This is a genomic window from Nocardia sp. NPDC051756, from assembly GCF_040681495.1.
Lineage (GTDB): Bacteria > Actinomycetota > Actinomycetes > Mycobacteriales > Mycobacteriaceae > Nocardia.
On sequence record NZ_JBFAYV010000013.1, the window covers coordinates 110,466 to 168,136 of the forward strand.

The following is a 57,671-nucleotide window of genomic DNA, read 5'->3' on the forward strand; positions in this document are numbered from 1 at the left end:
GGACATGCCTGCGGGCACAACATCATTGCCGCCTCGGCGGTCGGCGCGGCGCTCGGTCTGGCCGAGGTCGCCGACGCGCTCGGCCTGACCGTGCTGGTGCTGGGCACGCCCGCCGAGGAGAGCGGCGGCGGCAAGGTGCTGATGCTGGAGCGCGGCGTGTTCGACGACGTGGCGATGGCGATGATGGTGCACCCCGGTCCGTTCGACATCGTGGGCGCGCGCTCGCTGGCGATGGCCGACCTGTCCATCGTGTTCCACGGCCGGGAGGCACACGCCAGCGCCGCGCCGGAACTGGGCCGAAACGCCGGCGACGCCATCACCGTCACCCAGGTAGCTCTCGGATTGCTGCGTCAGCATCTCCAGCCTGGCCAGCAACTTCACGGTATAGTCGGCGATGGTGGCGTGGCCCCCAACATCGTGCCTGGACGTGCGGAACTGCTGTATTACCTACGCGCAGTCGACTCCGCATCTCTCGACAATCTGATGCGACGAGCGTCGGCGTGTTTCGAGGCGGGTGCCCTTGCGACCGGCTGCACCCAGGAAATCCGGACTGTCGCGCCGACATATACCGAGCTGACACCCGATCCGGAGTTACTGTTTGCCTACCGCGAGCAGATAACCGGTTTGGGACGAGTGCCGATCGCACCCGAGCTCGAGGCACAGCGGCCGCTCGGAAGCACGGACATGGGCAACGTCACCAACGTCATTCCGGGCATCCACCCGGTCATCGGCATTGATGCCGGTGGCGCGGTGACGCACCAGCCCGGCTTCGCCGCGGCGAGCGTCAACGCCTCGGCGGATCGTGCGGTTGTCGATGGTGCGCTCGCACTCGCGCGTACCGCGATCACCGCTGCCGGCGATGTAGAACACAGGGACAGGTTGTTGCAACGGCTCGTTCAACGACAGGAGGAAATTCAGGTGAGGGAGCGCAGCGAGCGAACCGGGGGCACAGTGCGCCCGGTGCGCACGGCGGAGCCGAGCGACAGCGAGGCGCAGGCGTGAGCACTACCGGCCGTTCGGCTGAGCGGGCGACGGGAATCGACGCCGGGGCATGCGCCCTGGCCGAAGACCCGGCGGACATCGTATTGCCGAACACCGTAGGAACAGGTTTGGGATCAGTAGAGGGCTGGCTGGCCGAGCACGCGTTAGACCTCGTGCAGTTTCGCCGACACATCCACGCCAACCCGGAACTGTCCCGCACCGAGTTCGCCACCACCGAATTCATCTCGTCCTGGCTGATCAAGGCCGGTTTAACGCCGCAGCCGCTGCCCGGTGGCACCGGTCTGATCTGCGACATCGGTCCGGAGGGCCCGCGGATCGGCCTGCGCGCCGACATGGACGCGCTGCCGTTGCAGGAATTCACCGGCCTGAGCTTCGCCTCTACTGTGCCCGGCGTCTCGCACGCCTGCGGACACGACGCGCACACCACGATCCTGCTCGGCACCGCGCTCGCGCTGGCCGAGGTGCCGGAACTGCCGGTCGGCGTGCGGCTGGTGTTCCAGCCCGCCGAGGAAGTCATGCCGGGCGGCGCGATCGACGTGGTCGCCACCGGTGCGATGGAGGGTGTGGAGCGGATCTTCGCGCTGCACTGCGATCCGCGCCTGGAGGTGGGCCGGGTCGGCATCCGGGTCGGCGCGATCACCTCGGCCGCCGACACCGTCGAGCTGGTGCTGGATTCGCCGGGCGGGCACACCTCGCGCCCGCATCTGACCAGCGATCTGGTCTACGCCATCGGCACCGTGATCACCGGCCTGCCCGGTCTGCTCAGCCGCCGCATCGATCCGCGCACCAGCACGGTCATGGTGTGGGGCGCGGTCAGTGCGGGCAAGGCGCCCAACGCGATTCCGCAGACCGGCATGCTCACCGGCACCGTCCGCACCGGCGATCACGCGACCTGGTCGCTGCTCGAGCCGATGGTCCGCGAGATCGTCGACGGCCTGCTCGCGCCCACCGGCGTGCGGTACCAGCTGAACTACCGTCGTGGCGTGCCGCCGGTGGTCAACGACGAACAGTCCACCCGGATGTTCGAGGACGCGATCCGCAAGATCGGCCCGGACGCGCTGGCCGACACCATGCAATCCGGTGGCGGCGAAGACTTCTCGTGGTACCTGGAGGAGGTGCCCGGTGCGATGGCGCGCCTGGGCGTCTGGTCCGGGCACGGCGAGCAGCTCGATCTGCACCAGCCCACCTTCGACCTGGACGAGCGGGCGCTCGCGGTGGGCGTGCGGGTGCTGACGAACATCGTGCTCAACGCTTAGCGCGCTTGCGCGAGGCCGCGCTGATCTCGAAACCTGCGACGTGGTCGGCCCTTTCGGGTCGGCCACGTCGTTCGTCGGTCAGCCGAAGTTGCCGGGGCCTACGTTGCGGCTGTTCCGGGTACGCAGCGAATGCACGTAATCCTCGGGCGCACCGGCCTTTTCGGCGGCGTCCGCGATTACCCCGATGTAGCGGGCCGAGGGCAGGCCGCCCTCGTACGCGTCGAGCACGTACAACCAGGACAGCGTGGGATCGGCGCCGCTCTCACTGCGGGTGACGCGCAGCCGGATCTTCTTGTGGATCCCGAAGTCCGAACCCTCCCAGCGATCCAGTCGCTGTTCGTCTTCCGGCGACACGTCGTAGAGGACGACGAAAACTCGGGAGCCGGGCTCCTCGACCACCGTCGCCAGCGGCCCCTCCCAGCCGATGTCGTCACCTGCGAAGGTGAGCCGCCAGCCCTCCAACCAGCCCGTTCCGGACATGGGCGAGTGCGGACAGCGCTCGAGCATCTGGGTTGAGTCCATGTTGGACCCATAGGCGGCGTAGATCGGCACCAGAGAAGGGTAGCCAATAACATCGAGGGATCGACTCTATCCCGGCCAGATGCGGTATTCCTGTGGCGCGTTCCGGGCGCGGCGACCGTGTGACCAGCGTCGCCCGATAACGTTGACAGGTACCGGAGATCCCGGTGCGCAACCAGAAGCGGAGGTATCAATGACCCGCATAGCGATCATCGGTGGCGGACCGGCCGGTTACGAGGCGGCGCTGGTGGCAGCCCAGCACGGTGCGTCGGTGACGCTGATCGATAGCGACGGCATCGGCGGGGCTTGTGTCCTCTGGGACTGCGTCCCTTCGAAGACGTTCATCGCGTCCACCGGCGTGCGCACCGACCTGCGCCGCGCCCGCGATCTCGGCATCACCCTCGACCCGAACCAGGCGACCGTGCAGCTGGCCGAGGTGAACGGCCGTGTGAAGGCGCTGGCGCTGGCCCAGTCCTCCGACATCCGGTCTAAATTGCAGACCGTCGGCGTGACCGTGCTGGCCGGTCGCGCGGAGCTGACCGACGCGTCCACGGGGCTGGCCGCGCATCAGATCCTGGCCAAGCTGGCCGACGGCACCGAGGCGACCATCGAGGCCGAGGTTGTGTTGATCGCCACTGGTGCGAGCCCGCGCGTGTTGCCGGGCGCCGAGCCGGACGGTGAGCGGATCCTCAACTGGCGTCAGCTCTACGACTTGGAAGAACTCCCGGAGACCCTGGTGGTCGTCGGTTCCGGCGTCACCGGCGCCGAGTTCGTCTCCGCGTACACCGAAATGGGCGTGCGGGTGCGGCTGGTCTCCAGCCGCGACCGGGTGCTGCCCGGCGAGGACGCCGACGCGGCGCTCGTGCTGGAGGACGCGCTCGCCGAACGCGGCGTCGAGCTGGTGAAGCACGCGCGCGCCGACGCGGTGGAGCGCACCGCCGAGGGCGTGGTGGTCAAGCTGTCCGACGGCCGGACCGTGGCCGGCTCGCACGCGCTGATGACCGTCGGCTCCACCCCGAACACCGATGGCCTCGGCCTGGAGCGGGTCGGCATCGAACTCGACCGCGGCGGTTACCTGCGGGTCGACCGGGTGTCGCGCACCTCGGTGCCCGGCATCTACGCGGCCGGCGACTGCACCGGCCTGCTGCCGCTGGCCTCGGTGGCCGCGATGCAGGGCCGGATCGCGATGTACCACGCGCTCGGCGAGGGCGTCAGCCCGATCCGGCTGAAGACGGTGGCGTCCGCGGTGTTCACCCGCCCGGAGATCGCCACGGTCGGCGTCAGCCAGACCGCGATCGACAACGGTGAGACGCCGGCCCGCACGGTGATGCTGCCGCTGAACACCAACCCGCGGGCCAAGATGTCGGGCCTGCGCCGGGGTTTCGTGAAGATCTTCTGCCGCCCGGCCACCGGCGTGGTCATCGGCGGCGTGGTGGTGGCGCCGATCGCGTCCGAGCTGATCTTGCCGATCGCCCTTGCCGTGCAGAACAATCTGACCGTCAACGATCTCGCGCAGACGTTCTCGGTGTACCCGTCGCTGACCGGTTCGGTGACCGAGGCGGCCCGGCAGCTGATGCGGCACGACGACCTGGATTGATGCCCCGGCCGAGGTGATCCGGGATCGGGATCGACGCGTCAGCGAATGTGCCGCGTCGGCCCGGGGTGAATGGTCTTGCGGTTCAGCGCCGTTCGTGCAGTCTGAAGTTTTGATTCACATTGCTCATCAGGCCTACATATGGTTCACTTCCCGCAGAGATGCGATCGGCGGGCGGTCGCGTGGTTCGGTGTTCGGGGGGATGGTTCTTTTCCCAGTCGACACGTCGAACGACCTTCGCGTCGTTCGACGACCGGGCGTCTCGTCAGAGACAACTGAGTGTGGCTGAACTCCAGGTCACACCCGGGAAAGGGAATACGAAAAGTGAAACATCGTAAGCCGAGTCGGGCGCAGCGAGCGATGGCGAGCACCTCGTTGCCACTGGCCGCCGCGGCCGCTGTGGCCTCTCTCTTGGCAGCGCCGGCGGGGGCCGCTCCTGGTGATCCGAGCATTCCACCCACTACGGCGCCGCCGAGTCCTTCGCCGGCCCAGCCGGGGGTCGTGAACCCGGAGACGCCACCGAGTCCGGGCACCGCGACGCCGGGTCCGACCAATCCGCAGCAGCCGCCGAGCCAGCCAGGTGTCACCACGCCGGGTCAGCCGGGCGTGAATACGCCGGATCCGGTCATGCCGAATCCGAACAAGGATCCGAAGCTGGCCCAGCCGACGCAGCCGGGTGTCACCACCCCGCGGGTCGCGCCGCTGCCGGTGCCGGGCCAGTCGAATCAGCCGCAACCCGCGGTTGTGCCGGATGCGCCGGGTGACCAGAAGCCGGGCCAGCCGGGTGCGGCCACGCCGCCGCAGCAGCCGGGTACGCCGGGCACCCAGACCACGCCGGGCACCCCGGGTACGCAGACCACGCCGAGCACCCCTGGCGATCAGAACAACCAGGCCCAGCAGCCGGAGACCCTGGTCCAGCCGCAGCAGCAGCCGCGCTGGCAGTCCCCGCAGTTGCAGGCCGCCCCGCCGGCCCCGGTCGTCGAGATGACCGGCCCGCACCAGGAAATCGGTGCGAACGTCGACGGTGGCGCGGTGCTGCCGGGCTACGTGGCCAACACGCATCACTTCAACAACGAGTCCGGCTATGTCGGCACCATCGGGTACCGCACCCCGGCCGGTGCCGGTGAGGCCGGTGTGTCGGTCGAATACGTCGACGCCAACACGGTCAAGGTGACCACCTACACCGGCGGCGTCGGCCTGGCCGACAACAAGACGATCTCCGTTTTCGACACCACCCAGGCCAACCTGGCCAAGGCGGCGGTCGAGGACTGGATCAAGGAACAGCCGGGCGGTGCCGCAGCGCTCGAAGCGGCCGCGCAGGTTAAACTTCCGCTGCAGCCGGGCGATCTCGCTCCGCAAACGGTCGACGTGGGTGGTGTCACCACCCAGTGGGGTGGTTCACTCCAGTACTGAGACTGACTGGGGCTGATTCGACGGGTGGGGCGGTCGTTCACGACCGCCCCATACGCGTGTCTTGGGGAAAGGATTGGGTGTGACCTCCGAGGGTGATCCGAGGGAGAAGGAATCCGACGACCAGTCCACGTCGGATTTCGGCCCCCCGGTGGGTGAATTCGGCCCGCCTGTCTCAGAATTCGGACCTCCCGTCTCGGAATTCGGTCCGCCGGTCTCGGAATTCGGTCCGCCCATGGGGGATACGGGTCCGCGCTGGCAGGTGACGGAACAGACGGGTGACCATCCCGAACTGGTCTGGCGACCCGCCGCCGATGCGGGCCCGACCCCGCCGCCGGCCCCGCAGTACCGGGCGCCGGACTCGACGTCGTTCCCCGAACCGCGGCCCACCCCGCCGGTTCCGCCGCGGGTGCCGCCGGTCGACCGGGAGCAGGCCGCCGACGCGGACAAGGACTCGTGGTGGACCCGCCCGACCGATACCGGCAGCGTGCCGAAGCCGCCGCCGCTGACCTCGCCGAGCCTGTCCTGGTCCGACGATCCGATCGCGAAGATGCTGACGCCGGCCACCCCGGTCGCGCCGCCGCCTCCGCCGCGCAAGTCCGGCTCGCACACCGGGCGCAACGTGCTCGCGGGCATCCTGGCGGTCGTCATCCTGGTCGGGCTGACGGTGACCGTCATCATGGTGTCCAAGGGCAGCGGCAACGACAACCCGGTGCCGCCCGCCGCGAGCAGCAGCGCGGAGAAGAGCTGCCCGGCCGACAAGACCGGCAAGGTGACCATCGGCAACGGCAACGGCGACACCAGCAGCGGGGCCAGCGCGATCCTCGGCTTCCAGTACGCCTTCTACGTCGAGCGCAGCGGCGAGCGAGCCCGCCGGTTCGTCGCCCCCGACGCGGAGAACGTGTCACCGGCCGACATCATCCAGACCGGCATCGACACGGAGGTTCCGGTCGGCACCAAGCACTGCCTGCGGATCGCCGAGGTGTCCACCGACACGTTCAACGTGGACCTGACCCAGCGCAAGCCGGACGGCACGGAAACCGTCTATCACCAGATCATCACCACCGTTGTCCGGGACGGAAAGGTGCTCGTCTACTCGATCAAGCCGCGGGAACAGTGACCGATCTCAGTATGTGGAATTAATGTTTCATATATTGGTCGGCGATATGCGAAAGTAGACTCTCGCATATCGTGGCGTCCGTTCGGAGGTTTCCATGTCGCCGACCATCCCACCGCTCGCGGCCAAGCTCGGCGGTCTGCAGAGCTCGGCGATCCGTGACCTGCTGAAGCTCACCACGCGCGCCGAGATCATCGGCTTAGCCGGCGGGTTGCCCGACGCCGAGCTGATGCCCCGCGAGCGGATCGCCGTCGCCGCGGACGCGGCGCTGAGCAGCGCGGGCTGCCTGCAATACACCGAGTCGCCCGGCTGGCGGCCGCTGCGCGCGGTGCTCACCGAACGCGAATCGGCTCGGCTGGGCCGGCCGGTGGACCTCGACGAGGTCTTCGTGACCCACGGCTCGCAGCAGGCGCTGTCGCTGCTGGCCGAGGTGCTGCTCGACCCCGGTGCGCTGGTCGTGGTCGAGGATCCGGCGTATGTCGGTGCGCTCCAGGTCTTTCGGGCCGCAGGTGCGCGAATCGTCGCGGTGCCCTTGGATGCCGAGGGCATGCGCACCGATGTGCTCGCCGACCTGCTCGCCCAGGGCGAGCGCCCTGCCGTGGTGCACACGGTGAGCAACTTCCACAATCCCGGCGGCGTCACCATGACCCCGCAACGCCGCGCCCAGCTCGCCGAACTCGCTGACGCACACGGCTTCTGGGTGATCGAAGACGACCCGTACGGCGAGCTGTGGTTCGACACCCCCGCGCCCGCGCCGGTGGCGACCTACTCCCGCAACGTGATTCGGCTGTCGAGCGCCTCGAAGATCCTCGCCCCCGCGCTGCGTGTCGGCTGGATGGTCGCCCCCGACCCGGTGTGCCGCGCGGTGGAATTGCTGAAACAGGGTGCGGACCTTTGCGGTTCGGCGCTGACCCACCAGATCGCCGCCGACCTGCTCGCCGACGAGGCCTGGCTGACCGCGCACGTCGACCACGTCCGCACCGTCTACGGCACTCGCGCAAAGGCTTTGGTGCACGCGGTGCGCAGCCGATTCGGCGACCGCATCCAGTGCACCGACGCGACCGGCGGCATGTTCGTCTGGGCCGACTTCACCGACGGCACCGACACCCAGGCCCTGCTCCCGCGGGCCCTCGACGCCGGCGTCGCCTACGTCCCCGGTTCCGCGTTCGCCGTCGACGGCGGCTACCGCAACTCGATGCGCATGTGCTTCACCACATCCGACGCAGCGATCCTGACCGAGGCAGTCGATCGTTTGGCCCGAGCCGCCGGATAGTCGTCAGTCGGCCCAGTTGTAGGTGCGCTCGACCGCCTTGTTCCACGCCTTCAGGTGTTCGTCGCGGTCTTCGGCGGACATCGTCGGCTCCCAGGTCTTGTCGGCGGCCCAGTTCTCCCGGATGTCGTCGGTGCCGGACCAGTAGTCGACCGCGAGACCGGCGGCGTAGGCCGCGCCGAGCGCGGTGGTCTCGTTGACCACGGGACGCACGACGGGCACGTCGAGGATGTCGGACTGGAACTGCATGAGCAGGTCGTTGCCGACCATGCCGCCGTCCACCTTCAGGGTGGTCAGTTCGAGATCGAGGTGCTCGGATTCGGCGTCGGCGCGCATCGCGTCGACCACCTCACGCGTCTGAAAAGCGGTGGACTCCAATATGGCTCGCGCCAGATGGGCCTTGTTCACGAACCGGGTGAGCCCGGCGATGACGCCACGCGCGTCCGGGCGCCAGCGCGGCGCGAACAGCCCGGAGAACGCGGGCACGAAGTAGGCGCCGCCGTTGTCCTCGACGCTGCGGGCCAGCGGTTCGATGTCGTCGGCCGAGGAGATGATGCCCAGGTTGTCCCGGAACCATTGCACCAGTGAGCCGGTGACCGCGATCGAACCTTCCAGCGCGTACACCGCGGGCTCGTCGCCGAGCTGATAGCAGACGGTGGTGAGCAGCCCGTGCTTGCTGACCACGGGCGTGGTGCCGGTGTTGAGCAGCATGAAATTGCCGGTGCCGTAAGTGTTCTTGGCCTCGCCGGGGGACAGGCAGGCCTGACCGAAGGTGGCCGCCTGCTGGTCGCCGAGGATGCCCGCGACCGGGATGCCCTTCAGCGGTCCGGAGGTGATCTCCGCGTAAACCTCGGAGGAGCTACGGATCTCGGGCAGCAGCGACTCCGGCACGCCGAACTCCGCGCAGATCTCCGAATCCCATTGCCGGGTATTCAGATCCATCAGCATGGTGCGCGAGGCGTTGGTGACGTCGGTGATGTGCTCGCCGGTCAGGTTCCACAGCACCCAGCTGTCCATGGTGCCGAAACACAGCTCGCCCGCCTCGGCCCGCTTGCGCGCGCCCTCGACGTTGTCGAGGATCCAGCGCAGCTTCGGCCCGGCGAAGTAGGTGGACAGCGGCAGCCCGGTGCGTTCCTGGTAGCGGGTCGGTCCGATGTCGCCGCCGAGTTCGGTGGTCAGCCGGTCGGTGCGGGTGTCCTGCCAGACGATGGCGTGGTGAATCGGCTTGCCGCTGGCGCGATCCCACACCACGGTGGTCTCGCGCTGATTGGTGACGCCGACCGCCGCGATGTCGTCGCTGCTGAGCTTGTTCTGCTTCAGCACCTCGCCGAGCACGAATTCGGTGTTTTTCCAGATGGTTTCGGCGTCGTGCTCGACCCAGCCCCGACGCGGAAAGATCTGTTCGTGTTCCCGCTGGGCCACGCCGACGACGCGCCCCTGCCGATCGAAGACGATGCACCGACTCGAAGTCGTGCCCTGGTCGATGGCGGCCACATAGCGACGCATTGGTGCAGGTTACTAAACACAGAGCCCGCTGTGTCCGATTGCGGCTTCGCGGGTCCTGGACGCGGATCACATCGCCGTCCGCGGGCCGCTCGATTAGGGTCGGTATCAGTTACCGGTGAGTAGTGCGGCACGACACGAGCGACGCCGTGGTCGAAGAGATCCGAGGCCACTGGCATAGCCTGTAGCCAGAGCAGCTCGATCGAATGCCCGATTAAGACCACTACGTCGTCGACACGCGGCTGGAGGAGTTCGAGCATGACCAAGAAACCGGAATCCCAGTTCCTCGGTCCGGAGCAGCGCAGGACGGCCTGGGAGCGGTTCGGCAAGGATCACTTCGATGTGGTCGTGATCGGCGGCGGCGTGGTCGGCGCGGGCATCGCGCTCGACGCCGCGACCCGCGGGCTGAAGGTCGCGCTGGTCGAGGCCCGTGACCTCGCCTCCGGCACGTCGAGCCGGTCGTCGAAGATGTTCCACGGCGGCCTGCGCTACCTGGAGCAGCTGGAGTTCGGCCTGGTCCGGGAGGCGCTGAAGGAGCGCGAGCTGGCGATGTCCGCGCTGGCGCCGCACCTGGTGAAACCGCTGCGCTTCCTCTACCCGCTCACGCACCGCGCGTGGGAGCGCCCGTATGTCGCGGCCGGGCTGATGCTCTACGACACCATGGGCGGGGCCAAATCCGTTCCCGGCCAACGGCATCTGTCGCGGATGGGCGCCCTGCGGCTGGCTCCCGGCCTGAAGCGCAGCTCGCTGATCGGCGGCATCAGCTATTACGACACGGTCGTCGACGACGCCCGCCACACCATGACCGTCGCCCGCACCGCCGCGCACTACGGCGCGGTGATCCGCACGTCCACCCAGGTGGTCGGCTTCCTGCGCGAGGCGGACCGGGTGGTCGGCGTGCAGGTGCGCGACAGCGAGGACGGCCGCACCGCCGACATCCGCGCGCACGTGGTGATCAACTCGACCGGCGTGTGGACCGACGAGGTGCAGGCGCTGGCCCACCAGCGCGGCCGCTTCCACGTGCGGGCCTCGAAGGGCGTGCACATCGTGGTGCCGCGCGACCGCATCGTCAGCGACGCCGCGATCATCCTGCGCACCCCGACCTCGGTGCTGTTCGTCATCCCGTGGGGCACGCACTGGATCATCGGCACCACCGACACCGACTGGAACCTCGACCTCGCGCACCCCGCGGCGACCAAGGCCGATATCGACTATCTGCTCGACCGGGTCAACGACGTGCTGGTCACCCCGCTCACCCACGACGACATCGACGGCGTCTACGCGGGCCTGCGCCCGCTGCTGGCGGGGGAGAGCGACGAGACCTCCAAGCTGTCCCGCGAGCACGCCGTCGCGCGGGTCGCGCCGGGCCTGGTCAGCATCGCGGGTGGCAAGTACACCACCTACCGGGTGATGGCCTACGACGCGGTAGACGAAGCGGCACAGGACATTCCGGCCCGCGTATCGCCGTCGATCACCCAGAAGGTGCCGCTGCTCGGCGCCGACGGCTACTTCGCGCTGGTCAATCAGACGGTGCAGCTGGCCGAGGAATACGGCGTACACCCCTACCGGATCAAGCACCTGCTGGATCGCTACGGCGCGCTGATCGACGAGGTGATGGCCATGGCGGACGGCAAACCCGAACTGCTGCAACCCATTACCGCGGCGCCGTCGTACTTGCAGGTGGAGGCCCTGTACGCGGCCGCGGCCGAGGGCGCGCTGCACCTGGACGACATCCTGGCCCGCCGCACCCGCATCTCCATCGAGTTCCCGGACCGCGGCGCCGACTGCGCCGCGGAGGTGGCCGAGCTGGTCGCGCCGATCCTCGGCTGGGACGCCGCCGAAATCGAGCGCGAGGTCACGACTTACCGCGCCCGGGTCGAGGCGGAGATCCGTTCGCAGACCCAGCCCGACGACGACTCCGCCGACGCGCTGCGCATCGCTGCCCCGGAACCGCGCCCGGAGATACTGGAGCCGGTGCCGGCCGACGGTGTGCCGAACAAGGAAGTGCGGCAGGCGAACCGGTAGCTCAGGACAGCCCGGGCGGTGGCAGCGCGATGGTCGCGAGGGTGCCGCCGCCCGGTGCGGGTTCCATAGTCGCGGTGCCGCCGTGCAATTCGGCGATCCACGCGACCAGGGCCAGCCCGATCCCGCTGCCGCGCCCGCCGGTGACGCCGCGCGCGAACGGATTACTCGACAGCTGCGGGTGCAATCCCGCACCGTGATCGCGCACGGTGACCCGGCCGTCCGCGACGTGCACCTCCACCGGTGCGTCGGGATTGATCGCGCCGTGCGTGATCGCGTTCTCGATCAGGTTGCGCACCGCGAGGCTCAACAGGTTCGGGTCGCCGACGACCACCGTGGGACTGCTGTGCACAACGACATTCGCCTTGAACTCCTCGGTGACCGATTCGGTGAGCTGATCCAGCAGCAACTGCACCCGCTCCATCGTCGTCACCCCCGCCTGCATCCTGGCCCGGGCGAGCAGCCCCGCCACGATCCGCTCCATCCGCGCCCCCAGCTCACCCGCGTCGGCCAGCGCGCGTTCCACCTCGTGCGGGTTGCGCCGGCGTGGCGCGGTGACCAGGCCCAAAGTGGTCAGTGGCGTACGCAATTCGTGCGCGGCATCGCCGAGGAACCGTTCCTGCTCCTCGACGAGCACCAGCGCCTGGCGCATGCTGCGCCCCGAAAGCGCATGTGCGGCAAGGGCGGACAGCACGACCAGGGTGAGCCCGCCGACGACCAGTGCCCACAGCAGCAACGCCCGATCGCGATCCACCAGACCGGGATTCGTTCCCGCGATGACGACCGCCCGGGTGGTCGTGTCGTCCCAGAAGATCGGCGTGGCCGCCAGCCGCGCCGGACGGCCGGCACTGTCGTAGCTGTCCTGGAAGACGATTCCCCCCGCGCGCACGGCGTCGTCGGCCAGGGCCTCCGCGCCGTTGTTCGGTGGCAGCCAGGAACGCAGGTGCCCGTAGATCTCGCGCCAGTGCCCGTTGTCGTCGTTGGTGACGATCAAGACCGCGGTCTCGCCGTTGGCCAGGTCGTCGCGTTCGACCGGGCCGAGGTCGATGGCCTGGGCGTCGAGGTCGAAGTCGATGCTGCGCCACAGCCCGGTCACCACCCGGTCGAGGCTGTTGTCGACGGCGTTGTGGCGCGAGCGCGCGTCGATGGTCGCGGCGAGCACGCCCAGGATGATCAGGCAGGTCGCGGTGATCACGGTGATGAGGGCGGTCAGCAGCCGGCGGGTGCGGCGCAGCCGGGCCACGGCGGGCTGGGCGTTCGCGAAGCTCGCGGAACGGCCGGGCGACGCGGTGGACCCGGGGATCAGCGGGCGGATGGTGCACTTCCGATCATGAAGCCGGTGCCCCGCACGGTCTCGATCACCTGCGGCGGCCCGAGTTTGCGCCGCAGCTGCGCGATCACCGCGTCCACCACGTTCGAGGCGGGCTCGGCCATCTCGTCCCAGCAGCACTCGATGAGCACGGTGCGCGAGACCACGCTGCCCGCGCGGGTGGCGAGCAGCTCGAGCACGGCGAATTCCTTGGGGGTCAGCGAGCGCAGGATGCCGGCGCGTTGCACGCGGCGGCGGGGCAGGTCGATATCGATGTCGCCGAGCACCAGGCGGGCCGGCGCCGGATGTTCGCGACGGCGGCTCAGCGCGCGCACCCTGGCGGCGAGCTCGGGCAGGGCGAACGGTTTGACCAGATAGTCGTCGGCGCCGTGCTCGAATCCGGCGATGCGGTCGGCCAATCCGTCCCGCGCGGTGAGCATGAGCACCGGCACCCGTTGTCCTGCGGCGCGATGCGCGGCGACCAGGTGCAGGCCGTCGCCGTCCGGCAGGCCGCGGTCGACTACGAGCACGTCGTAGGTGTTGACCGCGATCTTCAGGTCCGCGTCGGCGAGCCGGTGCGCCAGATCGACGGCGAAGCCCGCCGAGCGCAGCCCGGCGACGACCTCATTGCCCAGACCTTCATCGTCCTCGACCACCAGCACACGCACGAGATCAGAGAATAGGTCATTTCAGACAGGACCGATCCGTCATCCCGGGCGACCGTCAGGATGACGGATCGGCGCGGGCCGGATGGCGGTCCGGCGCCGCGGCTGCGATCAGTTGGTGGAGTAGTACAGATCCCACTCACCGGTCGGCGTCTGCTGGCACTCCCACCACTTCCAGTCCGGGTGCGCGGGCGCATTCGAGCCGTCCGCCCGGCAGGCCGCCTCGGTGCCGTAGGTGCCGACGTAGATCGTCTCCGCGTTGGCCACCGCCGACCCTCCGGCGACGAGGCCTGCCGAGAGCGCCACGGCGGCGAGCAGGGTGCTGATCTTCATGATGTTTCCTCTCTCCCCGGCGCGGGATCCGCGCCTGGTGAGTAGAAAACCGCACTGTCCGTGAGATTTTCGTGAGGCCGGGGCACGCCGCAGCTCAGTGCGGTGCTTCCAGCCGCATCGCCCAGCCGACCAGCGAGCGCAGGTAGCGCAGCACCATCTCGTCCGGGTACTGCTCCGGATCGGTGAGGTGCAGTCTGGCCAGTTCCTCCATGGCCGCGAGCAGGATTCGCTCGGTCGGGCCGTCCGGGTCGACGGTGACGCCCGCGTAGCGAGATAGATGCCGGGCGCCGATCGCCCGCGCGTAGGACCGGCCGAGCTCGAGCCGGTCCCGCAGATCGGGCGGGCCGCCGTCGGGCGGGCTGAGGATGATGCGCCAACTGGTCGGGGCGGCATGCAAATAGGCGAGGATGCCGCGGCCGACCTGATCCACCTCGACCGTGCCCGACCAGTCGACGCTGCCGATGCCGGCCAGCGCGATCGCCGATTCGCGGTCGAGCAGCGCGGTCATCAGCCCGGACAGATCGGTGAACTGCTGATACACCAGCGCGCGGGCAACCTGGGACTCGCGCGCCACCCGGTCGATGCTGACCGCGCCGAAGCCGTCGGCGGCCACGATGTCGCGCGCGACGTCGAGCAACTGGGCCCGCCGGTCCGCCGCCGACATCCGCCGCTTGGGCGTCGGCTGGCCGGTCGCCGGCCGGTCCGTCGAGGGCGGGGCAACATACGGGGACGTGGCGCGATCCGTGCTCACCGCACCGACGGTAGCGCAAGCAGCAGATCGACCGCTTTGGCCGCGCTCTGGACTGCGCTTTCCATGGTCGCGGACCAGTCGGTGGCGGTCCAGTCGCCGGCCAGCACCAGCGTCGGCACCGAGGTGCGCTGAGCGGGGCGCAGTGCGTGGGTGCCGACGACCTGGGAGAAGGTCGCCTTCGGCATCCGAACCACTTGTCCCTGAATCACTTTCGCGGTTTTGGCGGCGGGGTAGTAGCGGTGGAGCAGCTCGACCTGCTCGGCGACGATCTCCTCGCTGGTCTTGTGGATCTGCTCGTAGGCGCCGCTGGTGGTCAGGCAGTAGAGCCAGGCCTGGTCAGTCTTGCGGCCGGTCATCCGCTGCCGATCGAAGACCTCGTCGATCACGCCGGTGCCGCCGATCAGCGCCTCGAATTCGGCCGTGGTGCCGAGCGGGCGGTCCAGGTACAGGTTGGTGCTGACGATCGGGGTGTAGCCGAGTTTGTCTGCGGCGGAATAGATTTCGGGATGCTCGGGCAGGTCGTCGAGCAGGCCGTCGACGTTGGAGTTGGGCACGGCGCAGACCACCGCGTCCGCGGGGACGGTGGTGCCGTCGGCCAGCGCCACCCCGGTGACCCGCCCGTCGAGGATGTTGATCCGGCGGGCCACCGCGCGATGCTGCACCTTGACCCCGTGCCGCGCAAAGACTTTCAGCGCGCCGGTGACGTAGAGCGTGTCCAAGTCCGTGGTCGGATAGCCGATGGTGGCGGGCCGCCGGTGTTTGATGCCGAGGCGGATGCCGGTGGCCATCACGTCGGCAAGCACCTTCGCCGACTCCTGCTGCACCGGTTCCGCGGCGACGCCGAGGGCCAGCCAATCCCACAGTGCCTCACGGGCTTTCGCGGGCATGCCGACGCGGTTGAACCATTGCTCGGTGGTCAGGTCGGGCAGGTCGGCCGGCTGGTGCAGGCATTGCCAGTCGAGCCGGAGGGTGGCGATGGTGGCGCGGATGCGTTCGACCGGGTTGGCGTCGGGGTGCGCGCCGGACAGGGTGCGTAGTGCGCCGAGGCCCTTGGTGCTCATGGTGACGCTGCGGCCGTCGGGCCAGCGCAGCGTCGCATGGTGCGGGAAGGCGACGTACTGGCGGGTGCCGATGCTGGTGAGGTAGCGGAACAGGTGGTCGTAGCCGCTGGCGATCACGTGCTGGCCGTTGTCCGGCAGGTCGTCGACCACGTCGACCTGCATGGCGTGCGTGCGACCACCGAGGCGGCCGCGGCGTTCCAGCAGGGTGACCTGCTTGCCTGCCTCGGCCAGCCAGACCGCGGCCGCGAGGCCGGCCAATCCGCCGCCGATGACCACATACTGCCGGGGATCGCTCATGCCGCACTCCTCACTAACTTACGACTTGTAAGTTAGGTGGGAGGGGTCAGTTCGTCAAGGGCGCGGCGACTCCGTGGAGATCGCCGGGTGCGGCGCCTTCGGCGTGTGGGCGTTCGAATTCGGATGCAGCAGCAGGTAACTGAACAGCACGGTGGCCATGGTGGCCAGTGCCGCGAAGAAGAGGCGGTTGGCGATCGCGAGGAGCGGTCGTCTGCCCGATCTCGATACCGTCGTCATGGCCTGCTCCTGTGCTGTGTCGTGACTGCCACGGATGTAGTCGTGCCGAGCGCGCCGATCATTAGCAACTGAGTGGCAAATTACAGTGGTGGGCGGGTAATAGCCGGTGGGCACGCCGAGCGGTTGGTTCGGTTGCACAACTGATTCGGTGCGGCGAACCAAACGGCTTGGTCGCGCGGCGGACTTTCTCGCGGGATTCGGCCGCCGGGGTGATCCGGTGTTCAGTTGCCGGGCGGCGGCTGGCACCTGGGGCAGAAGTAGATACCGCGTTCGCTATAGGCGATCCGGTCCGAGGCGGGCGCGGGATCGCCGACCAACTGTCGCACGATGGTGGTGCCACAGCGCTGGCAGGGGCGGCGGGCGCGGCCGTAGATCAGTTCGCGCCGCGGTGGTTTCCGGACCGATTCGGTCAGCACCCGGTGGGCCTCGTTCACCAGCGCGAGCAGATCGGGGACGTGGCCCACCGGGGTGAGCGGATGGACGCGGCGCAGGAAGCAGATCTCGCTGCGGAACACATTCCCGACGCCGGCCAGGTTCCGCTGATCCAGGAGTGCGCCGCCGATCGGCTGGTCCGGATATCGCTCCAGCCGCCGGACCGCCTCGGCCACATCCCACTCCGGGCCGAGTAGGTCGGGCCCGAGGTGATCGATGACCGTGTGCTCGTCGGCGAGACGCAGCACCTCCACCTTGCCGAGCGAAAACCCCACGGCCTCCACGTCGTCCGTGCGCAGTACCAGCCGGGCGGTCACCCGCGGCTTGGTCCAGCGCTGGCCGCAGTGGAAGATCCGCCAGGTGCCCTCCATTTTCAGGTGGGTGTGGATGGTCACCGTCGGCGTCCGGATGAACAGATGCTTGCCGTAGCTGCCGACGCTCTCCACGACCTGGTCGCGCAGGTCGACGGTCGCGTAGCGTGGCACGCGGAAGTCGCTGGCGGTCAACGTCTTACCCGCCAGCGCGGCGCGGAGTCGCGCGGCGGCCAGGTAGACGGTGTCACCCTCAGGCATGGCGCATCCCGGGGCTCGTCGAACGGGCGCGGTTCATGGGCGGCTCCGGAGGCGCAGGCCGCGGGGTGTCGCGGAGAAGCCCGCTTCGGTCAGGAAGCCCGCGAAGGTGTTGCCGTGCACGGTTTCCCCGTCGACGCGGTCGATGACCAGGGAGTCGACGCGGCGGTGGTGCACCAGATCGGCCAGCGCGCGGGCGGCGGATCGGCGGGCGTCGGGGTCCTCGGTGAAGGTGAGCAGGGTCTTGCCGCCGCGTTCGAGGTAGAGCACCAGCTCGCCGTCGACCAGAACGACCAGCGCACCGGCCTTTCGACCGGGTCGATGTCCGCCTTCGCCGTCACCCTTCGGCCAGGTCAGGCCGGCGCCATACGGATTGGCCGGATCGCAGGCCGCCAACGCGAGCGCCTTCCCGGTCTGGGGCCTGGTGTCGCCGGGACGGCTGCGCTCGGCGTCGAAGGACCGCAGCCGATCCACCACATCGGTGGTGGAGAACTGGGCGCCGCCGAGCGAGTCGATGAAATAGCCACGGCGGCAACGGCCCCGGTCCTCGAACTCGGTGAGCACGCGATACATCAGCGCGAAACCGCCGGGGACGCCCTCGTTCTGCACCGACCCGCGGGTCAGCACGCCGTACCGTTCCAGCAGCATGTCCGCCGTCGCGTGCGCCCGGACGGTGTTGTCCGCCACCCGTTCCGGTAGCAGCGACCAGCGCCCCGCCACCGCGGGCGGACCGGATCGGCTGGGCATGCTCGGGCGGGGCAGATAGGCCCGCCCGCGCGGTGCCCGGCGCGGCGTCCGATGAGCGGTGGTGGTTCGCGCGGTACCCGAGAGCATGGCGCGCACCGGCGCGAATGTGTCGCCGGAAACCATTCCGGCCCAGACCAATTCCCACAGTGCCGCCGCCACCTGGGTGTCGTCGAGCAAGCCGGTCGCATCGGAGAGCTGCCGGAAGAAGTACGCGCCGCCGCCGTGTGGCACCGGTATCGCGGTCTCCGCGGCGGCCGGAAGAGTGAGGGAAGCGCCGAGTGCGGTGAGCAGGTTCAGTTGCACCTCGGACAGTTCGATGTCGTCGGGCGGCGCCAGCGTGAACGGGGCCTGGTCGGTCAGGTGGAGCGCGACCCAGCCGTCCTTGGTGGTGATCGACCCGTGGCCGGACCAGAGGACCTCGCCGGTGGCCATCAGTTCGTCCAGCATGGCGGGGGAGTAGTCGCGAACCCGCGCGGGCAGGATGAGCGACTCCCACGCGGAAGCCGGAATCGGCACGCCCGCAAGCTGTTCCACGACGGTGGCGACGCCGTCGACGCCGCGCAGTTCGCCGCTGCCGATGTGCTGCCAGGACGGCAGGAACCGGCCGAAGGTGGCCGTCGACACCGGCTCGACCTCGTGCCGCGCGGCGGCGAGCGAGCGGCGGCGCAACCGGCGCAGCACCTGCGCGTCGCACCACTCCGAGCCCACCGTGCCCGGCGTGAATTCGCCCTCCACGATGCGCTTTTCGGTGATCAGCCGGTGCAGTGCGGTGGCGACCACGGCGGTGCCGAGGCCGAAGCGGGCGGCCACCGCCTCGGTATCGAACGGTCCGTGCGTGCGGGCGAACCGGCCGACCAGGTCGCCGAGCGGGTCGGCGACGGGTTCGATGAAGGCGGCGGGCGTGCCGATCGGCAGCGGGACGCCGAGCGCGTCGCGCAGCCGGGACGCGTCCTCCACGGCCACCCACCAGCTCTGGCCGGCGAACGTAACCTCCAGGGCGCGGCGCGATTTCACCAGCTCGGCACACCAGCCGGTCGGATCGTCGACGCAGCGCTCGGCCGCCTCGGCCGCGGTCAGCGGTCCGAGCAACCGCAGTAGATCGGCCAGACCTTCGGCATCGCGCGCGTGGCGTTCGGGGGTGAGCCGCTGAAGTTCCAGCTCGGTCTGCTCGATGACCGAGCCATCCAGCAGCTCGCGCAGCTCCACCCGCCCGAGCAACTCGGCGAGCAGTCCCGAGTCGAGCGACAGCGCGGCCGCGCGGCGTTCGGCCAGCGGGCTGTCCCCGTCGTACATGAACTGCCCGATGTAGTCGAACAGCAGGGAATTCGCGAACGGCGACGGCGTCGCGGTCTCCACCTCGACGAGCCGCAGCTGGCGGCGCGCCACCCGGCCGAGCAGGTCGCGCAGCGACGGCAGGTCGTAGACGTCACGCAGGCATTCGCGCACCGTCTCCAGCAGGATCGGGAAGTCGGGGAACTTCCGCGCCACGTCGAGCAGCTGCGCCGACCGTTGCCGCTGCTGCCACAGCGGGGCGCGCTTGCCGGGATCGCGCCGCGGCAGCAGCAATGCGCGCGCGGCGCACTCGCGGAAGCGGGACGCGAAAAGCGAGGAGCCGCCGACCTGTTCGGTGACGATGTCGTCGATCTCATCGGGTTCGAAGACGAACAGCTCCGCACCGGGCGGGTCGTCGGTGGTGTCCGGCAGCCGCACCACGATGCCGTCGTCGGAGGCGTTCGGCGCGACATCCACACCGAACCGTTCGCGCAGCCGCGCGCCGATGGCCAGCGCCCACGGCGCGTGCACGGGCAGCCCGTACGGCGAGTGCAGCACCAACCGCCAGTCGCCGAGCTCATCCCGGAAGCGCTCCACCACCAGCGTTTTGTCGGTGGGCAGGTGCCCGGTCGCGGTCCGTTGTTCGTCCAGCAGGCTGCCGAGGTTCGCGGTGGCGAACGCGTCCAAACCGGCTGCCGAGGTGAGCTTTTCCAGGTTCTCCGGATGCTGGCCGGCCTTGCGCACGAATTCGCCGAGCGCGCCGCCGAGTTCGGCGGGACGGCCCAAGCCGTCGCCGTGCCAGAAGGGCAGCCGGCCCGGTTGCCCGAACGCGGGCGTCACCAGCACCCGGTCGAAGGTGATCTCCTCGATCCGCCAGCTGGTCGCGCCGAGCGCGAACACGTCGCCGACCCGCGACTCGTAGACCATCTCCTCATCGAGTTCGCCTACTCGGGAAGCCTTTTCGCCGACCATGTAGACCGCGAACAAGCCACGGTCGGGGATCGCGCCGCCCGAGGTCACCGCGAGCCGCTGTGCGCCGGGCCGCCCGGTGAGCGTGCCCGCGTCCCGATCCCACACCAATCGCGGTCGCAGCTCGGCGAATTCGTCCGACGGATACCGCCCGGCCAACAGGTCGAGCACCGACTCGTACGCCGAACGCGGCAGCGCCGCATAACTTCCGGTGCCGCGCACGATGTCGAACCAGGCGTCCACATCGATCGGCTCGAGCGCGCACGCGGCAACCGTCTGCTGCGCCAGGACATCCAGCGGATGCGCCGGAATCTGGATCGCCTCGATCTGCCCGGCGGTCATCCGCTGCGCGGCCACCGCACAGTGGATGACATCGGTGCGATGCTTCGGGAACAGCACCCCGCGCGAGATCTCGCCGACCTGATGCCCGGCCCGCCCGACCCGCTGCAATCCGCTCGCCACCGACGGCGGCGCCTCCACCTGCACCACCAGATCGACCGCGCCCATGTCGATCCCGAGCTCGAGGCTGCTGGTCGCGACCACGCAGCGCAGCCGCCCGCTCTTCAGGTCGTCCTCGATGTAGGCGCGCTGCTCCTTGCTCACGGATCCGTGGTGCGCCCTGGCCAGCAGCGGGCTCGCACCGTGGATCACTTCGGTCGACGCACCGAGCTGAGTCGGCGGCTTGTGCTCGGTCTCCACCGCTTCGCCGAGCCGCGCCGCGTAGTTCTCGTTGAGCCGCGCGGTGAGCCGTTCGGCCAGCCTGCGCGAGTTCGCGAACACGATCGAGGATCGGTGCTCCAGCACCAGATCCACGATGGCCTCGTCCACGTGCGGCCAGATCGAGCCGGGCTGGTCGGAATCGCCGGGTTCGGTCATGTCCGCCACCGGTACCCGGACGGACAGGTCGAAGGTCTTCGGCGCGGGCGGCGAGACGATGGTGATCGGCGCGTTGCCGACCAGGAACCGGCCGACCTCGTCCGGCGGCCGGACCGTCGCCGACAAGCCGATCCGTTGCGCCGGGCGCTCGGTGAGCAGATCCAATCTCGCCAAGGACAGCGCCAGATGCGAGCCGCGCTTCGATCCGGCGATCGCGTGCACCTCGTCCACGATCACCGTGCCCACGTTGCGCAGCGTCTCCTTGGCCGCGGAGGTGAGCATGAGGAACAGAGACTCGGGTGTGGTGATCAGAATGTCCGGCGGCGTGCGCTGCATCGTCCGGCGCTCGGCCGCGCTGGTATCCCCGGACCGCACCCCGACGGTGATCTCCGGCGGATCCAGCCCGAGCCGCTTGGCCGTCTGCGTCACACCCACCAGCGGGGCCCGCAGATTGCGCTCCACGTCCACCGCGAGCGCCTTGAGCGGCGAGACGTACAACACGGCGGTCCCGGGCCGCTCCGGCGATTTCTGCCGGGTGGCCAGCTGATCGATCGCCCACAGGAACGCCGACAACGTCTTGCCCGACCCGGTCGGCGCGATCACCAGCGTGTGCTCGCCCGCCGCGATCGCCGCCCACGCACCCAACTGAGCGGAGGTCGGCGCCGGGAAGGCGCCGTCGAACCACTCCTGGGTAGCGGGGGAGAACTGAGCCATGGCATCAGTGTGCACCGGGGCACCGACAAGCCGATCGGCGTTGCCGGGAACTAGCGAACGTCAATCTGGCCTGAATTCCCGGAGAGGTGGAACGTTCACATGCGCATAGTCGTACGCTTCGTGCGTGCAAAAGGTGCTCAGACTCGACCTGGTCAGCCATGGCATGACCGAGGCGATGCGGAAGGCACGTTTTCCAGTCGACGAATCGCTGACCGAAGCCGGCCGCCGGGCCATTTCCGGATGCACGCCGCTCGCCGCGCCCCGGGTGCTCACCGGACCCGAGCGCCGGACCGTCGAGACGGCGGCGCTGTTAGGCCTGCCTGGCGACGAGGACACCCGACTACGTGACCTCGACGCGGGCGCGTGGCGGGGCGGGGCGCTGATGTCGGTGCCGCAGGACGAGCTCTACGCCTGGCTCACCGACCCGATGTTCCGCGGCCACGGCGGCGAATCGGTGGTGGACGTGATCGAGCGGACCAGGTACTGGATGGCCGAGATCGCGTCGGAGGGGAAGTCGACCATCGCGGTCACCCATCCCGCCGTCATTCGCGCGGCCCTGCTGGTGACGCTGGACGCGCCGCCGAAATCGTTCTGGCGGATCGACATTCCGCCGGGCAGCGTCACCCGCCTGCACTACCGCGGCGAATGGACCCTGCACTTCACGGCGTGACCGCGCTCTTCGCGGCGAGCGGTCCCGCGCCGAGGGTGACCAGCAACCGAACCGCGTCGGTGATCAGCCGCGCCGGGATGGACGGGTCGATGGCGCGCTGCATGCCGAGGCCGATGCCCATGCTGAGGATGCCCGTCGCGGCGTCCTCGGGCGCCACCGGCAGCTCGATGCCCATCGTGTCGGCCAGCGTCTGCACCTGCGCGGCCACCGCGCCGCGCACCACGCTCAGGCTGGACACCAGCGCCGCCTGCAACGCCGGATCGTCGCGCGAGACGGTCGCGAATTCGAATTCGAGCATGGTCCAGCCGACGTCGCCGACCGTCCGCTCGGCCCACTCCTGAAACCGCTCGAGCTGTTCCTCGAAGCTGTCACCGGCCGCGAGCAGGTCGGTCACCTCGCCGAACTTGGTCGCGTGGATGAGCTCGATCACCTCGAGGCCGAGCTCCTTCTTGGTGCGGAAGTTCGAGTACACGGCGCCCTTGGAGTAGCCGGCCTCCTCGGCCACCCGCTCCAGGCTGGTGCTCGCGTAGCCGTCGGCCAGGAAGAGGTCGCGTGCCGTGGCGATCAGGTCAGCGCGGGTGCGGGCCTGGCTCTCGGACCGGGTCAGTCGTGCCATGCCGTGATTCTACGTACCGTCAGATTTGGGATACCACGGGTATTTGAATTCTGTTAGTGTTTGGAACCATGGGTAACAACAACGGGGCGCAGCGACGCGGCCTGGCCATCGGTTGTGGTGGCACGCTCGGCGCGGCCTGGATCGTCGCGGCGCTGGCCGCGGTCCGGGACGCGCTCGACTGGGATCCCCGCGAGGCCGACGTGCTGATCGGAACGTCGGCGGGCGCGGAGCACGTGACCATGCTCGGCAGCGGCGTCTCGGTGGACGAGCTGATCGCCATGCAGGACGGCACATCCACCGATCCGGTCCTGTCGGCGCATATGCGGTCCGGACCCGGACGCTTTCCGCCGGTCCCGCGGCCGCGGCTCGGATCGTTGCGGCTTCCGTTGCACCGCACCGGCTCCGGGCAGGCACTGCTCACCGCGGGCAGTGGGCTGCTGCCGATCGGCAGTGGTGACGCGGGCTGGTTGGCGCAGCTGGCCGAGCGGCTCAACCCCGGCCGCTCCTGGGTCTCCCACCCGGCTACCTGGCTGGTCAGCATGGATTACGCGACGGGAGAACGGATTGCGTTCGGTTCGCCCGACGCGCCGCCCGCACCCCTCGGCGCCGCCTTGCGCGCCTCCTGGGCAGTACCCGGCTGGTTCCCGCCGGTCCCCATCGCCGGACGGCGCTTCATCGACGGCGGCGCCGGTTCGACCGCCTCGGTAGACCTGCTGATTCCGGAACAGCTGGACGAGGTCGTGGTGCTCGCGCCGATGGCCTCGACCGGGAAGATCCCCGCCACCAGCGCCGGTCACTTCCTCGAACGGCAGCTGCGAAACCGCATGAGCGCCAAGCTCGATGCCGAGATCGCCCAGTTGCGCGCGACCGGAACCAAGGTCCTGCGCCTCGACGCCACCGCCGAGGACCTCGCGGTGATGGGCCCGAACTTCATGGACGGCCGCCGCCGCCCCGACACCTTCCAGCACAGTCTGCGCAGCACTCGCCGTGCGCTCGAACAAGGAGCCTTCGCATGAGAATTCTCGGTCACGGATACCCCGACGTCGACCTGAAGGGCGCGCGCGTCCTGATCACCGGCGCCGGTCGCGGCATCGGCCAGTCCACCGCGGAACTGTTCGCGGCCAAGGGATCCGAGGTGGTGATCGCCGACGTCGACACGGTCGCCGCCGAAACCGCCGCGGCGGCAATCGGTGCAAAGTCCTATGAGCTCGACGTGCGCTCACGCGGCCAGTGGGACAAGGTGATCGCCGATCTCGGCCACGTCGACATCCTGGTCAACAACGCCGGCGTGATGCCGGCGGGTTCGTTCCTCGACGAGCCGGATGTGGTGGGGCAGGCCACGATCGACATCAACGTCTGGGGCCTCATCCACGGCATGCGCTCGGTCGCGCCCGGCATGATCGAGCGCGGCCGCGGCCACATCGTCAACGTGGCCTCGCTGGCGGGCAAGATCCCGATCGCCGGCCTCGCCGTCTACAACGCGAGCAAGTTCGCCGCCGTAGGCCTGTCCGCCGCAACCCGTTTGGAGTTCGCGCCGCAGGGGGTCAGCGTCAGCTGCGTCATGCCGTCGGCCGTGCGCACCCGCCTGTCCTCCGGTCTCACCCTCGGCCACGGTATGCCCACCGTCGACCCCGAAGACGTTGCCGCGGCGATCCTTCGCACGGTCTCCACCCGCAAGGGTGAGGTGGCCGTGCCCGGCTACCTCGGCCCGATCGACCTGGCCGTGGCGGCCACTCCCGAGCGCGCCATGCGCCTGGTCCGCCGTCTTATCGACGGCGATCGCGCCCTGCACCCCGCCGACGAGAAGACCCGCGCCGAATACGAAGAGCAGGTCCGTTCCATCAGCTGATGCTCGACGAAAAGTGGCCCCGGAGAAGATCTCCGGGGCCACTGTCAGTCGTGGGTCAGCAGGTGGTCGGGGCCGGTTCGCCGCGGAAGCGAGCCTCCACGTAGTTCCAGGCCTGGACGAAACCCGCGGCGGCCGTGGTCAAGTGCTCCGCTATCTCGTAGGGGTGGAACTCGACTTTGGCTCCCGCCTTGCAATAGCGGTCGACCACTTCCTCCACCGGCGGGAAGAAGGTCATCTCGTCGAAGCGTCCCTGCCAGATGTAGGTGGGCACGGTCGGTACGCCGTCGAAGTAGCGCAGGCTGTTCTCCCGCAGCACCTGATGGGCGATCGGGCTGTCCATCAGGCTCTTTGTCGCGGCCATCTGCTCGGCGTTGCGGAACGCGCCGTGGAACAGCAGGAACCGGCGGCAGGCGTCATGGGTGAATTCGCGGAACCACAAACCGTTTTCGTTGAGCTGGTCCGAGACCGGCAGCCGGTCCGGGTATTCGCGTTCCAGGCCCATCGCGGCGGCGAACGCCAGCCCGAAACCGGGGTGCGGCGCGAAGCCGAGCGCCATCGCCATCTCCTCGAGATCGGCGGGGATGCCGCCGGCGATCGACGCGGTGATCTTCAGATCGGGCGCGTAGGTCGGCTGCAACGCGGCCGCCCAGGCGGTGGCCATCCCGCCGCCGGAGTAACCGGCCAGTGCGACAGGCGAATTGGTGAGACCGAGTTCGGTCACCTTCTGCACGGCTTTGACGCTGTCCAGCGTCATCATGCCGCTGAGCCGCGCCGCGCCGTAGGCCGAGGTGGGGCCGAGATAGTCGGGCAGCGAAACCGCCCAGCCGCGCCCGATCGGCAGCATCGCGCCGACCGCGTCCTGCAATTCGCCGTTGAACAGCGAGCGCGACGGATTGCACTGGGTGCCCAGGGAATTGATCAGCGCCTGGTAGGAGACGAGCGGCGGGTTCTGGACGCCGTTGGGCAGCAAGACGGTGGTCACGCCCATCACCGGCTTGTTCTGCGAATTGGTGGACCGGAAGGCGACCTGCCAGCCGGTGGTGCCGACATACATGCCGGTGTCGATCTTGCGGGCGCGCACGACGTCGCCCGGCTTCAGCTCGGCTAGATTGGCGGGCGGTGCGTAGAACACATCCGGATCCGGGGTGGGATAGAGCGGTTGGGCGTTCGCGGGCAGGCCAAGCAGGCCGACCGAGACGACGCTCAACAACAGGATCGCGATCCTGAATGGAACTCTCTGCACGGTTTTCCTTCGAATCTCGGCCGTTATCGACTTGCCGACCCCGACACGCCTCGGCAACTCGAACGGACCACCACTGCACTGGAAATCGCGGCGAACGTCATCGTTCGCCACGCGGACGGCGGGACCTGAACTCACAGTCGAACCGAAGGTCGGACCGGCACACCACCTTTCGGCTCGACGACTGTGGGCTGCCACAAAAAGTGGCACCGTCCGCAGCGAACGTAGCGTCGCGGCTTCGGCTCCGCGCAACCGGGTCCGGCATATTGGACAATTCACAACGCATTTCCTGTGCGTTTGACCAAGATCACTAGCGACAGCACCCCGCCTACGGCGTGTCATAGCCGAACGCTCTCGAAGTTGGGCTGGTCCCACTGCGGCGTAGCCGTCGAACGGGGCCTCCCGGAGCCGTCACTCGGCGTTTGCCTCGGCCCGGTCCCGTTTGCTGGACAAGATCGGCGAACCGACCGGTCCGCGGCGCGGTGGTGGCGGTCACAGTAAACCTCACATCATGCATAGTGTGTGCCCATTCACATGGAACCAAATTGCGCAGTATGCTCAATTTCTAGAGCGACTATTGTTCAATTCGCGCTTCAAGGGCAGGGTTAAGGGCATCAAGTGCTCAACTAAGGCGGCGCCCGATCGGTGCCGGCCGGACGGGTGGATGTATGACCGAGCTCGCCGATCACGATCTGATTCCGGCGCCGTATGACCTTGCCGACCGCTACCGCGTCGGCGCTGGCACCGTCGTCCTCACCGGGGTCCAAGCGATCGCGCGTCAACTGGTCGAACAGCACGTACGTGACCTGCGCGCCGGTCGGCGCGTCGGCACCTTCGTGTCGGGGTATCAGGGCAGTCCGCTCGGCGGCGTGGACAAGATGCTGGCCGGGATGCCGAACGTGCTGTCCGAGCACGATATTTCGTTCGTCCCTGGGTTGAACGAGGAACTCGCCGCGACCTCGGTGTGGGGGAGCCAGGCCGATCTGCCCAAGGGCAGCGCCACGCACGACGGGGTCGTCGGCGTCTGGTACGGCAAGGGGCCAGGCCTCGACCGCGCCACGGATGCGTTGCGGCACGCCAATATGTACGGCGCGAATGCCAACGGCGGCGTGCTGCTGCTGGTCGGCGACGACCCGGCGTCGAAGTCCTCGACGGTGCCCGCGGTGAGCGAGCGCTCGCTGGCCGCGATGAACATCCCGGTCCTGTTCCCGCGCAACGCGCGCGAGATCATCACCATGGGTCTGCACGGCGTCGCGCTCTCGCGCGCCTCGGGGTGCTTGGTCGCGCTGAAGATCGTGGCCGACGTCGCCGACGGCGCCTGGTCGGTGGACGGCGACGCGGGCGACATCGACATCATCGTCCCCGAGATCACCTGGGAGGGACGCCCGTTCCGCTACCTGCAGCGCCCGATGGCGGCGCCGACGGACAGCGTGATCGCCGAGGCCGACCTGTACGGCCCGCGCTGGGAGATGGTCAAGGCCTACAGCACGCTCAACGACCTCGACGTCATCGAGCTGGACCCGCCGCACGCCACTATCGGAATCGCCGCTACCGGAACCACTTTCGATGCGGTCCGGCAGGCGCTGATCGACCTCGGCGTGGACGACGACGCCCTGATCCGCGCGGGCGTGCGGCTGCTGCGCATCGGCATGCCGTTTCCGATTGCGCCCGAACGGGTTCGGCAGTTCGCCAAGGGCCTGACCCGCCTCGTCGTGGTCGAGGACAAGACCGCGTTCATCGAGACCCAGATCCGGGAGATCCTGTACGGCACCGCCGACGCCCCGGAGATCATCGGCAAGCGCGACGCCGCGGGGCGCCCGCTGTTCGGGCAGGACGGCGAGCTCACCACCGGCCGCATCACCAAGCCGCTGAGCCGCGCGCTGCACGGCCACCTGGACACGAAACGTCCACTGCCGCAGCCGCTGACGCTGTCCGTACTGCCCGCCAAGCGCGCCGCCTACTTCTGCAGCGGCTGCCCGCACAACCGCTCCACCGCGGTGCCGGAGGGTTCGCTGGCCGGCGGCGGTATCGGCTGCCACACCATGGTGACCATGTCCGGCCGGGAAGACAGCCAGGTCACCGGCCTCACGCAGATGGGCGGCGAGGGCGCGCAGTGGATCGGCCAGGCGCCGTTCACCGATGTGCCGCACCTGTTCCAGAACATCGGCGACGGAACGTTTTTCCACTCCGGCCAGCTCGCCGTGCAGGCGTGCGTCGCCGCCGGCGTGAACATCACCTACAAGCTGCTCTACAACGACGTCGTCGCGATGACCGGCGCGCAGGACGCGGAGGGCGCGCTCGCCGTGCCGATGCTGACCCACAAGCTCACCACCGAGGGCGTCGCGCAGATCATCATCTGCGCCGACGAGCCGAAGAAGTACCGCAAGCGCGACCTCGCCCCCGGCACCCGCCTGTGGCACCGCGATCGCCTCGACGAGGCCCAGCGTGCCCTGCGCGAGGTACCCGGCGTCACCGTCCTCATCTACGACCAGCACTGCGCCGCCGACGCGCGCAGGCAGCGCAAGCGCGGCACCCTGCCGACCCGCCGGACCCGCGTCGTGATCAACGAGGCGGTGTGCGAGGGCTGCGGTGACTGCGGCGTCAAGAGCAACTGCCTGTCCGTGCAGCCGGTGGACACCGAATTCGGCCGCAAGACCCGGATCGATCAGACCTCCTGCAACACCGACTACACCTGCATGGACGGCGACTGCCCGTCCTTTGTCACGGTGGAACTGCCGGATCCGGCAAAGGCCAAGAAGCGCAAGACGATGCAGCGGCCGGCCCCGCCGGTGCTGCCCGATCTCGCGCAGCCCGCGCTGACCACGACGCAGAACGTCTTCCTGGCCGGCATCGGCGGCACCGGCATCGTCACCGTGAATCAGGTGCTGGCCACCGCCGCGCTGCGGGCCGGCTACGAGGTGGCCAGCCTGGACCAGATCGGCCTGAGCCAGAAGGCCGGACCGGTGGTCTCGCACTTGCGTTTCGCCAGTGGGGAATTGGAGCCCGCGAACCGGCTGACCCCGGGTTCGGCGGACTGCATCGTGGCGTTCGACCTGCTGACCGCCACCGACAACAAGAACCTGGCCTACGGCTCGCAGACGAACACCCTGTCCGTCGCGTCCACCAGCCAGACCCCGACCGGGGACATGGTGTACGACAAGGCCGTCGAGTACCCGGAGACGCCCGCGCTGCTGGCGCGGCTCGAGCAGGCCTCGCGTGAGGTGCGCTCGTTCGACGCGCTCGCCGCCGCCGAGGTGCTGTTCGGCAATACCGCGGCCGCCAACTTCCTGATGGTCGGCGCCGCATACGAACTCGGTGGCCTGCGCATTCCCGCGGCGTCGATCGAGGAGGCCATCGAGATCAACGGGGTCGCCGTGAACGCCAATATCGCGGCGTTCCGCTGGGGCCGGGTCGCGGTCGCCCGACCGGACGAGTTCGCCGCCGCGGCGGGCCGCCCGGAGCGCAAGCGCGCCGAAATCCAGGTTCCGGCAGATCTTTTCGACGGCCTGACCGCGACGGGTGAGACCAAGCGGCTCGTCGAACTGCGAGCCGGGGAGCTGATCGGGTTCCAGGGTGTCCGCGTCGCGCGTGACTATGTCCGGACGGTGCAACACATTTGGGCTGCGCAGCTGCGCGTGACCGAGCGCACCGAGTTCAGCGAGCAGGTCGCGCGCGGCCTGTACAAGTTCACCGCCTACAAGGACGAGTACGAGGTGGCCCGCCGCCTGGTCGATCCGGCCTTCCTGGACGAGGTCGCGGGTCAGCTGCCCGAGGGTGCGAACCTCACCTACAAGCTGCACCCGCCGGTGCTGCGGGCCATGGGCCGCAAGAAGAAGATCGGCATCGGACCGCGCGGGCATCTCGCGCTCAAGCTGCTCGCCAAGGGAAAGCGGTTGCGCGGCACCAAGTTCGACTTCTTCGGTTACGCGCACGTCCGCCGGGTCGAGCGGGCCCTGCTCGCGCACTACACCGACATGGTGACGACCCTCGCGGACACGCTCGACGAGGCGGGTTACGACCGTGCGGTCCAGGCCGCCGCCCTCGCCGACAACGTCCGTGGCTACGAGGACATCAAGCTGGCCAACGTGGAGATCTATCGAAACAGCCTGCGCGACCTCGGCATCGAGCCGCCTGCGGTGGAGACGAACGGCGCGGCTGGGCAGTAGACCGCGCGCTTGGTCGAGCGTAAGGCCACGCTCCCGGGCACATGGGAAGCGGCCCGCAACCATCGGTTGCGGGCCGCTTTCGCATTGGCGGGGAAGGGTTTACGACCGTCGAGGCATCACGGTGTAGCTGAACGACACGACGAAATCGATCGCGAGGATCAATCCCCACGGCGCCAGCACGCCCCACAGCGGCGCGGTCCGATCGAGGTCGCCGACCAGCAGTGTGAACAGGCCGAGCACGATGGCCGCCACCGTGTAGGCGAGCAGATGCTTGAACCACTGCACCCGCTCCCGCGCGGCATGCTCACGCCCCGCCTTCGGCGGCCGCACCGGCGCCGGTCCGCCGGCGAACCGATGCGCGAACCGCTGATCGGCCCAGTCGATCATCTGCGGGCCGAAGGCGATCGACACTCCGATGTAGATCGCCGCCAGCCCGTGCGTGAGCGACGCCTCACCGCCGCGGCGCAGGTCGATCACCGACGCGGCCAGCAGTACGACATCCACCAGCGGAACGCTGGCGAGCAACACGTTGCTCAGCCGCCGTGCCGAGGTCAGGTAGCGGACCGCGAGCCCGAGCAGGAGCAACACCCAGAACCCGACCTCACAGCCGATGATCAGCGCAATCACTGGAACTTCTCCTTTTTCGCACAGTCGAGTTGAATAAAAGATAACACGACTGTGCGAAAATGGGCACATGCCGAAGATCGTGGACCACCAAGCCCGCCGCGTGGAGCTCGCCGAGGCGGTCTGGCGGGTGATCGCCCGCGACGGCGTCGACGAGATCTCCATCCGCTCGGTCGCCGCCGAGGCCGGCTGGTCCTCCGGCGCCTTGCGTCACTACTTCGCCACTCGCGCCGAACTGCTCGCCTTCACCTGCGAGGACGTGATCACCCGGGTCACCGCCCGGATCGCCGCCCTGCCGCGCACCGGTTCCGTCCGCGACATCGTGCGCACCATCCTGCACGAGACCATGCCGCTGGACGAACGCCGAATCACCGAGTGCTCCATCGCCTTTTCCTTCGTCGTCCTCGGCCTGGCCAACCCCCAGCTCGCCGAGGTCCAGCGCAGGCACTTCGGCCAGATGTACGACCTGTGCCGCGGCCTCATCGCGGATCTGTCGGTGAGAGACGCACTGGCCGAACAGGTTTCCGACCACGACCTGGTCGCGCAACGGTTGCACGCGCTGATCGACGGGCTCAGTCTGCAACGCTTGGCGGGCCACCTCACCTCCCCCGAAGTGATCGACCGGCTCGACGCGTTCCTGGACGAGATCATCGTCGGATGACCGGCCGAATGTAGTGACTCGCAAAACGTTTGCCTCGATATGGAACCGATCGGGCGGTTCGCACGTCCAAGGAGTTAATTAGGAACAGTAAGTGGGGGGCATCCATGAACACTGCGCAACTGAGCCGGGGCATCGAAACGATGACCAAGCCCAACGCATTCGCACATCCGAGTCTGCGCGACTACCTCGATCCGGCCAACGGACCCTGCGGGAGCCTGCTGGCGCCCGCCTTCGACCTGGAGTTCGCCGACTACGACGAGCTCACCGCGCGCGGGGACATCGACGGCGCGCCGATCGTGCTCCCGGTCAACACCGAGCACCAGGCCGAACGCCTGCGCGCCGTCCGGGCTACGCACGCCATGGGCCTGATCGTCGCCGTCACCAACGACGTCACCGGCCACTCGACCTACTTCGCCATCCGTTCCGGCGCCAACTTCGTGGTCAACATAGCGATCTCGATCGAGCGCCAAGCCGAACTCCTGCGCACCCAACTACTCGACCACCTGCATTCCGCCCGCGACACCCGCCGCCCACCACGCGACGTCATGACGCCCCGCCGCCCCCAGGAACCCCCGCGCCCCCGAAACCTCGCACCCACCAGAGAGATCCGCCGCCCCGCCACCCCCACATTGGACGACTTCGACACCCGCCTCCTGAGCATGCTGCGCACCTCGATGACCGTCGCCGAAATAGCCCGCCACAACTACCTTTCCGAACGCTCCATGTACCGCCGCATCCGAAACCTCTACGACACCATGGGCGTCCGCAGCCGTGCCGAACTCGTGCGAGCGGCGCCTCGTGACGACTCGTCTGCGCCGGTCGTCATGCTGCACGGCTGAACCCGGACGGCGCCGGTCGTCGTTTCACCGTGAACCGCAACGCGTTCGACGGCTACGTACTCGAGGAGACCATCTGACTCGAGGAGCGATATGGCCACCACCGCAGCACGTCCGGGCATCGATGTTCGCGCTAGAGACAATCCGTCCCTGGCGGACGTCACCGCTACCGAGCTGTCCAGGATGCGTCGAGGTTTCATCGGCTGGTTCGCCGTGCTGGTGCCCGTCGGGATCACCGTTCCGCTCTATCCGATGTCGCTGACCTCGCCCGAAGGGCAGTCCGGCCACACCTGGACGGTGTTCCGCGATGTCGCGCTCGAGGGTTGGGGCGTGCTGATCCCGATGACGGCGGCGCTGCTGGCCGCGCTGTCCGTACGGGCAGACCAGGACGCCTGGCGGGTGCTGTTCTCCTACTCGGTGCCGCGTACCCGATATCTGCTCGGCAAGTATCTCGCCCTGGCCGCGTTGTCCGCCGCGTCGACGGCGCTGCTGGCAGTGCTGCTGTGTTGCGGTGCGGCACTGAGCGGTCGGCTCGGCACCGGCCTCTCGACCATCGCGGCCGCCTGCTTCCTGCCGTGGCTGGCCGGATTGGGCTGTGCCGCGGTGGCTCTGGTCGTCTCGATGGTCTGGGGGCTCGGCCCGACCATCGCGGTCGGTGTCGTCGGGATGATGAGCGGAATGCTCATCGCCGACAAGAGTTGGTGGATGGCGGTGCCGTTCGCCTGGCCGATGCGCGTCATCCTGCCGTTGGCCGGAATCGGACCCAACGGCGTTCCGTTGCCCGCGGACAGCCCGATCCGAGACCGGGGCGTCATCGTGCCCGCCATAGCGCTGTCGATCGGGCTGGCGGTGCTCGTTCTCGCGCTCGGCTCGTTCCATATCAAGCGCAAGGAGATCTGATCGTGCTCGCACTGGAAGTGTCGCAGCTGCACAAACACTACGGACGACACCGCGCGCTCGATGGCATCGAACTATCGGTTCGCGAGGGTGAGGTGTACGGACTGCTCGGCCCGAACGGCGCGGGCAAGTCGACCGTGCTGAAAACCGTTCTGGGACTACAACAGCCGACCAGCGGCACCATTCGGCTGTTCGGCCGACCGCACGCACGGGCCCATCTCGTCGATGTCGGCGCGTTGATCGAGACCCCGGGGCTGTGGCCCAAGCTCGACGCAGTGACACACTTGCGGATTCACGCGAGGCTGCGCGGCGTCCCCGAAGCATGGATCGACGAGACGCTGGCCGCGGTGCGGCTGACCGACGTTCGCAACCGCAAGGTGCAGGCCTTCTCACTGGGCATGCGCTGGCGTCTTGGCATCGCCATCGCCCTGCTGCCCCGGCCGAGGCTCCTGCTGCTCGATGAACCGACCAACGGCCTCGATCCGGTGGGCATCCGCGAGATGCGGGGCATGATCAGATCTTTCGCCGACAACGGGACCACCGTCGTGCTCTCCAGCCACCAGCTGTCGGAGGTCGCGCAGATATGCGACCGCGTCGCCGTGCTGGTCGCGGGCCAGACACGGTACGAGGGGGATCTTCAGGGCGTCGCCGGTGAAGGGCACTTCGACGAGGGGTTCTTCCGCATTCTCGAGTACCAGTTGAACCGTTCGCCCCGCGCACGCTAAACACAACGGTGTGGACTCGGACGAGGCATTGCTGGCTGCGGTCGCCAAAGGCGACCAGGCATGCCTCCGTGTGCTGTACCAGCGGCACGCACCGGCGATGCTGCGGGTCGTGCGCCGGATGACCGCGCAGAGCGGAGTGGCCGAAGAGATCCTGCAGGAGACCTGGCTGGCCGTGTGGCGCTCGGCGGACAGCTTTCGTGGCGAATCATCCGCGCGCGGTTGGCTGTTCGGTGTCGCCAAACGGCAAGCGCACAATCATCTGCGAAAGTCGGTGATCGCGACGGTCGACCTCGATGAGATCGCGGAAATCTCCGACCACGCGGCCGCCGTGGAGGACATCGTGCTCGCCAATGCGGCCCGTACCGATCTCGCCGCAGGCATTCGGGACCTGCCCGAGCACCTGCGCGAGGTCCTGCTGCTCGTGCTGGTCGACGACCTGGCCTATCCCGACGTCGCCGTCATCCTCGATATCCCGGTCGGCACGGTGAAGAGCCGAATGTCGCACGCACGCAAACGACTCGCGCTGGCGTTGGCCGGAACCAGCGCCGATCTGTCCGCCCGACCCGGAGGCGAGAAATGATCACCCCGAATTCCCACGGCGCCCACCTCTCGGAAGACCAGCTGATCGGCGAACGAGACCCCGGCACCCGAGCGCATCTGAGCACCTGTGCCGAATGCCAGGTACGCGCCGAAGGTTGGCGGAACACAGCGGTTGCGGCGCGGCAGGTTTCCGCGGAGTTGGCGGGCGAATTTCGTACCCCCTCCTTCGATGCGCTGCTCGGCGATGTGGCCGGAATGCCCTGGGCCGCACCGGCGGAGGTGCCTCGCCGAGCATGGCGCGAGTCGCTCGTCTTGACCGCGGCGCTGGCGCGGATGCAGCTGCGCTTGCTGCCTCGGGCGCTGATCCCGCTGAGTGCGCTTGGCTTCGCCGGGTGTGTCCTGCTCGCCCTGCGCATGCCGCACAGTGGTTCCACCGCAGCGGTTTTCGGTCTCGCGGTCACCCTCGTGTTCCAGCTCGGCACGCTGGCGATCTGCCTACCGCACACGGATCCCCGGCTGGAGTTGTTCGCCGCCTTGCCGATTCCGCCCACGGTGGTCTTCGCCTGCAGGCTGGTCCTGGTCCTCGCCGCCGACACCGCGCTGGCCTTGCTGGCCTCACTGCCGACGAGCGAGTCCGGCGCGACGGCCGGTTTTTCCGCGATGGTCGCGGGCTGGCTCGGGCCCGCGTTGCTGGCCTCGGGGGTCGGCGTCGCGTGTGCGGTCTGGCGCTCCCCGCAAGTCGGGTCCATCGCGGGTGCGGTCGTGTGGCTGCTCGGTGTCGCGGCATCTTCGGACAGTGGGCCCGCACGCCGGATCGGCGCGTTTGTCGAACCGCTGTGGTCCACGTCGGCGGTCACGCTCGCGCTTGCCGCGGTTCTGCTCGTCGTCGCGGTGGCCGGGATGCGCAGGCCGCAGTACAGCGTCGTGGTGGGATGAACCGAATCACGGTGCCGCGCCTGCCCGCGAGCGCATTCGGCGCGACCGTCCGTTACGAGGCGTTGCTGGCGATCCGGCGTCGCGTGGTGTGGCTGTCGGTGCTCCCGCTCTGCGCGTTGATCATGTTCCTCGGCGGTTTCCCGCGTGGCCGGAATCGGACCGACGCGATCGCCTCGATCGCCGACACCGCGCTGCTGATCAATTTCCTCGGTTCCTTCGGCGTCGCCGTCGCGCTCGCGGACCGGCTTGCCGGACAACGCAGACCGGGCCTGCGCGAATTGTTCGGGGCTACGCCGAACAACGGCTGGTCGCGGACGGCCGGCCTGATTCTCGGCCCCTGGCTGATCGCGTCGGTGCCCGGTGCGTTGATCCTGCTGGTCACCGGCGGATGGCTGACCAGCACGTCCGGCGGGCCGGGGCCGCTCGGTGCGGCGGCGACCGGATGGCTGACGATCGTCGCACCGGGATCCTTGCTGCTGACGGTGCTCGCCAATGTCGCGAGCCTGTTGTTGCCCAGCGCTGTCGTACGCGTGCTCGTCATGCCGTTCTGGTATTGGGCGACGGTGTTGACCACGCTGATCCCGTTCCCGGTCCCGACGATATCGAGGACGGTGCTGTCCCCATTCGGCGAATATCAAGCGACGCAATGGCTCCACTACCCGGTTGCCGAGCAGGGCGGTGGCTGGCTGCATCCGGTGGTCGGAAATGCTTCCGCGATAGCGGCTCTCGGGTTCACCCTCTTGACGACGGTGCTCGCCTTTCTGCTCGGCCACCTCGTCCTGACCGAGAACCGTTGGTTTGGAACGGAGTTCGTATGACTATCACGCTGCGCAAGCTGACCAAGGTCTATCGCGGGCCGACCGTCGCGCTGAACGAGATCGATCTGACCGTGACCGAAGGCATGACCGGGTTGCTCGGCACGAACGGCGCGGGCAAGACCACGCTCCTGCGGATCCTGACCGGAACGATCCGGCCGACCTCGGGCACCGTGTCGGTCTGCGGGCACGACATGGCCACCAGCGCGGGACGGACCGCGGTGAAGCGGCTGCTCGGCTATCTGCCGCAGGAACTCGCGCTCTACCCGGACCTCACCGGACGTGAGTTCCTCGACTATGTGGCCCTGCTCAAGGGCATCGATGACAAACGTCTCCGGTGGTCGCAGATCGACAATCTGCTGGACCGTGCCGGGCTGGACTCCGTTGGTACGCAACGGATCGGGCGGTACTCGGGTGGCATGAAACGCAGACTCGGCATTGCCCAGACCCTGCTGGGCGACCCGAAGCTGATCATCGTCGACGAGCCGACGGCAGGCCTCGACCCGGAGGAACGGATCCGCTTCCGCACGCTGCTCGGTCAACTCGGCGGCGACCGGATCGTCGTGCTCTCGACGCACATCCTCGACGATGTCGCCCAGAGCTGCCCGATGGCCGCCGTGCTGACCGAGGGCACGCTGGCCTACCACGGCACGACAGGTGGATTGGTCGCCATGGCGGAGGGACAAACTCACGTGGTGCGCGCTACTGGCGAGCCACAGGGCGATTTCACCGTCGTCAACGTCACCAGCACCGTCGAGGGAATCGAGTACCGGGTTGTCGGCCCGACGCCTCCGCCCGAATCGCGCCAGGTGTCACCGACATTGGACGACGGCTACATCGCGCTGCTGCGCGCCTCCCGCGCCAACGTGCGGTGAGATCCGGCGGCACGCCCTCAGCCGTGAACCGAAACACGACCATGCGCAACAACATCGGTAGACGAATGAATGCCGATGCTGTTGGAGGAAGAGATGACCTCGAAGGTTCGCGGGTTGCTGCTGGTCGGAATCGTATGCGGCGCGTTGACGATCAGCGCGTGTGGCGGTGGGTCCGGCACGAAGGAGGCGGCGCAGTCGAGTTCGGTGGCGTTGCCTGAGCCGACGGCCAGTAGTCAGGCTGTGGCGAGTGAAAACCTTGGCTCTTTATGGCCGTTCACGGTTGATCACGGCACCCTCGAGTGCCGGCCGGGGGTGCAGGCGGTGTTCGTTGCGCCGGATGGGAAGGCGTATGCGCTCAACGACAAGGCCGAGGAGGCCGGGGTGGCGGGCGTTGAACCGTTGCGCGCCAAGGGGGCTGGGGGTGACAGGGTCAGTCTTGGGGCGGTGCGTAGTAGGGCGTTGCGGTTGTGTGAGTTCGGGGGGTAGGACTGCTGCGTTCGGTGTCAGTACTTGCTGTGGGCTATCTGGGTGGCGGTGCGACAGGCGGCACGGATTGTGTCGAGTAGCGACCCGTGGCGCGCCTTCTTGTCGGCGTCGGGTGGTTCGGGTGCCGTCGGCGGCCCGGACCGCGGCGTCGAGTGGCGCTTTGTCGGCCATGGTTTGCCGGGTGCGCCGAGTACGTCGCGCTCGTAGGTGAGGTACCAGTGTTCGTGGACAGACATCCCGGACTCCTTGTGTCGGGGGTATACACGCGTATTTCGTACTGGACGTGACGAATTCGAGGGTGGTCGCTGTGGCGCCGGGAGACAAGTGTCCGCGGTACTTTGCGCGCGGAGCGTGATATCTACGTTCGCCGGCTCGGTAGCGCGGCGGCCGGCCGGAGGTGGTCGGGAAACGGAAAAGCGGCTCGGAACGTGTTGTTCCGAGCCGCTTTTCGTTGTAGCGGGGACAGGATTTGAACCTGCGACCTCTGGGTTATGAGCCCAGCGAGCTACCGAGCTGCTCCACCCCGCGTCGGGTGTTCCCCAACCCTACACACACATTGGCTGGATGCGAAAACGCCTGGTGGGGCGTGTCGTAGCGGAGGTGGGGGAGTCGGTTGCCGGGCGACGGGCAGCGGAGCAGACGTGTGGCCTGGGTCACTATTACCTGGCGCTCGAGATAGACATCACTCGACGTTTCCCGAATCGTGACCGAGGTTTATCGTTGCTGCTTAGTTTGTGGGCGCTTGGTCGCCGCGGTCCGGGGATGGGAATGGCCGCAGTTCAACAACTGATGTGCGATTTTCTTATTTCAGGAGTTGCTGATGGCGTTGACTCATCGCGGACATCGGACCGAGCGGGTCGACGCGCCCGCGGTGCAGGCGGGTGGTCCGGCGGGCTTCACTCATCGGCAGGTGCTGGTGATTCTGAGTGGCCTGGTCCTGGGCATGTTCATGGCGGCGCTGGATCAGACGATCACGGCGACCGCGGTGCGGACCATCGCCGACGATCTGTCCGGTTATTCGTTGCAGGCGTGGGTCACCACGGCGTATCTGATCACCGCGACCTTGACGACGCCGCTGTACGGCAAATTGTCGGATATGTACGGCCGCAGGCCATTTCTGCTCGCCGCCATCGTGATATTCGTCGGCGGATCGCTGCTGTGCACGGTGGCGCAGTCGATGTATCAGCTGGCGGTGTTCCGGGCGATTCAAGGCGTGGGTGCGGGTGGGCTGATGTCGCTGGCCTCGGCGATCCTCGGGGACATCGTGAGTCCGCGCGAGCGGGCGAAGTACCAGGGGCATTTTCTGGCGACCTGGGCGATGGCCAGTGTGATCGGACCGGTGCTGGGCGGCCTATTCGCCAGTCAGCACATGATTTTGGGGATCACCGGGTGGCGCTGGGTGTTCCTGATCAACGTGCCGGTCGGCTTGATCGCGTTGGTGGTGGTGTATCGGGTGGTGCGGATGCCGAGGCGCGACCCGGCGCGGGTGCCGGTCGACTGGCTCGGCACGGTCGCGTTCGCGGCCGGCATCACGCCGTTGCTGATCGTGGCCGAGCAGGGGCGCAGTTGGGGGTGGACCAGCGTCGGCGCGGTGCTCTGCTATTCGATCGGCGTGGTCGGGGTGCTCGCGTTCGTCGGGATCGAGGCGAGGATGGGTGACGCGGCGCTGATTCCGTTGCGGCTCTTCCGGAATCGGACGTTCGCGCTCGGTGTCGCGATCGCGATGGTGGTCGGGGCGTCGCTGTTCGGCGGGATCATTCTGGTGCCGCAGTATCTGCAAGTGGTGCGGGGCGCCAGCCCGATCGCGGCAGGGCTGCAACTGCTGCCTATGGTCGGCGGTCTGATGGTGGGGTCGATCGTGTCGAATCGGCTCATCGCGCGGAGCGGGCGGTATCGGGCGTTCCCGATCATCGGCACCGCGACGGTCGCGGTGGGCTTGTTCCTGTTCCACTATCTGACGCCGGACACGCCACTGTGGCGCACCATGATCTTCATGGCGATCACCGGGATCGGACTGGGAAATCTGTTGCAGCCCATAACTTTAGCGATCCAGAATGCCGCCGCGCCCGCGGATATGGGGGTGTCGAGTGCGGCCGCCACGTTCTTCCGTCAGGTCGGTGGCACGCTCGGCGTCGCGGCGCTGCTGTCGACGCTGTTCGGGTTGTTGCCGACCAAGGTGACCGGCGCGATCGAGTCGGCCTCGACGCACCCCGCGTATCAGCAGGCGGTCATCGCCGGGCTGCACAGCGGCAATCCGGCGGATGTCGCCTTCGCGCAGGGGCTGGTCCATCACGACACCGCCGCGGTCCAGAAGGTGCTCGACGACAGTTCGGTGATCCAGCAGCTGAACCCGACGCTGGCCGGGCCGTTGCAGACGGGCTTCGCCGAGGCCATGTCGACGGTGTATGTCGTGGCGTCGATACTCGCGCTGGTGGCATTGGTGATGGTGCTGTTCTGGAAGGAGATTCCGCTGCGGGAATCCGGCGGGATCGATGCCGATGCGCGCGCGGACGGAAGCGTTCCCGAATAGGGAGAATCATCGGAATAGGCAGGAATCGGACAGTTTGAAATCCGTGTTGCAAACTGTTAACTGCTTATTAATTGATGGCGATTCCTGCGGGCCTGGAGGACGGTTGAAGCCACCGGTAAAAGAATGGTAAATCGCCGCCGGAGTGACCGATTCGCGTAGTTCTCCGATTCGCGTGGCAACACTCTGGATCGGCCGACGGCTCTTATTCGTAGGGATCTGAACAGTCACATTCTCCCAGCTAGCGACGGTATGGGCGATTCGAGTAGTTCCAGGCTGAAGGATTTCCGTAAAGACGACAGGCCTAGTCTGTGAAATGAATTACAGCAGCTTGAAGTGTATTAGCTAGAGGTTCACTGTATCTGATACAAGATGTCGCATGATGAGATGAAAAAGTCATCGAATTGCGACAAAACCTACCCACCGGCGCGCGATGTGGTCCGACCCACCGCTCTGCCGCAGGGCTTGGTCAGCGCGACAGCGTGGTCGCCGATATCGGAACACGGCAAAGAAGGTTGACCATGGTTGAACTACTCGACGCAATGGCGGTGGAGCAAATCGACACGAACTTCTTTCGTGGCAAGCTCCAGCACCGAACCGCGTTGGTCCGGACGTTCGGCGGCGAGGTGGCCGCGCGGGCGCTGGCGGCGGGTTCGTCCGGGATGCACGCCGGATTCTCGGTCCATTCGATCCACGGGTACTTCGTCCGGCCGACGACGCCGGAGATCCCGATCGACTATCTGGTCGACACCGTCAAGCTCGGCCGATCGTTCGCGGTGCGCCGAATCCGGGCGTTGCAGCACGGCCGGGAGACCTTCCTGATGGTCGCCTCGTTCCATGTCGGCGGCCACGGCGTGCGGCACGCCGACCCGTGTCCGTCGGCTCCCGAACCGGAAGACCTCGTCCCGATCGGGATGGGCGACACGGGCAACGAATGGGACGGCTGGGATATCCGCCGCGTACCGGACGGCGCGATCTGCGCTGCCCGCCAACAGGTTTGGCTCCGATACACCGGTGAGCTGCCGGACTGCCCGGTTACGCACAGCTGCGCGCTGACCTACGCCAGCGACATGACGCTGCTGGGCGCGGCCGTCGCGGCGCACCCCGGCATCGCCATCCAGACCGCCGCACTGGACTATTCGATCTGGTTCATGCGCCCGTTCCGGGTGGACGACTGGTTGCTCTACGACGAGATATCGCCGTCCGCGGCCGGCGGCCGGGCCTTCACCCAGGGCCGGATCTTCAGCCGCAACGGCGATTTGGTGGCGATGGTCGCGCAGGAACGGATGCTGCGGCTGGCCGAGCCCGCCTTCCTGTCCGACGCCGCGGACCTGCTGGATCGGGAGGCCTCCTGATGACCCCCGTGTATGTCGGCCTCACCGACAAGGCTTTTCTACGACTGCACCACGGTTACGGCGCGCCGGTCATCAGCCAGACGGTGACCATCATGGCGAACCGGCTCACCGACGATCAGCTGAGCGAGATGTACGCCCAGCTGCGCTCCGGCCCGTTCATGCGGCGGGTGCGGCGACCGCGGGTACCGTTCGCCCGCTGGCGCTGGGTACTGGCGGACACCGCCTTGCCGTTGCGCCTGGAGCGCGCCGCGATTGACGACGCCGCCGCGCTGGCCTGGGCAAACGATCAGGCGCAGTACCCGCTGGATCCGGAAAACGGCTACGGGTGGCGGCTTTCGGCGGTACCCACCCGATCCGGCGGCATGGTCTGTTCCTGTGTCGCTTCGCATGCCATCGCCGATGGCCACGCTGGACTGATGGCGGCCATCGGACTGGTCCAACCCGAACTCGCCACGACGGAAGGTCTCGACGATGTCGTCCGGCTCCGCGACGAGCTGAAGGACGGCCTGAATCGCGGCATCGCCGTTGCGCGAGAAGTGGTTTCGGAGGCGCGCCGGGCCTATCGAGATCCGTCGCACCGCAAGGCGATACGCCAGGCGTTGGCCAAAGGCGAAGGAGCACAAGAGCCGCCACCGCTCGGCTGGCGCGAGGGCTCGGTGATCGCCACCTTCGACGCGGCGCACTGGAAGGAGCTCGCGGCCCAACGCGGCGGTTCCCCCAACACGTTGTACCTCGCCCTGGTCGCCGATCTGCTCCGGCACTGCGGATCGGTCGGCGACACCACGCCATTGGTGTTGATGACCGCCGTCCGAATCCTCCGGGAGCAAGACCAGATCGATTCGAATTCCTTTGCCCGCGTGCCGATCATGGTGCAACGGGAGTGGCTCGATCGTTTCGACCTCGGCCCGCTGCGCGCGGCCAGCAAGGCCGGGTTCAGCACGGTGCACGGCGTGGGCGCCGGCGGTATCTCCCGCCCGCGGAACATGCCGCCCGAGCTGATCGACGTGCTCCCCGAGGGCGTGGTCGAACGCCTCGTCGACACCCCGCCGATCACCGTCGGAATGTGTTCCAACATGGGCGTTCTCGACCCGTTCGTGCCGACGGTGATGCGCCACGGCGCGGAGCCGTCGACGTTCGTGATGCGCGGTGTGTTCCAGGGCATCGACACCGAACAGGCGGGCCGGCAGCCGATCGCGCTGGCGACCTGGCTCTCGGAGTTCGACGGGAAGATCCAGTGGGTCCTGGAGAGCCTCAAACCCGAAATGGCGCACACCGACGAAGAACTGGGCTTCCTGGCGCGATTGATCGCCGAGGCCTGGGGATTGACCCCGCTGCAAGTCAGCACCGGCGGCGGCAGTACGAGCAAGACAGCCAGGGAGTTCTCATGACCAAGCCACTGATCAAACTGGGCACCGACTTCGTCTACGACCCGCACCCGGTGTACGACGAACTGCGCAAGCAGGGTCCGATCCATCACGTTCTGCTGCCCAACGGGCTGACCTCCTGGCTGGTAGTCGACTATCAGCTGGCCCGTGAGGTGCTCGCCGACGGCCGGATCAAGAAGGGCGCGGCCGCGCTGGCGCCGATCACCACCCGGCTGCGGCCCGGCGATTCGTACACGACGGTGAGCACGGACCTGTGGGAGCACATGCTCAGCTCCGACCCGCCGGACCACACCCGCCTGCGCAGGCTGGTGACCAAGGCGTTCACCGCGCGCACCGTGGAGCGGCTGCATCCACGCATCGACGCGCTCGCCGATCAGCTGCTCGACGAGATGGCGGGCACATCGGAGGTCGACCTGATCGCCGACTACGCGCTGCCGATCCCGATGACGGTCATCTGCGAGCTCTTCGGCGTGCCGGAGGCCGATCGCGCGCGGTTCCGCGAGCTGTCCACCACCATGACGGCCTCGTCCGCGGAGAACGCCGAAGATCAAGTGGCGGCGGCAGATTCGCCGTTCTACGCGACGGCGGCCGAGCGCGGCGCGGCGAGCATCGAGCTGGCCACGTATCTGATCGGACTGGTCGCCGAGCGCGCGAAGGACCTCGGCGAGGACCTGCTGTCCCAGCTGATCATGGCCAATCACGAAGGGGACAAGCTCAGCGACCGCGAACTGATCGCGATGCTGTTCCTGATCCTGGTGGCCGGTCACGAGACGACGGTCAACCTGATCGGCAACGGGCTCTACGCGATGCTGCGCGATCGGGTGCTGTACGAGGAGCTGATCCGGACTCCGGAACAGATCCCGGCGGCGATCGAGGAGTTCCTGCGGCACGAGGGGCCGGTCCACCTGGCCACGCTGCGCTACACCTCGGAGCCGATCACCTTGGCGGGCATCGATATTCCGGCCGAGGAGCTGGTGTCGGTGTCGCTGGCCGCGGCCGATCACGATCCGAGTCAGTTCGTGAACCCGCACGCCATCGAGATCGGCAAGGCCGGCCAGAGTAAGGGCGGGCACCTGGCCTTCGGGCACGGCATCCACTACTGCGTCGGCGCTCCGCTGGCCAGGCTGGAGGCCAAGGTCGCGTTCGAGAAGATCCTGGCCCGCTACCCGAACATGAAGATGGCCGACGAGGTGCAGTGGCGGCCCAGTACCTTCCTGCGTGGCCTGCAAACCCTGCCGACCGTGATCGATTGACCGACCGAGGGCCCAGATCGGTCGCGATCTGGGCCCTCGAGTCTTCGATCAGCCGAACTTGATGCCCTGTGCCAGTGGCAGTTCGGCGGAGTAGTTGATCGTGTTGGTGGCCCGGCGCATGTACGCCTTCCACGAATCCGAACCGGATTCGCGGCCGCCGCCGGTCTGCTTCTCGCCGCCGAACGCGCCGCCGATCTCGGCGCCGGAGGTGCCGATGTTGACGTTGGCGATGCCGCAGTCGGAGCCGTCGGCGGCCAGGAAGCGCTCCGCCTCGCGCTGATCGGAGGTGAAGACCGCGGACGAGAGTCCCTGCGGCACTTCGTTGTGCAGGGCGATCGCGGTGTCGAAGTCGTGATAGGTCAGCACGTACAGGATCGGTGCGAAGGTCTCCTCGCGCACCACCGCGGTCTGGGCGGGCATCCGCACGATCGCGGGCCGCACGTAGTACGCGTCGTCGCCGAAACCGTCGACTCGCTCACCGCCGCAGATCAATTCGCCGCCGTCGGCGAGCGCCTTGTCCAGCGCGGCACGCATGCCCTGGTAGGCCCGGCCGTCGATCAGCGGGCCGACCAGCACCCCGTCCTCGAGCGGATTGCCGACGCGCAGTTGCTGATACGCGCTCTCGATCCGTTCGACCAGCGGCCCGACCACGTCGGCGTGCACGATCAGCCGGCGCAGCGAGGTACACCGCTGCCCGGCGGTACCCGCCGCGGCGAACACGATGCCGCGCGCCGCGAGCTCCAAATCCGCTGAGGGCGTGACGATCGCGCCGTTGTTGCCGCCCAGCTCGAGCAGGCAGCGGCCGAACCGCTCGGCCACCCGCGGCGCCACGATCTTGCCCATCCGCACCGAGCCGGTCGCGCTCACCAGCGCCACCCGCTCGTCGTCCACCAGCTGGGACCCGATCTCCGCGCCACCCTGAATCAGTTGGTGCACTTCGGGATCCGCGCCGACATCGGTCGCCGCGCGGCGCAGCAGGGAGTGACACGCCAGCGCGGTCAGCGGCGTCGTCTCCGACGGCTTCCACACGACAGTGTCGCCGCAGACCAGCGCGATCGCGGTGTTCCATGCCCACACGGCCACGGGGAAGTTGAACGCCGAGATGACCCCGACGACGCCCAGCGGGTGCCAGGTCTCCATCAACCGGTGCCCCGGTCGCTCCGAGGGCATCGTCTGGCCGTAAAGCTGGCGCGACAGGCCGATCGCGAATTCACAGACGTCGATCATTTCCTGCACTTCGCCCGCCGCCTCGGGGCCGATCTTGCCGGCCTCCAGCGTGACCAGCTCGGCGAGCTCACTCTTGTGCGTGGTGAGCAATTCGGCCAGCCGGCGCACCACCGCGGCGCGGATCGGCGCGGGCACCGTGCGCCAGGCGCCGAATGCCGTGGCCGCGCGCTCGATTGCGGCATCGACCTCGGCCGATGTGCTGGACTTCAGGGTCGTCAACCGGGTGCCGGTGATGGGGCTACGGGCGGGCAGATCGCCCGATTCCGGGGGTTCCACGCCGAGCCCGCGCAGCACGGCCGTCGCGCGCTCCGCCAGTTCCTGGGTGGTCTGGTCGCCGAGTACATCCGTCATCTGTTGCTCCGCCGTACCTTTCGGCCGCAATGCGGCATATCTGTCCCATGTCTTGGGAGGATCGGGGTGAGGTTTCTGCCACGAGGGGGTCCGCCTGGGTTAGTCTCCGCTGATGGCGGATACACCTGCACGACCTGCACTCGACGACATTGATCGCCTGCTGATTCGGGAATTGATGGCCGATGGGCGCGCCACCTTGTCGAACCTGGCCGAGAAGGCGAGCCTGTCGGTGTCGGCTGTGCAATCGCGGGTGCGCAGGCTGGAAGCGCGCGGGGTGATCCGCGGGTACACGGCGCATGTCGACCCGGAGGCACTCGGCCAGCTGTTGTCGGCATTCGTCGCGATCACTCCTCTCGACCCATCGCAGCCGGATGACGCCCCCGCAGTGTTGCAGCACATCCCCGGGATCGAGGCGTGCCACTCGGTGGCGGGCGACGAGAGCTACATGCTGCTGGTCCGCGTGGCCTCGCCGCGGCACCTCGAGCAACTGTTGCAGGAGATCAGAGCGACCGCCAACGTCAGGACCCGAAGCACCATCATCCTGCAGACATTCTATGACAGGTAGCCGTTACGTGTAATTAATCCGCTTTCCTGTACAGAAACCGTAAATTTTCGTATCCTAGATGGCGTGACCATCGAACTGGAACGCACCCGCCCGGCGGTCACCCCCGCCGCCCGGGTGCACGAGATTCTGTCGGCCAGCATCCTCGCTGATGGCTTCGATTTAGTGCTGGACTTACAGGAGTCCCGCGGCTGCACACTCGTCGACGAACGTGACGGCAGCTCCTACCTCGACATGTTCGGCTTCTTCGCGTCCAACGCGCTGGGGATGAATCACCCCGCGCTGGCCGAGGACGCCGACTTCCGCGAAGAGCTGGTGACCGCCGCCCTCAACAAGCCGAGCAACTCCGACATCTACACCGTGGAAATGGCGCGGTTCGTCGAGACGTTCGTCCGAGTGCTCGGCGATCCCCGGCTGCCGCACCTGTTCTTCATCGACGGCGGCGGGCTCGCCGTGGAGAACGCGCTGAAGATCGCGTTCGACTGGAAGAGCAGGCACAACGAAAGCAACGGCCGCGCACCGGAACTCGGCACCAAGGTGCTGCACCTGACCGGCGCGTTCCACGGCCGCACCGGCTACACCATGTCGCTGACCAACACCGACCCGGTGAAGACCGCCCGATTCCCCAAGTTCGACTGGCCGCGCATCGACGCGCCCTACCTGAGCGACGACTTCGACATCGATGAGGCCGAGGCCCGCGCGCTGGATCAGGCGCGGCGCGCGTTCGCCGAAAACCCGCACGACATAGCGTGTTTCATCGCCGAGCCGATCCAGGGCGAGGGCGGCGACCGGCACATGCGGCCGCAGTTCCTGCAGGCCATGCAGCAGCTCTGCCACGAGAACGACGCGCTGTTCGTGCTCGACGAGGTGCAGACCGGCGTCGGCATGACCGGCACCACCTGGGCCTACCAGCAGCTCGGCGTGCAGCCGGACATCATCGCGTTCGGCAAGAAGACCCAGGTCTGCGGCGTGATGGCGGGCGGGCGCGTGGACGAGGTGCCGGACAACGTGTTCGTGGTGAACTCCCGGATCAACTCGACCTGGGGCGGCAATCTGACCGACATGGTGCGGGTGCGGCGCATTCTCGAGGTGCTCGAGCAGGATTCGCTGATCGAGCGGTCGCGGGCGCTCGGCGCGCACCTGCTCGAGCGGCTGCAGACCCTGGCGGCGCAGCATCCGAGCATCACCGAACCGCGTGGACGCGGGCTGATGTGCGCGGTCACCGTGTCGTCGGTGCAGCTGCGGGACGAGGTGCTGACCGCGTTGCGCGAGCGGGAGCATGTGCTGATCCTCGGCACCGGCGAGCGGAGCATTCGCTTCCGGCCGCCGCTGACCGTCGGCGTTGCCGAGCTGGACGCGGCGGTGGACGCGCTGGATCGGGTGCTGGCCGGCTTCGAGTAGGCCGATACGCGTTCTGCGTGATTTCGCGCGGTCTGTCCTACGGGCAGGCCGCGCGTTTTTGCCGGTTCAACCGGATATTTACGGCAATCCGCCCGCCTCGGCGCGGACTGCCCGGAAATGTTGGTGTCCGCCCTTAGGCTTCGCACCCATGTCATCTCGTCTTCACCACCCCCTGGCACGGTGCGGCGCGTGAACCGACTGCGCACGTACTCGAACTGCGCGCCCCATACCCTCGTCGTATCGATCGCGGTGTTGACCGCCGTAACCGGTTGCGCCGCCAGCGAAGCGGGGACGGTTGCCGCTCCCGCATCCACGGTCGCGGCGGCCGCCCCTGCGCCGAACCTGACCGATCTGCTACCCGGGATGCCGCCGCCGCTGTCGCCGACCGATGTCTACGCCGCCAACCGGGAACTGAGTCCGGCTGTGGCGGAACATCGTTCGCTGGTCTACGTGCCGAACAGCCAGTCGCACTCGGTGACGGTGATCGATCCGGCCACCTTCGAGGTGATCGACAACTTCCCGGCCGGCGGTGCGGAACCGCAGCACGTGGTGCCGTCCTATGACCTGCAGACGCTGTATGTCACCAACGATCTGCCGATCGGCTCGGGCAGTCTGCTGCCGATCGATCCGCGCACCGGCACAGCGGGCGAACCGATTCCGGTGCGCGATCCCTACAACATGTATTTCACGCCAGACGGTCAGTTCGCGGTGGTCATGGCCGAGGCGGACAAGTCGCTGGACTTCTACGATCCGCGCAGCTGGGAGAAGCTGCACTCGATGGCGGTGCCGGATTGTGCGGGTGTCGATCACATGGACTTCACCGCCGATGGCCGGTTCGCGCTGGTCAGTTGCGAATTCATCGGCCGGATGCTGGTTTTCGACGTTGCCGAGCGCTCGGTGGTCAAGATGATCGACCTGCCGGACGGGCGTTCCGGCATGCCGCAGGACGTGAAGCTGTCGCCGGACGGGCGCACGTTCTTCATCGCGGACATGGTCGCCGACGGCGTCTACACCGTCGACGCGAGCACCTTCGAGAACAGTGGGTTCGTGCCGACCGGCAAAGGGGCGCATGGACTTTACGTGACCCGCGACTCCAGTCAGATGCTCATCACCAATCGGCACGAGGGGAGCATCTCGGTCTGGGACTTCGCCGCAAACCAGCTGGTACACAAGTGGTTCCTGCCCGGCGGCGGCAGTCCGGACATGGGCAATATCTCCGCCGACGGACGTGTGTTCTGGGTTTCCGGGCGGCATCACGGCGAGGTCTACGCCGTAGATATCGTCAACTGGAATCTGTTGGCGCGCATCCCCGTAGGTAAGGGGGCGCACGGCTTGACCGTCTGGCCGCAGCCCGGTCGCTACTCCACCGGGCACACCGGCGTCATGCGGTAGGCATTGCCGCAGCGCGCATTTCCGCGCGCTGCGCACCCAGATTGCCGGCGATAGACGCCTGTAGCTGGCGAAGACGTGCGCGGCATCATGCAGTCGATCAGCTGCGCGGGGTGTCGATGGGGCGCAGGTCGAGAGCACCTTCGACGAAGCGGTGGACGGTGGTGAGTCCCGCTTCCAGGGCCGGCTCGTAGCCCGCACGCGCCCAGCCGGTGAGTTCGGCGGTGCCGTCGCCGGTGGGGCGCGCGCCTACCTCGGCGACCATTTCCGCCGTTGTCGGCTCGCAGACCGCCCAGGAGAAGTGCGATTCGTCGGCCCATCCGGCCGTGCGCAACGCAACATAGCCCGGGTCGGTGATGCCACCCTCGGCGAGCGCGGGACGGTCGTCGATGCGGTCGTCGGCGCGCAGTGCGCGCAGATACCAAGTACCCGCGTTGATCTCGATCGGTTCCATCAGCGCCCGTGCCCATCGCGGTACATCGGTGACGTCGGCAGCAGGTCCATGCCCCGAGGTTAGCGGCTGCTGTCCGGCACGCGGCGATCAGTCGATGGCGTCCTGGCCGCGGTTCCTGCGGTTGCCGCGGTCTCGTCGGCGATCGCGGTCCCGGTCGTCATGGTTGTGCCTGCTGCCGAACAGCAGGGCGCCCATCAGCGGGATGGCCAGGAACCACAGCCAGCTGCCGGTGACGAAGAACAGGATGACCGCGAGGATCGGGATCACCGCCATCACCCGCTCCGGCCACTCGGAGAGGAATCCGGACTCCGGTTTGGCCGGTACCGCCGCGGCCTTGACGAGCGGATCCGGCAGATCGGCGAATACCGGCGTGATGTCGCCGCGCGTGACCGCGGCCGCGACAACCGCACTGCGCTCATCGAATTCCGCGACGCTGAGCCGCCCGGCTGCGAAATGATCGGACAGTCGCTGCATGGCTGCTTCACGCTCTGCGGTGCCGATACGAATTTCGGGTAGGTCCTCCATGAGGAAAAGGCTAGCGGGAGGTTCAACGCCATGGGTGCGACGTGGTTCGGCCACTTTCGCCTCGATCGATCACTCGGCAGCGGTAGCACCGGGCAGGTGTGGCTCGCGTACAACAGCATCGCCGACCGGGTGGTCGCATTGAAGGTTCTGTCCGCCACGGTGGCGGCCGACTCCACGTACCGTCAGCGGTTCACCAGGGAGGCGCGATTGGCGGCCCAGGTGCGCGGTCCGCACCTCGCGGCGATCCACACCTTCGGCGAGCTCGACGGCAGGCTCTATCTCGAACTGGAGCACATCGAGGGTTCCGACCTCGCTACGGTGCTCCGGTTGGAGGGGCCGATGCCGCCGGCGCGGGCGGTCCGCGTCGTGATGCAGGTCGCGCAGGCGCTCGATGCCGCGCACCGGATCGGGCTGGTGCATCGTGACGTCAAACCGTCGAACATCATGCTCGGCACCGACCACCTCGTGCGCCTGATCGACTTCGGTACGGCGTATCGGATCGATCAGCCCGCCATCACGACGAGCAGCAATGTGGTCGGCACCCTGGCCTACATGGCGCCGGAACGCTTCTCCGGTTCGGGCGACGCCCGCTCGGACCAATACTCGCTGGCCTGTGTTCTTTACGAATGTCTCACCGCGCGAAGGCCGTTCGGCGATGCCGACGCGGCGCAGTCACTGCTCGCACATCTGATGACGGACCCACCGCTGGCCGCCGAGCTGAACCCCGCGGTGCCCGCCGCTTTGGACGCCGTCATCGCCCGGGGCATGGCCAAGGTGCCGGAGCAACGCTGTCTCAGCGCAGGTGAATTCGCGTCGGCCGCCTACGCCGCGGTCACCGGGCTCGACGTGCCGACCGTAGAGACGGCCGCTGTGGTGCTGCCCACGCGGCCCGGATCGACTCTGCCGTTTCGGGTGGCCGAATCGGGGCCGCCGATCCGGACCGGTGATCCAGGTCCGCGTCCCGCGCCGCACTCGGCGCAGGCGAGGCGGAGGGTCGCGGCCGGCGTCCTGGTTGCCCTGCTGGGCGCGATGGGCGTCGCGCTGTGGCTGGATTTGCCCGGCGATGAGGGGAAGGGCTCGGCCGCAGCGATATCCATGCCGACAACGTCGGCCGAGTCGGCTCCGTCCGCGCAGCCGCCGCCTCGAGCCCAGACCTCGGATGCTGTCGCACCGGCACCGGAGACTGCGCCGGTAAGGGCTGTTCCAGTCGCTTGGCAACCGTGCGATCCCAGCGTGGATGGGCAGGGTTTCGCCGGGGACGGCACGGTGTTGCAGTGCGTCGGCACCGGCGGCCGGATCGCGAACTGGATGCCGGCTATGCCGATCGCCGAGAAGCCGAAGCCGAATACGCCGAAGCCGGGCCGCGATGACACCGGTGGCGGCAACAACGGCAATGGGCATGGCAAGCACGGCAACGACAAGTAGCGCACCTCGGCGAACGGCCGTGTGCCTCGCGTGACGAGGGTGTTGTTGACGACACACTGGCCGCCGACGCGGGGCGGGGTTAGGCTCCGAAGGAGGTTGGGTTCTTTGGTGTTCGCGGCGTGAGCTGGTGTTTTCCGGTGGCGCCGTGGTTGATCGGAGACCGGCGGGCCGGGCCTGGACAAGTCGACGACGACTGGAGGTTCGCGATGGGGGAGGTGCGATTCGGGGGATACCGGCTGGAGCGGTTACTCGGCCGGGGTGGCATGGGGCAGGTCTGGCTGGCGTATGACGACGCGGGCACGCGGTGGGTGGCGTTGAAGCTGCTGCCGAGTGAGCTGGCGGCGGATGCGGGGTATCGCAAGCGATTCGAGCGCGAGGCCGAGGTGGTGGCCAAGCTGCGCGATCCACATATTCCGCGGATCCATCGGTTCGGGGAGATCGATGGCCGGTTGTTCATCGATATGGAGTTCGTCGAGGGGCACGACCTGGCGAGCACGGTGGCCGCAGGGAAGTTGGCGCCTGCCGCGGCGGTCGGGATCGTCGGGCAGGTGGCGGTCGCGCTGGATGTGGCGCATCGGGCCGGGCTGGTGCATCGAGATGTCAAGCCGTCCAACATCGTTGTGCATTCCAGTGGGTTCGCGTATCTGATCGACTTCGGCATCGCGCACGGGATCGGCCAAACCGCGGTCACGACAACCGGATTGGCGATCGGGACGCTGGCCTACATGGCGCCGGAGCGGTTCACCGGTAAGGCGGACGCTCGGGCCGATGTCTACTCGCTGGGCTGTGTTCTCTACGAATGTCTCACCGCCGCTAGGCCTTACGGTGATACCGATCCTGCGCAGCAGATGCATGCGCACCTGATGACCGATCCGCCTCGTGCCGCATCACGCAACGCCGCGGTTCCGGCCGCGCTGGATGCTGTCATTGCGCGGGCCATGGCCAAGCAGCCTGGCGACCGCTATTCCACCGCAGGAGATTTCGCCGCCGCCGCGCATGCGGCGATCGGCACTCGGCCACCGGTTTCGTCGGCACGGCCGCCGAAATCGCCCGCGCTGACCAAGGTTCTACCGGAGTCCGGACCCACGCCCACTCGCGTCGAGACCCGCCGGGCGGAGCATGTGCAGCCGGTCGGGCTCGGGCAGAGCTTGCCGCGATCCGGCCCCGCTGCCACCCGCGTGGAGGCCGGGCGAGGGCGCCTCGCGCGGCCGGTCGGGTCTGCGTGGGGTGTTCCACAATCCGGCCCGATGCCGACTCTGGGCAGGCAGTCGGCTGCGGTGTACCCCGGGGCGAAATCGCCTGCGCCGACGAAGGTTATGCCTGAGCCAGGGCCGACGCCGACTCGGGTGGAGACTCGGCTCGCGCCGGTGAATTATCCTCTGCCGCAGCAGTATCCGGCGGGGTCAGGTCGCGCTGTCGAGCGGTACCAGGCGGGCGGGGGAGTGCGCGGGGGCGTGGTTCCACAGCGTGGTGCCGTGGTGCCGGATGGTCGTCCGGCCGGATACTTTGCGCCGTCGTCTGGTCCGCAGGTGGGTTCGGTTGCGCAGCAAGTCGGTGCCGCTGCGCGGGGGTTGCGCGCGCTGGTGCGTTCGCGTTCGGCTCCGTCGAAGCCGGGGTCTGTTGGTCCGGCGGCGGACCCTCGGGTGGTGCAGTCGAGCCCGGGTGTGCCGCAGCAGCGTTATCCGGTCGGGTATGGGCGGAAGGTTTTCCCCGCCCCGGCGAAACCGCCCAAGTATCAGCGGTATTCGGATACTCGGCGGCCGATCGTGCCGGTGCGGCGCCGGCGGCGCAAGCGCGGCGGGGTGGTGTCCAAGGTGATCGGGGCGCTGGTGGTGATGTTCCTGACGCCGTTCATGTTGGCGGCGGGGTGCGTGGCGTTGTTGGCGGGCACTCGGGCCGGCGACTCGGGCGGGACCGGTGCGCCGCCGCCGACGGCGATGGCGGAGGAGAATCCGGCGCCGCCGCCGGATCGGCCTGAGGCGCCGGGACTTCCGGTGGCGGGAACGCCGGTGCGGGACGGGAAGTTCGAGTTCGTCGTCAGCGATGTCGACACCGGTGTGCACCGCGTGGGCCTTCAGTCGGCGACGGGTTCGTTCGTGATCGTCACCCTCGAGGTCCGCAACATCTCCGCCGAGTCGAAGTGGTTCCTCCCGGTCGGCCAGCGACTGTTCGACGCACAGGGCACCCCCTTCGAGCACAATGCCACCGCCACCATATGGCAGTCCGCCCAGCACAGCTTCAACTACTCGTTCGAACTCCCCCCAGGCGAATCCGCCACAACCCAACTGGTTTTCGACGTCCCCGCCGACACCACCCCAACCCACTTGGAGCTACACGACTTCGTCCTCTCCAACGGCGTCTCGGTCCGCCTGGACTAGCTCCCCGGCCTGGTCTGATAAGCCACATCCTTCGTCGGGCGTGCGGCTCACATGAAGAGTGCGGCTCCAACCCTTCACGCGGACAGCAAGTTCTGTTCCAACCATCCCGCGCACAGCAAGATCCGCACTCTGTCTAGGCCCGAGCCTGGCCAGCCACATCCGCACAGCGCGGTGTGCCAAAGGGCGTACAGCTCCAATCCGCCACACGGATAGCAGGGTCGGCTCCAAAAAGTCACGCGGACAGCAAGATCCGCACTCCGACTCGGGATCCGCACTGGCTCTAGGGCCCTATTCTCGGTGCGGATCCCGAGTCAGGGTGCGGCTGGTCAGGGAGGCCCGGCTTTCGCGGGAGACCTGGGTTGGTCAGGCGACGCGGGCGGTGTCGGACAGCGCCGACATGACCGCGCGGCGGCCGATGTCCAATGCCGCGGCGAGCAGCGTGGTGTCGCGGGCGGCGCTGTCGATGTCGGGGGAGCCGAGGGGCGGGTGGATCTGCAAGACGGCGTCGCCGAGTTCGGCGAGGGCGCTGTCCTCGATCGCCTGCTGATGCGGGCGCTGGACCCACGCGCGGTAGGCGCCGGGCGCGATCGCGCGTAGATAGCTGCCGCCGACTACGCGGTGCAGCAGCGAGGCGGGCGGGCGTTGTTCGTCGATGCGCCGGGTGCGTAGGACGAGCGCGTGGGTGGCACCGCTGCGGACGGCGGTGCGGATCGGGACGGTCTCGGTGAGCCCGCCGTCGAAGTACTGCGCGTCGCCGAGCGCGACCGGCGGGCCGGCCAGGATGGGCAGCCCCGCGGAGGCGCGTAGCGCACGCATGAGGGTGCGTTTGTCGACGATGTGCGGGTGCAGGTCGACCGCGCGGCCGGTGCGGATGTCGGTGGCGATGGGGTGAAAGGTGGTGGAGTTGGCCAGGATCGCCGGGAAGTTCATCCCCTCGACGCCGTCGTAGACCTGATGCACCAGGTAACGCAGGTCGAACGCGGGCCGCCCGCGCAGCAGCCTGGCCGGATCGATGGCCCGGCGCATGATCTCCGGATCGGTCCAGGAGCGCATGCCCGAGCGCGCGCGGCCGCCGAGCAGCCAGGCTCCGTTGATCGCGCCCGCAGAGGTGCCGTAGACCGCGTCGAAGACCGCGCCCAAGCCGAGTTCCTCGATGGCCGACACCATGCCGCTGGAGTAGACGCCGCGACTGCCGCCGCCCTCGACGACGAGCACCAGCCGATTCCCGTCGGCGCGGTTGCCCGCCACGCGACGGGCGCGGATCATCTCCGCGACGACGGAGACGATCTGCGTACTGGTCACCGGACCACGATACGACAGAGCGGGCGCGGACGTCATTGTCCTGCGCCCGCTCGGAGCGGTGTTCGCCCTACGTTTACGCGGGCTACTTGATCTCGGCGAGCACCGTTCCCTGAGTGATCGCGGCGCCGGCCTCGACGGTCAGCCCGGTGACCACACCGGCCTTGTGCGCGTTGACCGGGTTCTCCATCTTCATGGCCTCGAGCACCACGATCAGGTCGCCCGCCTCGACGGTCTGGCCCTCTTCGACGGCCACCTTCACCACGGTGCCCTGCATCGGCGCGGTGACCGCGTCACCGGAGGCCGCACCGGCCCCGGCGCCGCCACGGGTGCGCGGCTTCGGCTTCTTGCGAACCACACCGGCGCCGTTACCCGCGGCCGCGCCGCCGCCACCGAGGCTGAACTGCCCGGGCAGCGACACCTCGACGCGACGCCCGCCGACCTCGACGACGACCTTCTGCCGGGGCAGATCCTCGTCCTCGTCGGCCGGTGCACCGGCGGTGAACGGCTCGACGGTGTTGTTCCACTCGTTCTCGATCCACTTGGTGTAGACGTCGAACTTCGTGCCGTCACCGATGAACGCGGGGTCCTCGACGATCGCCTGGTGGAACGGGATGACCGTGGCCAGCCCCTCGACCCGGTACTCGGCCAGCGCGCGCCGGGCCCGCTCGAGCGCCTGGGTGCGGTTCTCGCCGGTGACGATCAGCTTGGCCAGCATCGAGTCGAACTGCCCGCCGATCACGCTGCCCTGCACCACGCCGGAATCGACGCGCACGCCGGGGCCGGTCGGCTCCTGGTAGACGGTGACCGGGCCGGGGGCGGGCAGGAAGCCGCGACCGGCGTCCTCGCCGTTGATCCGGAACTCGAACGAGTGGCCGCGCGGGGTCGGGTCTTCCTTGATGGACAGTTCCTCGCCGTTGGCGATGCGGAACTGCTGGCGCACCAGGTCGATGCCCGCGGTCTCCTCGGTGACCGGGTGCTCGACCTGCAGGCGGGTGTTCACCTCGAGGAACGACACCGTCTCGCCCTGCACCAGGTACTCGACCGTGCCCGCGCCGTAGTAGCCGGCTTCCTTGCAGATGGCCTTGGCCGAGGCGTGGATCTTGGCGCGCACGTCGTCGGACAGGAACGGCGCGGGCGCCTCCTCGACGAGCTTCTGGAACCGGCGCTGCAGCGAGCAGTCGCGGGTGCCCGCGACCACGACGTTGCCGTGCTGGTCGGCGATGACCTGCGCCTCGACGTGGCGGGCCTTGTCGAGGTACTGCTCGACGAAGCACTCGCCACGACCGAAGGCGGCGACCGCCTCGCGGGTGGCCGACTCGAACAGCTCGGGGATCTCCTCGACGGTGTGCGCGACCTTCATGCCGCGGCCACCGCCACCGAAGGCGGCCTTGATCGCGACGGGCACGCCGTACTCCTTGGCGAACGCGACGACCTCGTCGGCGTTCTTCACCGGGTCCTTGGTGCCTGCGGCCATCGGCGCCTTGGCCCGCTCGGCGATGTGCCGGGCGGTGACCTTGTCACCGAGATCGCGGATGGACTGCGGCGAGGGGCCGATCCAGATCAGCCCGGCGTCGATGACGGCCTGGGCGAAGTCGGCGTTCTCGGAAAGGAATCCGTAGCCGGGGTGGATGGCGTCGGCGCCGGAGCGCGACGCGGCATCGAGGATCTTGTCGAACACGAGGTACGACTCGGCCGAGGTCTGGCCGCCGAGCGCGAACGCTTCGTCGGCGAGCTGCACGAAGGGGGCTTCGGCGTCGGGCTCCGCGTAGACCGCGACGCTGCCGTAGCCGGCGTCCTTGGCCGCCCGAATCACCCGCACGGCGATCTCGCCTCGATTGGCTACGAGTACCTTCGTGATCCGTGCGCTGGCGTGGCTGGGCACTGAGCCTCCTGTGTGAAATCTTTTTTAGTCGCCCCGTGGTCGACGAAACTACGTCTGGGCGAGTGTAGGCAGTCTGCCAACAGACGCCGAACTCGGCCAGTCCTACTGAACAGTAGGTCGCGGATCACAGCAAGGCCATCCAGATGGAAGTACCTGCGTGCGTTACTTGCCGCGGGCCCGTCGTCCGGCGCCGGCCGGGGCCGCGCCGGGTTCAGTCCCCTTGGCGATCGGCATGCGCACCGAGTTGCCCCATTCGGTCCAGGAGCCGTCGTAATTGCGCACCGTGTCGAAGCCGAGCAGATAGGTCAGCACGAACCAGGTGTGGCTGGAGCGTTCGCCGACCCGGCTGTAGACGACCAGGTCGTCCTCGCTGCCCAGCGCGCCGTAGATCGCG

The 57,671-nt window shown here is 68.2% G+C and carries 49 protein-coding genes and 1 tRNA gene (2 of these 50 cut by a window edge); 29 read left to right on the forward strand and 21 right to left on the reverse strand.

Annotated elements, in window-relative coordinates; genetic code table 11:
• Together AB0M22_RS40170 and AB0M22_RS40175 are read left to right on the forward strand one after the other, a co-directional pair.
• Positions 1-1,002, forward strand: partial view of a M20 family metallopeptidase gene (locus tag AB0M22_RS40170; RefSeq protein WP_364738257.1) — the 3' portion only. Its footprint begins 252 nt before the window's first position; 1,002 of the gene's 1,254 nt are visible here — the last part of the coding sequence; its start codon lies off the left edge, out of view; its stop codon occupies positions 1,000-1,002.
• A gap of 107 nt (positions 1,003-1,109) precedes the next feature.
• On the forward strand, positions 1,110-2,258 hold the full coding sequence (locus AB0M22_RS40175) for a M20 family metallopeptidase (protein WP_364738124.1): 1,149 nt from the start codon (positions 1,110-1,112) through the stop codon (positions 2,256-2,258).
• A gap of 78 nt (positions 2,259-2,336) precedes the next feature.
• On the opposite strand, the gene AB0M22_RS40180 is transcribed toward AB0M22_RS40175, so the two are convergent.
• A complete protein-coding gene (locus AB0M22_RS40180; protein WP_150404309.1) occupies positions 2,337-2,810 on the reverse strand; it encodes a gamma-glutamylcyclotransferase in 474 nt (157 codons plus the stop codon).
• Positions 2,811-2,970: 160 nt separating this feature from the next.
• Between AB0M22_RS40180 and AB0M22_RS40185 the strand changes: the two genes are divergently transcribed.
• From AB0M22_RS40185 to AB0M22_RS40200, 4 genes are all read left to right on the forward strand, one after another.
• Positions 2,971-4,374, forward strand: coding sequence for an NAD(P)H-quinone dehydrogenase (locus AB0M22_RS40185; RefSeq protein ID WP_364738127.1), 1,404 nt, complete (start codon positions 2,971-2,973; stop codon positions 4,372-4,374).
• A gap of 498 nt (positions 4,375-4,872) precedes the next feature.
• A complete protein-coding gene (locus AB0M22_RS40190) occupies positions 4,873-5,784 on the forward strand; it encodes a hypothetical protein (RefSeq protein ID WP_364738129.1) in 912 nt (303 codons plus the stop codon).
• 232 nt (positions 5,785-6,016) lie between these two features.
• The gene (locus AB0M22_RS40195) at positions 6,017-6,901 is read left to right on the forward strand and encodes a hypothetical protein (protein ID WP_364738132.1); all 885 of its coding nucleotides are present in this window, start codon (positions 6,017-6,019) and stop codon (positions 6,899-6,901) included.
• A 94-nt stretch (positions 6,902-6,995) separates the two neighbouring features.
• Complete coding sequence (locus tag AB0M22_RS40200) at positions 6,996-8,171, forward strand: PLP-dependent aminotransferase family protein (RefSeq protein ID WP_364738135.1); 1,176 nt, start codon at positions 6,996-6,998, stop codon at positions 8,169-8,171.
• 3 nt (positions 8,172-8,174) lie between these two features.
• Here the strand turns inward: AB0M22_RS40200 and glpK are convergent, their stop codons facing one another.
• On the reverse strand, positions 8,175-9,674 hold the full coding sequence (gene glpK / locus AB0M22_RS40205; RefSeq protein ID WP_364738137.1) for a glycerol kinase GlpK: 1,500 nt from the start codon (positions 9,672-9,674) through the stop codon (positions 8,175-8,177).
• A gap of 255 nt (positions 9,675-9,929) precedes the next feature.
• Between glpK and glpD the strand changes: the two genes are divergently transcribed.
• The gene (glpD, locus tag AB0M22_RS40210) at positions 9,930-11,696 is read left to right on the forward strand and encodes a glycerol-3-phosphate dehydrogenase (protein ID WP_364738139.1); all 1,767 of its coding nucleotides are present in this window, start codon (positions 9,930-9,932) and stop codon (positions 11,694-11,696) included.
• A gap of 1 nt (position 11,697) precedes the next feature.
• On the opposite strand, the gene AB0M22_RS40215 is transcribed toward glpD, so the two are convergent.
• The 8 genes from AB0M22_RS40215 to AB0M22_RS40250 form a co-directional block, all read right to left on the reverse strand.
• Complete coding sequence (locus AB0M22_RS40215) at positions 11,698-12,936, reverse strand: HAMP domain-containing sensor histidine kinase (RefSeq protein WP_364738141.1); 1,239 nt, start codon at positions 12,934-12,936, stop codon at positions 11,698-11,700.
• Positions 12,937-12,995: 59 nt separating this feature from the next.
• Positions 12,996-13,670, reverse strand: coding sequence for a response regulator transcription factor (locus AB0M22_RS40220; RefSeq protein WP_364738143.1), 675 nt, complete (start codon positions 13,668-13,670; stop codon positions 12,996-12,998).
• A 108-nt stretch (positions 13,671-13,778) separates the two neighbouring features.
• Positions 13,779-14,000: a hypothetical protein gene (locus AB0M22_RS40225; protein ID WP_069166233.1), complete on the reverse strand. Its 222-nt coding sequence runs from the start codon at positions 13,998-14,000 to the stop codon at positions 13,779-13,781.
• A 94-nt stretch (positions 14,001-14,094) separates the two neighbouring features.
• On the reverse strand, positions 14,095-14,664 hold the full coding sequence (locus AB0M22_RS40230; RefSeq protein WP_364738258.1) for a TetR family transcriptional regulator: 570 nt from the start codon (positions 14,662-14,664) through the stop codon (positions 14,095-14,097).
• 83 nt (positions 14,665-14,747) lie between these two features.
• Positions 14,748-16,109, reverse strand: coding sequence for a hydroxysqualene dehydroxylase HpnE (gene hpnE / locus AB0M22_RS40235; protein WP_364738148.1), 1,362 nt, complete (start codon positions 16,107-16,109; stop codon positions 14,748-14,750).
• 54 nt (positions 16,110-16,163) lie between these two features.
• Positions 16,164-16,346: a hypothetical protein gene (locus AB0M22_RS40240; RefSeq protein ID WP_364738150.1), complete on the reverse strand. Its 183-nt coding sequence runs from the start codon at positions 16,344-16,346 to the stop codon at positions 16,164-16,166.
• A gap of 221 nt (positions 16,347-16,567) precedes the next feature.
• The gene (locus AB0M22_RS40245; RefSeq protein ID WP_364738152.1) at positions 16,568-17,350 is read right to left on the reverse strand and encodes a DNA-formamidopyrimidine glycosylase family protein; all 783 of its coding nucleotides are present in this window, start codon (positions 17,348-17,350) and stop codon (positions 16,568-16,570) included.
• A 33-nt stretch (positions 17,351-17,383) separates the two neighbouring features.
• A complete protein-coding gene (locus AB0M22_RS40250) occupies positions 17,384-21,925 on the reverse strand; it encodes an ATP-dependent helicase (protein WP_364738154.1) in 4,542 nt (1,513 codons plus the stop codon).
• 124 nt (positions 21,926-22,049) lie between these two features.
• Between AB0M22_RS40250 and AB0M22_RS40255 the strand changes: the two genes are divergently transcribed.
• Positions 22,050-22,595: a histidine phosphatase family protein gene (locus AB0M22_RS40255; RefSeq protein ID WP_150404323.1), complete on the forward strand. Its 546-nt coding sequence runs from the start codon at positions 22,050-22,052 to the stop codon at positions 22,593-22,595.
• On the opposite strand, the gene AB0M22_RS40260 is transcribed toward AB0M22_RS40255, so the two are convergent.
• On the reverse strand, positions 22,585-23,211 hold the full coding sequence (locus AB0M22_RS40260; RefSeq protein WP_364738157.1) for a TetR/AcrR family transcriptional regulator: 627 nt from the start codon (positions 23,209-23,211) through the stop codon (positions 22,585-22,587). The genes AB0M22_RS40255 and AB0M22_RS40260 overlap by 11 nt on opposite strands.
• Positions 23,212-23,279: 68 nt before the next feature.
• Here AB0M22_RS40260 and AB0M22_RS40265 point away from each other — a divergent pair, with 68 nt between their 5' ends.
• Together AB0M22_RS40265 and AB0M22_RS40270 are read left to right on the forward strand one after the other, a co-directional pair.
• Entirely contained in the window at positions 23,280-24,227 is a 948-nt protein-coding gene (locus AB0M22_RS40265; protein WP_364738159.1) for a patatin-like phospholipase family protein, read from the forward strand.
• Positions 24,224-25,060 (forward strand): SDR family oxidoreductase, encoded by an 837-nt coding sequence (locus AB0M22_RS40270; RefSeq protein ID WP_364738162.1) that lies wholly within the window; start codon positions 24,224-24,226, stop codon positions 25,058-25,060. The genes AB0M22_RS40265 and AB0M22_RS40270 overlap by 4 nt, the downstream gene beginning before the upstream one ends.
• 55 nt (positions 25,061-25,115) lie before the next feature.
• Here AB0M22_RS40270 and AB0M22_RS40275 read toward each other — a convergent pair whose 3' ends face one another.
• Positions 25,116-26,273, reverse strand: coding sequence for a lipase family protein (locus tag AB0M22_RS40275; protein ID WP_364738260.1), 1,158 nt, complete (start codon positions 26,271-26,273; stop codon positions 25,116-25,118).
• 695 nt (positions 26,274-26,968) lie between these two features.
• On the opposite strand from AB0M22_RS40275, the gene AB0M22_RS40280 reads away from it, so the two are divergent.
• Positions 26,969-30,466 (forward strand): indolepyruvate ferredoxin oxidoreductase family protein, encoded by a 3,498-nt coding sequence (locus AB0M22_RS40280; protein ID WP_364738165.1) that lies wholly within the window; start codon positions 26,969-26,971, stop codon positions 30,464-30,466.
• Positions 30,467-30,565: 99 nt separating this feature from the next.
• Here AB0M22_RS40280 and AB0M22_RS40285 read toward each other — a convergent pair whose 3' ends face one another.
• The gene (locus tag AB0M22_RS40285; protein WP_364738168.1) at positions 30,566-31,093 is read right to left on the reverse strand and encodes a hypothetical protein; all 528 of its coding nucleotides are present in this window, start codon (positions 31,091-31,093) and stop codon (positions 30,566-30,568) included.
• A 67-nt stretch (positions 31,094-31,160) separates the two neighbouring features.
• On the opposite strand from AB0M22_RS40285, the gene AB0M22_RS40290 reads away from it, so the two are divergent.
• From AB0M22_RS40290 to AB0M22_RS40330, 9 genes are all read left to right on the forward strand, one after another.
• A complete protein-coding gene (locus tag AB0M22_RS40290; RefSeq protein ID WP_364738171.1) occupies positions 31,161-31,751 on the forward strand; it encodes a TetR/AcrR family transcriptional regulator in 591 nt (196 codons plus the stop codon).
• A gap of 104 nt (positions 31,752-31,855) precedes the next feature.
• Positions 31,856-32,590, forward strand: coding sequence for a hypothetical protein (locus AB0M22_RS40295; RefSeq protein ID WP_364738173.1), 735 nt, complete (start codon positions 31,856-31,858; stop codon positions 32,588-32,590).
• Positions 32,591-32,680: 90 nt separating this feature from the next.
• Complete coding sequence (locus AB0M22_RS40300; RefSeq protein ID WP_364738175.1) at positions 32,681-33,487, forward strand: ABC transporter permease; 807 nt, start codon at positions 32,681-32,683, stop codon at positions 33,485-33,487.
• Between the two features lie 17 nt (positions 33,488-33,504).
• Positions 33,505-34,209: an ATP-binding cassette domain-containing protein gene (locus tag AB0M22_RS40305; protein WP_364738262.1), complete on the forward strand. Its 705-nt coding sequence runs from the start codon at positions 33,505-33,507 to the stop codon at positions 34,207-34,209.
• Between the two features lie 10 nt (positions 34,210-34,219).
• A complete protein-coding gene (locus tag AB0M22_RS40310; RefSeq protein WP_364738177.1) occupies positions 34,220-34,789 on the forward strand; it encodes a sigma-70 family RNA polymerase sigma factor in 570 nt (189 codons plus the stop codon).
• Positions 34,786-35,685, forward strand: coding sequence for a hypothetical protein (locus AB0M22_RS40315; RefSeq protein ID WP_364738178.1), 900 nt, complete (start codon positions 34,786-34,788; stop codon positions 35,683-35,685). Before AB0M22_RS40310 ends, AB0M22_RS40315 begins: the two co-directional genes overlap by 4 nt.
• On the forward strand, positions 35,682-36,503 hold the full coding sequence (locus AB0M22_RS40320; RefSeq protein WP_364738179.1) for a hypothetical protein: 822 nt from the start codon (positions 35,682-35,684) through the stop codon (positions 36,501-36,503). The genes AB0M22_RS40315 and AB0M22_RS40320 overlap by 4 nt, the downstream gene beginning before the upstream one ends.
• The gene (locus AB0M22_RS40325) at positions 36,500-37,375 is read left to right on the forward strand and encodes an ABC transporter ATP-binding protein (RefSeq protein WP_364738181.1); all 876 of its coding nucleotides are present in this window, start codon (positions 36,500-36,502) and stop codon (positions 37,373-37,375) included. The genes AB0M22_RS40320 and AB0M22_RS40325 overlap by 4 nt, the downstream gene beginning before the upstream one ends.
• Before the next feature lie 75 nt (positions 37,376-37,450).
• Positions 37,451-37,861 (forward strand): DUF2511 domain-containing protein, encoded by a 411-nt coding sequence (locus AB0M22_RS40330; protein ID WP_364738184.1) that lies wholly within the window; start codon positions 37,451-37,453, stop codon positions 37,859-37,861.
• 17 nt (positions 37,862-37,878) lie between these two features.
• Here AB0M22_RS40330 and AB0M22_RS40335 read toward each other — a convergent pair whose 3' ends face one another.
• Complete coding sequence (locus tag AB0M22_RS40335) at positions 37,879-38,097, reverse strand: hypothetical protein (protein ID WP_364738187.1); 219 nt, start codon at positions 38,095-38,097, stop codon at positions 37,879-37,881.
• A 218-nt stretch (positions 38,098-38,315) separates the two neighbouring features.
• Positions 38,316-38,389: transfer RNA gene (locus AB0M22_RS40340), tRNA-Met, on the reverse strand.
• Between the two features lie 292 nt (positions 38,390-38,681).
• On the opposite strand from AB0M22_RS40340, the gene AB0M22_RS40345 reads away from it, so the two are divergent.
• The 4 genes from AB0M22_RS40345 (at position 38,682) to AB0M22_RS40360 (ending at position 44,381) form a co-directional block, all read left to right on the forward strand.
• Positions 38,682-40,391, forward strand: coding sequence for an MDR family MFS transporter (locus tag AB0M22_RS40345; protein ID WP_364738189.1), 1,710 nt, complete (start codon positions 38,682-38,684; stop codon positions 40,389-40,391).
• A gap of 518 nt (positions 40,392-40,909) precedes the next feature.
• Positions 40,910-41,743, forward strand: a complete 834-nt coding sequence (locus AB0M22_RS40350; protein ID WP_364738191.1) for an acyl-CoA thioesterase domain-containing protein — start codon at positions 40,910-40,912, stop codon at positions 41,741-41,743.
• Positions 41,743-43,131 (forward strand): hypothetical protein, encoded by a 1,389-nt coding sequence (locus AB0M22_RS40355; RefSeq protein WP_364738193.1) that lies wholly within the window; start codon positions 41,743-41,745, stop codon positions 43,129-43,131. Before AB0M22_RS40350 ends, AB0M22_RS40355 begins: the two co-directional genes overlap by 1 nt.
• Positions 43,128-44,381: a cytochrome P450 gene (locus tag AB0M22_RS40360; protein ID WP_364738194.1), complete on the forward strand. Its 1,254-nt coding sequence runs from the start codon at positions 43,128-43,130 to the stop codon at positions 44,379-44,381. Before AB0M22_RS40355 ends, AB0M22_RS40360 begins: the two co-directional genes overlap by 4 nt.
• 48 nt (positions 44,382-44,429) lie before the next feature.
• Here the strand turns inward: AB0M22_RS40360 and AB0M22_RS40365 are convergent, their stop codons facing one another.
• Positions 44,430-45,959 (reverse strand): aldehyde dehydrogenase family protein, encoded by a 1,530-nt coding sequence (locus AB0M22_RS40365; protein ID WP_364738196.1) that lies wholly within the window; start codon positions 45,957-45,959, stop codon positions 44,430-44,432.
• A 112-nt stretch (positions 45,960-46,071) separates the two neighbouring features.
• Between AB0M22_RS40365 and AB0M22_RS40370 the strand changes: the two genes are divergently transcribed.
• The 3 genes from AB0M22_RS40370 (at position 46,072) to AB0M22_RS40380 (ending at position 49,314) form a co-directional block, all read left to right on the forward strand.
• Positions 46,072-46,524 (forward strand): Lrp/AsnC family transcriptional regulator, encoded by a 453-nt coding sequence (locus AB0M22_RS40370; protein WP_150404358.1) that lies wholly within the window; start codon positions 46,072-46,074, stop codon positions 46,522-46,524.
• Between the two features lie 63 nt (positions 46,525-46,587).
• Positions 46,588-47,922, forward strand: coding sequence for an L-lysine 6-transaminase (gene lat, locus AB0M22_RS40375; protein WP_364738199.1), 1,335 nt, complete (start codon positions 46,588-46,590; stop codon positions 47,920-47,922).
• Positions 47,923-48,111: 189 nt separating this feature from the next.
• The gene (locus tag AB0M22_RS40380) at positions 48,112-49,314 is read left to right on the forward strand and encodes a hypothetical protein (RefSeq protein ID WP_364738201.1); all 1,203 of its coding nucleotides are present in this window, start codon (positions 48,112-48,114) and stop codon (positions 49,312-49,314) included.
• 97 nt (positions 49,315-49,411) lie between these two features.
• On the opposite strand, the gene AB0M22_RS40385 is transcribed toward AB0M22_RS40380, so the two are convergent.
• Both AB0M22_RS40385 and AB0M22_RS40390 read right to left on the reverse strand, forming a co-directional pair.
• A complete protein-coding gene (locus AB0M22_RS40385) occupies positions 49,412-49,765 on the reverse strand; it encodes a hypothetical protein (protein WP_364738203.1) in 354 nt (117 codons plus the stop codon).
• An 87-nt stretch (positions 49,766-49,852) separates the two neighbouring features.
• Positions 49,853-50,290, reverse strand: a complete 438-nt coding sequence (locus tag AB0M22_RS40390; protein ID WP_364738205.1) for a DUF1707 domain-containing protein — start codon at positions 50,288-50,290, stop codon at positions 49,853-49,855.
• Between the two features lie 30 nt (positions 50,291-50,320).
• Between AB0M22_RS40390 and AB0M22_RS40395 the strand changes: the two genes are divergently transcribed.
• Together AB0M22_RS40395 and AB0M22_RS40400 are read left to right on the forward strand one after the other, a co-directional pair.
• Complete coding sequence (locus tag AB0M22_RS40395; protein ID WP_364738207.1) at positions 50,321-51,715, forward strand: protein kinase; 1,395 nt, start codon at positions 50,321-50,323, stop codon at positions 51,713-51,715.
• A gap of 206 nt (positions 51,716-51,921) precedes the next feature.
• Complete coding sequence (locus AB0M22_RS40400; protein ID WP_364738209.1) at positions 51,922-54,093, forward strand: protein kinase; 2,172 nt, start codon at positions 51,922-51,924, stop codon at positions 54,091-54,093.
• Between the two features lie 363 nt (positions 54,094-54,456).
• On the opposite strand, the gene AB0M22_RS40405 is transcribed toward AB0M22_RS40400, so the two are convergent.
• From AB0M22_RS40405 to AB0M22_RS40415, 3 genes are all read right to left on the reverse strand, one after another.
• Positions 54,457-55,395: a patatin family protein gene (locus tag AB0M22_RS40405; protein WP_364738211.1), complete on the reverse strand. Its 939-nt coding sequence runs from the start codon at positions 55,393-55,395 to the stop codon at positions 54,457-54,459.
• 82 nt (positions 55,396-55,477) lie between these two features.
• Complete coding sequence (locus tag AB0M22_RS40410; RefSeq protein WP_364738213.1) at positions 55,478-57,277, reverse strand: acetyl/propionyl/methylcrotonyl-CoA carboxylase subunit alpha; 1,800 nt, start codon at positions 57,275-57,277, stop codon at positions 55,478-55,480.
• Positions 57,278-57,439: 162 nt separating this feature from the next.
• Positions 57,440-57,671 carry the 3' portion of a sulfurtransferase gene (locus AB0M22_RS40415; protein ID WP_364738214.1) on the reverse strand. Its footprint extends 683 nt past the window's final position, so the window shows 232 of its 915 coding nt (coding positions 684-915); the start codon falls outside the window, past its right edge; its stop codon occupies positions 57,440-57,442.

Bases quoted from the DNA above. Each gene is read 5' to 3' on its own strand.
- AB0M22_RS40185 (WP_364738127.1), top strand. From the start codon at position 2,971: ATGACCCGCATAGCGATCATCGGTGGCGGACCGGCCGGTTACGAGGCG.
- AB0M22_RS40195 (WP_364738132.1), top strand. From the start codon at position 6,017: ATGGGGGATACGGGTCCGCGCTGGCAGGTGACGGAACAGACGGGTGAC.
- AB0M22_RS40200 (WP_364738135.1), top strand. From the start codon at position 6,996: ATGTCGCCGACCATCCCACCGCTCGCGGCCAAGCTCGGCGGTCTGCAG.
- glpK (WP_364738137.1), bottom strand. From the start codon at position 9,674: ATGCGTCGCTATGTGGCCGCCATCGACCAGGGCACGACTTCGAGTCGG.
- glpD (WP_364738139.1), top strand. From the start codon at position 9,930: ATGACCAAGAAACCGGAATCCCAGTTCCTCGGTCCGGAGCAGCGCAGG.
- AB0M22_RS40225 (WP_069166233.1), bottom strand. From the start codon at position 14,000: ATGAAGATCAGCACCCTGCTCGCCGCCGTGGCGCTCTCGGCAGGCCTC.
- AB0M22_RS40230 (WP_364738258.1), bottom strand. From the start codon at position 14,664: ATGTCGGCGGCGGACCGGCGGGCCCAGTTGCTCGACGTCGCGCGCGAC.
- hpnE (WP_364738148.1), bottom strand. From the start codon at position 16,109: ATGAGCGATCCCCGGCAGTATGTGGTCATCGGCGGCGGATTGGCCGGC.
- AB0M22_RS40240 (WP_364738150.1), bottom strand. From the start codon at position 16,346: ATGACGACGGTATCGAGATCGGGCAGACGACCGCTCCTCGCGATCGCC.
- AB0M22_RS40245 (WP_364738152.1), bottom strand. From the start codon at position 17,350: ATGCCTGAGGGTGACACCGTCTACCTGGCCGCCGCGCGACTCCGCGCC.
- AB0M22_RS40250 (WP_364738154.1), bottom strand. From the start codon at position 21,925: ATGGCTCAGTTCTCCCCCGCTACCCAGGAGTGGTTCGACGGCGCCTTC.
- AB0M22_RS40260 (WP_364738157.1), bottom strand. From the start codon at position 23,211: ATGGCACGACTGACCCGGTCCGAGAGCCAGGCCCGCACCCGCGCTGAC.
- AB0M22_RS40265 (WP_364738159.1), top strand. From the start codon at position 23,280: ATGGGTAACAACAACGGGGCGCAGCGACGCGGCCTGGCCATCGGTTGT.
- AB0M22_RS40270 (WP_364738162.1), top strand. From the start codon at position 24,224: ATGAGAATTCTCGGTCACGGATACCCCGACGTCGACCTGAAGGGCGCG.
- AB0M22_RS40280 (WP_364738165.1), top strand. From the start codon at position 26,969: ATGACCGAGCTCGCCGATCACGATCTGATTCCGGCGCCGTATGACCTT.
- AB0M22_RS40290 (WP_364738171.1), top strand. From the start codon at position 31,161: ATGCCGAAGATCGTGGACCACCAAGCCCGCCGCGTGGAGCTCGCCGAG.
- AB0M22_RS40295 (WP_364738173.1), top strand. From the start codon at position 31,856: ATGAACACTGCGCAACTGAGCCGGGGCATCGAAACGATGACCAAGCCC.
- AB0M22_RS40300 (WP_364738175.1), top strand. From the start codon at position 32,681: ATGGCCACCACCGCAGCACGTCCGGGCATCGATGTTCGCGCTAGAGAC.
- AB0M22_RS40315 (WP_364738178.1), top strand. From the start codon at position 34,786: ATGATCACCCCGAATTCCCACGGCGCCCACCTCTCGGAAGACCAGCTG.
- AB0M22_RS40320 (WP_364738179.1), top strand. From the start codon at position 35,682: ATGAACCGAATCACGGTGCCGCGCCTGCCCGCGAGCGCATTCGGCGCG.
- AB0M22_RS40325 (WP_364738181.1), top strand. From the start codon at position 36,500: ATGACTATCACGCTGCGCAAGCTGACCAAGGTCTATCGCGGGCCGACC.
- AB0M22_RS40330 (WP_364738184.1), top strand. From the start codon at position 37,451: ATGCTGTTGGAGGAAGAGATGACCTCGAAGGTTCGCGGGTTGCTGCTG.
- AB0M22_RS40335 (WP_364738187.1), bottom strand. From the start codon at position 38,097: ATGTCTGTCCACGAACACTGGTACCTCACCTACGAGCGCGACGTACTC.
- AB0M22_RS40345 (WP_364738189.1), top strand. From the start codon at position 38,682: ATGGCGTTGACTCATCGCGGACATCGGACCGAGCGGGTCGACGCGCCC.
- AB0M22_RS40350 (WP_364738191.1), top strand. From the start codon at position 40,910: ATGGTTGAACTACTCGACGCAATGGCGGTGGAGCAAATCGACACGAAC.
- AB0M22_RS40355 (WP_364738193.1), top strand. From the start codon at position 41,743: ATGACCCCCGTGTATGTCGGCCTCACCGACAAGGCTTTTCTACGACTG.
- AB0M22_RS40360 (WP_364738194.1), top strand. From the start codon at position 43,128: ATGACCAAGCCACTGATCAAACTGGGCACCGACTTCGTCTACGACCCG.
- AB0M22_RS40365 (WP_364738196.1), bottom strand. From the start codon at position 45,959: ATGACGGATGTACTCGGCGACCAGACCACCCAGGAACTGGCGGAGCGC.
- AB0M22_RS40370 (WP_150404358.1), top strand. From the start codon at position 46,072: ATGGCGGATACACCTGCACGACCTGCACTCGACGACATTGATCGCCTG.
- AB0M22_RS40385 (WP_364738203.1), bottom strand. From the start codon at position 49,765: ATGGAACCGATCGAGATCAACGCGGGTACTTGGTATCTGCGCGCACTG.
- AB0M22_RS40390 (WP_364738205.1), bottom strand. From the start codon at position 50,290: ATGGAGGACCTACCCGAAATTCGTATCGGCACCGCAGAGCGTGAAGCA.
- AB0M22_RS40395 (WP_364738207.1), top strand. From the start codon at position 50,321: ATGGGTGCGACGTGGTTCGGCCACTTTCGCCTCGATCGATCACTCGGC.
- AB0M22_RS40400 (WP_364738209.1), top strand. From the start codon at position 51,922: ATGGGGGAGGTGCGATTCGGGGGATACCGGCTGGAGCGGTTACTCGGC.